This is a genomic window from Roseivivax lentus, assembly GCF_900156805.1.
GTDB lineage: Bacteria > Pseudomonadota > Alphaproteobacteria > Rhodobacterales > Rhodobacteraceae > Roseivivax > Roseivivax lentus.
In genome coordinates this window covers 1-54,703 of record NZ_FTOQ01000004.1, presented here as the reverse complement: position 1 = coordinate 54,703, position 54,703 = coordinate 1, and the positions used below count along the sequence as shown (strand labels likewise).

Genomic DNA, 54,703 nt, shown 5'->3' with positions numbered 1-54,703 from the left:
CTTCGAGGCGGTGGAGAACGGCGAGCTGAGCATGGACACGCTCGTCACGATCTCGCGCAACGCCGCGTCCGAGCCGCCGTCGAAGCTCGGCCTGCGCTCGGGGCAGAAGATCAAGCTTCGCTATCTCGTGCGGGCCGCGGCGGTGAAATCCGCCAATGACGCGGCCACCGCCATCGGCGAGGCGATCGAGGGCTCCGAGGCCGCCTTCGCGCGCCGGATGAACCGCACGGCGAAGGCGCTGGGCATGACCCGCACCAACTTCAAGAACGCCCACGGGCTGACCGAAAGCGGGCATCTGTCGACGGCCCGGGACATGACAATTCTCGGGCGGCACGTGCTTTACGATTATCCGGAATATTACAACCTCTTCAGCCGCATCCAGGCCGATGCGGGCGTGCGCACCGTCGCGCATACGAACCGGCGGCTGCTGAAAAGCTATGCCGGCGCGGATGGCATCAAGACGGGCTATACCCGTGCGGCGGGCTTCAACCTCGTGGCCTCCGCCGAGCGCGGCGGCGAGCGGGTGATCGCCACGGTCTTCGGCGGACGCTCCACCGCGACGCGCAATGCGCAGGTGGAAAAGCTGCTCGATCTGGGCTTCCGCAAGGCGCCGAGCCGCGTGGCCTTCAACGCGCCCGGCAAGCCGCCCTACATGGGCAAGGCGGGCAATGTCGTGGTCGCCCAGAACGCCGATCCGAGCCCGGGCCATCGCGCCAAGTCGATTCGCGTGGCGGCCGCCGCGGTGAAGCGCAGCCTGCGTCCGCAGGGCCGTCCCGTCGCGGAGCCCGCACCGCTTCTGGTAGCCGAAGTGGCCGATGACATCGAAACCGTGGTGACCGAGGCGGTTGCGCTGGCCATGGTTGCCTCCGACGCGGCGCCTGCCCCCGCGGAGGCGGTGACCGCGATGCCCGAGATCGCATCGCTGGCCGGTGCGGCCTTGGCTTCCACCGCCGAAGAGGTCGCGGAAGAAGCCGCACCCGCCGTCGTGGAGGCCGAAACAACGGTCGTTGCCGCCGCGGCGCAGGCGCCCAAGGTCTCGCTCGCGCCGAAGCCGCGGCCGCAAGGCGTCGTCCTCGCCGCTCTCGACACCTCCGATGCGGTCACGCCCGCGCCCGCCGCGGCGCCGCAGCCGCGCGAGGTGGTCAGCCGCATCTCCACTTCCGGCGGGCGGCATTGGGGCATCAACGTGGGCACCTATCCCAGCCGCTATTCCGCCGAGCGCATGCTCCTGAAGACGGCGCTGCAGGAGATGGCGACGCTCGACGGCAGCCTCCGCAAGGTCATCAACCGCGGCAACGGGTTCGACGCGAACTTCATGGGGCTGACGCAGGAAAGCGCCGCGATCGCCTGTCAGCGCCTCGCCGCGCGGCAGGTGGATTGCACCCCCATCGGTCCCAGCTGATCGCAGCCTTGGGCGGCCCCTGGGGCCGGTCGGATAACGATCATCAGCGCGCCGGGTCTCTCACAGGCCCGGCGCGTTTTCCTTTGCCTCCCACCGGATCCAGCGGATGAAGGCCTTGAGCGCAGGCCGCTGCACGCCGGGCAGGGTGACGAGGTGATAGCCCGCATCGGGGCGTTCCTCGAACAACAGGCGCAGGCGCCCGGATTCGAGGTCTTCGGCCACCGCCATGCGTGTCGACACGGCGATGCCCTGTCCGTTCCGCGCGCCGTCCAGCATCAGGTTGCCGGGCGCCACGATGCCCTTGATCCGGCCGCCCCGCACGCCGTGCTTGGCCAGCCATTCCGACGCCTCCGTGGTGCCCAGCTCCTGGATCCACGGAAAGCGCGTCAGCTCGCTCAGCTCCGGCAGCGGTCCGTGCCCCACCAGCGATGGCGCGGCGACCACCGCGATGGGCGAGCGCACAAGCTCTTCCGATTCGAGGCCGGGCCAGCCGCCTTCGCCGTAGCGGATCGCCACGTCGATCCCACCGGGCTGCAGCTGCGAGAGCGCGGCGGTGGGCGCGATCATGACGTCGATATCGGGATGCAGCGCGCTGAAATGCGCGAGCCGCGGCATCAGCCAGATCGCGGCGAAACTCGGCGAGGTGGTCACGTGCAAGGGCCGGTCTTCCTCGGCGCCGGTCAGCGCCTCGATGGTCCGGGCGATGGTGCCGAAACCCTCGTTCAGCGCCTGCGACAGCTCGTGGCCCTCATAGGTCAGCGACAGCGCGCGCCCGCTGCGATCCAGAAGGCTGAGGCCCAGATGCGCCTCGAGGCTGCGCAGCTGCTGGCTGATCGCTGCATGGCTGACATTGAGCGCGCGTCCGGCAGCCGCGACCGAGCCCGTCTCGGTATAGGCCGCGAAGGCGCGCAGTGCCGAGAGCGGGGGCATGGCCGACCAGTCCATGTGTAACTCCAGCTTACATCGAGTGATTTTTCATGGCTCGCATATTCCCGCAATACACACAATATGGAGGGTACACGCTGGATAGAAGGAAGCCCGGTCATGTTGAATGTCATTGCACAAAGCCTGCGCGTCGCCACAGGCAACACCGCCGCCGGTCAGGCCCGGACCATTCGTGCGGAACCCGTCGCCCACGAGAAGGTGCGCTTCCAGGCGCCGAAGGATTGGCGGAAATGATCGACCCGATCCTGACCTATATCGAGCAGCGCCTCGCGCGCGATCTCGACGCCGCGCAAACGCTCAGAAGCGGTGGGCTCGAGCGGTCCATGCGCAGGGAAAAGCGCGTCGCGGCCCGGCCCCGCTTCCGCGCGGCGCGGTAACGCGACACTCACAGACAGAAGGGCGCATCCGAGGGTGCGCCCTTTCGCCGTTTAAGCAGCGTGCGCACGCGTCGCGGGATCAGATCAGCCGGCGCGCGTCGACCGGCATGACGCAGGCGCAAAGGGCCGGGTCACTGGGATGCCCGGCTTCCAGGCGATGATCCGACGGCGCGCCCGGTATACCGGTTCGGGCGCGCATCCCGGCCACCTGTCCGGCGGTCACGGCGCGCTTCATGTCCTCGGTCCAGGCCGCTGAATGCATCTTCGCGGCACTCAGTCCTGACACCGCCATCTCCGTCCCGCGATCCGCGAAGGCAGCGCTGACGACGGAAAGCCCGACCACGGCGGCACATAAACGATAACTCACTGCACGATCCTCGACGTTTCTTGTTTATAGGGCGAGGGATACGCCGAAATCGGTGCCGAATTGGGACGGCTCGCGGACCGTTCCAAGAAATCTTGGCCGCGGCGCCGCCACATTTCGCGAACAATCTGGCGAAACCTACCCGATTGGTTCGAGGGCGGCGGCAATCAGGGTCCGGGTATACTCGGTCTGCGGACGGTCGAAGATCGCATCCGTGGGCCCGCTTTCCACCACGTCGCCCTGCTTCATCACGATCACCTTGTGGCTCATCGCGCGGACGACCTTCAGGTCGTGGCTGATGAAGAGATAGGCCAGGTCGTATTTCCGCTGCAGGTCGCGCAAAAGGTTCACGATCTGCACCTGCACGGTCATGTCGAGCGCCGATGTGGGCTCGTCCAGCACCAGGAGCCGGGGGCGCAGCACCATGGCGCGCGCGATGGCGATGCGCTGGCGCTGCCCGCCGGAAAACTCGTGCGGGTAGCGGTGCATCGTGGCCGGATCGAGCCCGACCTCGACCATCACCTCGGCCACGAGTTCGCGGTGTTCGCGGCCATCGGGCGCGCCATGCACGCCCAGGCCTTCGGCGATGATCTGCTCGCAGGTCATGCGCGGGCTGAGCGAGCCATAGGGGTCCTGAAAGACGATCTGCATCTCCGCGCGCAGGCGGCGCAGCTCCTTCGTGGACCATTTGCGCACATCGGCGCCGCGATAGGTGATCCCGCCCTCGGAGCCGATGAGCCGCATGATCGCCAGCGCCAGCGTGGTCTTGCCGGAGCCAGATTCGCCGACGATCCCCACCGTCTCGCCCGCGCGGACCGAGATGGAGGCGTCGTTCACGGCCTTCACGTAACCCACGGTGCGTTTCAGCAGGCCCTTCTGGATCGGGAACCAGATCTTGAGGTTGTCGGTGCGCGCGATCTCCTCGGCATCGTCCGAGACGGGATCGGGCGTGCCGGTCGATTCCGCCGACAGCAGCATCTTGGTGTAGGGATGCTGCGGATTGGCGAAGATCTCGCGCGTGGGGCCGGTCTCGACGATCTCGCCCGCCTTCATCACGCAGACCCGGTCGGCGATGCGCCGCACGATGCCGAGGTCGTGGGTGATGAACAGAAGGCTCATGCCTTCTTCGCGCTTGAGCTCCGCCAGAAGTTCGAGGATCTGCGCCTGGATCGTCACGTCGAGCGCGGTTGTGGGCTCGTCGGCGATCAGCAGGTCCGGCCCGTTGGCCAGCGCCATGGCGATCATCACGCGCTGGCGTTGCCCGCCCGACAGCTGGTGCGGATAGGCGCCGAGGCGGCTTTCGGGATCGCGAATGCCGACGCGGTGCAGCAGTTCGAGGATGCGCGCGCGGGCGGCTTCGCCCACAAGGCCCTGATGCAGGGCGAGGCTTTCCGACAGCTGCTTTTCCAGCGTATGCAGCGGATTGAGCGAGGTCATCGGTTCCTGGAAGATGAACGAGATGTCGTTGCCGCGCACCTTGCGCAGCAGCGCGTCATCGGCGCCGATCATCTCCTGTCCGTCATAGGTGACCGAGCCCGTGACCTCCGCCGAGGGGCCCAGAAGCTGCACCGTGGAGAGCGCCGAGACGGATTTGCCGGAGCCCGATTCGCCCACCAGCGCCACGGTCTCGCCCTTGTCGATATGGAAGGACACGCCGTTCACCGCGCGGGTGAGCGCGCCGTCCTGGCGGAAGGCGACGGAGAGGTCGCGGACATCGAGAACGCGGGTCATGATGTGCAAGGTCTCCACTGGTCCGCCCGGCTCTGCCGGGCCGCGCCGGCCTGCCGCCCGGCAGGCGCCATCAACGGTCGAAAATGTGCATGCCGCTTGCGCCGTCGTTCATGCGAAGTGCGGTTTGCATCGCTGCGCTTTGGCGCCCGCCCGGGCAGGCGCGGCCCGGCGACACCGGCTCTGCGCGTCAAGGGCCCTGCGCTTTGTGCCCTCACGAAAACGTCTTCCTCGGATCGAAGGCATCGCGCACGCCCTCGAAGATGAACACCAGAAGCGACAGCATCACCGCGAAGACGGTAAAGGCGGTGAAGCCCAGCCACGGCGCCTGCAGGTTCTGCTTGGCCTGCAGCGTCAGCTCACCCAGCGACGGCGCCGAGGAGGGCAGGCCGAACCCCAGGAAGTCGAGGCCCGCCAGCGTGGAAATCGTGCCGGTGACGATGAAGGGCAGCATTGTCACGGTCGCGACCATCGCGTTGGGCAGCATGTGGCGGAACATGATTTTGCCATTGGACACGCCGAGCGCCTTTGCCGCGCGCACATATTCGAGGTTCCGCGCGCGCAGGAATTCCGCGCGGACAACGCCCACCAGCGCCACCCAGCCGAAGAGCACCGTGAGGCCCACGAGCAGCCAGAAACTTCGCCCGAGGATCGCGAAGAGGATGATGATGATGTAAAGCGACGGCGTCGCCGACCAGATCTCGATGATGCGCTGGAAGATCAGGTCGATCCAGCCGCCGAAATAGCCCTGCACCGCGCCCGCGACGATGCCGATGATCGACGAGGCCACGGTCACGATCAGCGTGAACAGGATCGACAGGCGGAAGCCGTGGATCACGCGCGCGGCGACGTCGCGCTTGGTGTCGTCGGTGCCGAGCCAGTTCTCGCCGTTGGGCGGCAGCGGTGCCGCGCCGGGGCGGTCGACGGGCGTGTCGTAGCTGTAGGGAATGGGCGGCCAGAGCAGCCAGCCCTTCTGAAAATCCGCATCCTCGATCGTGCCCGCGCGCGCTTGTTCGATGAGCTCGTCGGGAAAATCGAAGCAGTCGATCAGCCCGCCCGTCTCGATGAGGCAGCGCACTTCGGGGTCGCGATAGGCGGCCTCGGTGCGGAAATCGCCGCCGAAATCGGTCTCCGCGTAGAACGAGAAGATCGGCATGCGCAACTCGCCGCGATAGCTCACGAGGATCGGCTTGTCGTTGGCGATGAACTCCGCAAAGAGCGACAGGCCGAAGAGGATCCCGAAGATCCACAGCGACCACAGCGCGCGGCGGTTTTTCTTGAAATTGTTCCAGCGCCGCCGGTTCAGGGGCGACAGCGCGAAGCGCCCGCGCGGCGGCTCGGGCGCGACGGGCATGCCGGGCATCGGCTCGGGTGTGACGTTGTTGGGCTGGGGATCGGCGACCATCGGCTCAGCCCTCCCGCTTCTCGAAATCGATCCGCGGATCGACCAGCACGTACATCAGGTCCGACAGGATGCCGACGACAAGGCCGATGAGGCCGAAGATGAAGAGCGTGCCGAAAATGACCGGGTAGTCCCGCGCCACCGCCGCCTCGAAGCCGAGCCGCCCGAGCCCGTCGAGCGAGAAGATCGTCTCGATGATGAGGCTGCCCGAGAAGAACACCCCGATGAACACCGCCGGGAAACCGGCGATCACGATCAGCATCGCGTTGCGGAAGACATGGCCGTAAAGCACCCGTTTCTCCGGCAGGCCCTTGGCCCGTGCGGTGATGACGTATTGCTTCTTGATCTCGTCGAGGAAGGAATTCTTGGTCAGCAGCGTCAGCGTCGCGAAGGCCGCGATGGTCGAGGCCAGCACCGGCAGCGCGATGTGCCAGAAGTAATCCAGCACCTTGCCGATCAGCGAAAGGTCTTCCCAATTGTCCGAGGTCAGACCCCTGAGCGGGAAAATCTGGAAATAGGAGCCACCCGCGAACAGCACCAGGAGCAGGATGGCGAAGAGAAAGCCCGGGATCGCATAGGCCACGATGATCGCCGCCGATGTCCAGGTATCGAAGCTCGTCCCGTCCCGCACGGCCTTGCGGATGCCCAGGGGGATCGAGACCAGATAGGCGATCACCGTCGACCAGAGCCCGAGCGAGATCGACACCGGCATCTTCTCGATCACGAGGTCGATGACCGAGATGGACCGGAAATAGCTCTCGCCGAAATCGAGCCGCATGTAATCCCACAGCATCGAGAAGAACCGCTCCACGGGTGGCTTGTCGAAGCCGAACTCGCGCTCCAGCTCGGCGATGAATTCCGGCGGCAAGCCGCGCGCGCCGGCATATTCCTCGGAGCCGCCGCCGCCGCCGCCGGCCTCGTCGCCGCCGCCCGCAAAGCCCTGGAAGACGTCGCCTTCGCCTTGCGCGCGGGCGATGATCTGCTCGATCGGGCCGCCCGGCACGAACTGAACCAGCGCGAAGTTGATGATCATGATGCCCAGAAGCGTGGGAATGATCAGCAACAGCCGCCTGAGGATATACGCGCCCATAAATGCCCCGTGTTATCGTTATGGATCAGAGCTTGCCTGCCGCCCGAAGCGCTTCGGCCTTTTCCTCCGAATACCACCAGATGCCCAGCTCGCCCATGCCGTATCGCGGCGGGTTGTCGTCATAGGGCCGCTCGAACACGTCGTAATAGGCGATGTTGTGCGTGGGGTTGTACCATTGCGGCACCCAGATGTGCAGCGACCGCAGCACCCGGTCGAGGGCGCGGACCGCGACGGTCAGCTCCTCGCGGGTTTCGGCCTTGGCAATGGTCTCGATCAGCCCGTCGACGGCCGCGTTCTGCAGGCCGGCCACGTTGTTCGAGCCTTCCACATTCGCCGTCTCCGAGCCGAAGATGCCGCGCAGCTCGTCGCCGGGCGTCGAGGACATGGCGAAGCGCTGGGTGACGATGTCGTAATCGAAGGTCTTTTCGCGCTCCTGCGCTTCGGCGCTGTCGACCCGGGTGGCGTCGGCCTCGATGCCGAGCCGTTTGAGGTTGTCGATCATCGGGTTGATGATGCGGTCGAAGGAGGGGCTGTCGTTCAGCACCGAGATCTGCAGCCGCTGGCCATCCTTGTAGCGGAAGCCGTCATCGCCCACTTCCCAGCCGGCCTCTTCCAGCAGACTGCCCGCGCGGCGCAGCGCCCGGCGGTCAGCCAGATCGGCGGCCGAGGAGACAGCGGGCGTGAACGCCTCTTCCTCGAAGACCGTGGCGGGCAGCACGTCGCGATAGGGCTCCAGCAATTCCAACTCGGAGCCTTCGGCCATGCCCGCTGCCTGCAGCGTCTCGGAGTTTTCCCAGAAACTGTCGGTGCGCGAATAGAGCCCGTAGAACAGCGACTCGTTGGACCATTCGAAGTTGAACGCCATGCCGATCGCCTCGCGCACGCGCGGGTCCTGAAACTTGTCGCGGCGCAGGTTGAACCAGAAGCCCTGCGTGCCCGAGGGGCGGCCATCGGGCAGCTGTTCCACGACCACCGTGCCGTCCTCGACGGCGGGGAAATTGTAGGAGGTCGCCCAGATCTTCGACTGGAACTCCTCGCGGAAAAGGTAGGCGCCGCCCTTGAAGGCCTCGAAGGCGGTCGTGTAATCGGCGAAATACTCGATCTTGATCTCGTCGAAATTGCTCTGGCCGATATTCACCGGCAGATCGCGGCCCCAGTAATCCTCGCGGCGCTCATAGGTGACCGACCGGCCCGCATCGACGGACTTCAGCGTGTATTGCCCGGACCCCATCGGCGGCTCGAGGCTCGATTCGCCGAAATCGCGGCCTTCGTAATAGGCGCGGGACAGGATGGGCAGACCCGCCGCCGACATCAGCAATTCGCGCGTCGGACCGTCGGGGTTGAAGGTGAACTTGACCCGGTGGGTATCCAGCGCCTCGACGGTCTCGAAATCCTTCAGCGCGATGCGGTAGGACGGGCGCCCCTCGGTCACGAGGATGTCGTAGGAAAAGACCACGTCATCGGCGGTGACCGGCGTGCCGTCCCGGAACATGGCCTCGGGGCGCATGTTGAAGATCGCCCATTCGCGGCTTTCGGGATATTCGACACTTTCCGCGACCAGCCCGTACATCGCGTCGGGCTCGTCGAGATTGCCGGTCATCAGCGTGTCGTAGAAGATCGAGGACAGCGCGGCGGGATTGCCCTTGAGCGTGTAGGGCGTGAGGCTGTCGAAGGTCCCGAACGCCCATGTGGAGAAGGTGCCGCCCTTGGGCGCGTCCGGGTTGACGTAGTCCCAATGTTCGAAATCGGGGCCGTATTTCAGCTCTCCGAAGGACGAGATGCCATGCGATGTCACCACCGTCTCGTGGCTTTCCGCGTGTGCCAGGTTGGCGGCGGCCAATGCGAGCCCGAGGGCGATCAGGCAGGCAAGGGCCCGCAGGGGTCCGGTGCGGTCCATCCGGCGCGCCTTGGCGCGGGCAGCGGGACGCGGGGGGTGCGGGCGAAGGGGCGACGTCATCAGCTTCTCCAGACTGCATCGAATGAAAGTTAGGCTAGTTGCCGGGGCAGGCCACATTCAAGTTGCTTATGCGTGAACGGCCTGTAATCGCGCTGTATGCTGGCACGGTGCGCCTCGGCGCGCGGCATCAAGGCAGGAGAAGCGCCATGGCGCATGTGAACACGGTCCTGCGGTCGGTGAATGCACCGGGCGCGACGCTTTGCGTCGATCTGTTCCGCCGACCTGACGGCAGTTTCGGCTTCGAGGAGTTTCGCCGCGATCCCGAGGACGTACGCGGCTGGTATGCGGTCGGCCACTACAGCGGCGCGGTCTTCCCGTCGCAGGTGGCGGCTTGGGACGCGGCGCAGGCCCAAGTGGCCTGGCTGGCCGAAATCATCGCAGAGAGACCAGATCCCGAAAAGACAAAGGGCGCGGAATGATCCACGCCCTTTCCAGAAGCCTCACGTCCAAGGCGGTGTCTTATTCGTCCGTCGCATCGAGGAAGGCGATCAGGTTCACGCGATCCTCGGGGTCCTTCAGACCGGAATAGCCCATCGACGTGCCGGGCGCCCAGCCGCGCGGGTTTTCGAGGAAGTTGTAGAGGTTCTCGGGGGTCCAGACATCCGCCGCTTCGGACAGGGCGCCGGAATAGGCGCTGTAGCCTTCCGCGGCACCGATCTCGCGGCCCACGACGCCGTAGAGGTAGGGGCCGACCGCGTTGGCGCCCTGGTCCAGCTGGTGACAGGCGCGGCACTGCGACCAGACGCGCTCACCCGCGCCGGCATCGGCCGATTCCATCAGCGTGGCGAAGTCGACTTCTTCTTCCTCTTCCGCGGGCTCTGCCTCGGCCACCTCGATCACGTAACCGGTCGCGCGCTCTTCCCCTTCGGAATGGCCTTTGCCGCCGACGTGGTAGATGCTTTCAGCGGCCCATCCGCCGAGGAGGTACACAAGGAAAGCGCCGCAGAAACCACCAATGATCTTGGTGAAGGTCATCGTGTCAAACATGGGTGCCCATCCGTCGTCATATGCAAGTTGAGCGGGTATCTATTGGTTCCCATTGCCGGAGGCAAGGTATACTGACCGCGACGAAACGCCATAATTCGTCGAAAACGACCGGAGCCGCGCATGGCCGACAAGAACCGCATCGCCTTTCAGGGAGAACCGGGCGCCTATTCGCATCAGGCCTGCGTCGAGGCGCGGCCCGATCACGAGGCCTTGCCCTGCCGCACCTTCGAGGACGCGATCGAGGCGGTGCGCGGCGGCGCGGCGCAGCTGGCGATGCTGCCGGTGGAAAACTCGACCTACGGGCGGGTCGCGGACATCCATTCGCTGCTGCCGAAATCCGGGTTGCACATCATCGACGAGGCCTTCGTGCGGGTGCATATCAACCTGCTGGCGGTGCCGGGCACGCGGCTCGAGGAGATCGAGGAGGCGCAAAGCCATACCGTGCTTCTGGGTCAGTGCCGCAACTTCCTGCAGAAACACGGGATCCACCGGATCACCGGTGCGGATACCGCGGGCTCCGCCCGCGCGGTCTCCGAGGCGGGGAACCCCGCCCGCGCCGCCCTCGCCGGGGAACTGGCCGCCGAGATCTACGGCCTCGACGTTCTGGCGCGCCATATCGAGGACGAGGGCAACAACACCACCCGCTTTCTGGTGATGTCGCCCGAGACCGATTTCAGCCGCCGGGGCGATCACGGCATGCTCACCACCTTCGTGTTCCAGACCCGCAACATTCCCGCCGCGCTCTACAAGGCGATGGGTGGTTTCGCGACCAACGGCGTGAACATGACCAAGCTCGAAAGCTACATGGTCGGCGGTTCTTTCGAGGCCTCGCAATTCTACGCCGATATCGAAGGGCATCCCGACGACCCCGCCGTCGCCCGGGCCTTCGACGAACTGGCCTTCTTCACCGAGGAACTGACCATCCTCGGCACCTATCCGCGCGATCCGCGCCGCCCCTGATCCGCCTCCGGCGCAAGGCGCAGCCGGATCGGCCCGCGCGCGCCTTGGGGATCGACGGGAACGCCCCGTTGCGTCGCCACGAGCGGCAGGCGCGCCACCAGCGCCCGGATGCGCGGCATGAGCGGGCGCCACTCGGCGCTCAGGCCGCGCGCCGCCTCGGAGGGGCAGAAGCTCCGCTCCGGCCCGCGCTGTCGCGCCAGCCGCATCAGGGCATCCGATATCTGGTCATCACTCGGGGTCATGGGGCGAAGGTAGCGGGCGAACCCGCATTGTCCGCCCGTCCTGCGTCGCGACGCGCCGGTGCCCGGGCAGGGGGCCGGGAAGGCGCGATCTTTTCCTTAACTCTCATGGGCATGTGTGTATCATCGGCGCCGCAACCACGGAGCCCGGGGGGGAATCTGAGATGCCAGGCGCAGATATCCGGCGCGGAGGGCTGATTCGGTCGTGCCGCGCGCGGCATACCGGCGCGACGGGCCAGTACGGTCGGCCTGCGGTGTCGCGGGTCCGCGCGCCATGACGACCGAGGCCGAGGCGCATGCGATCTACGCCGTGCCGGTGGGCGGCGGTATCCTCGCGATCGCGCCGATGCCGGGTGCTGGCGGGGATTATGCCGCCGATCTCGAACATATCCGGAACTGGGCGCCCGCGCTGGTCCTGTCGCTCGTGAGCCGGGCGGAGCTCGTCCTCGCGGGGGCGGAGAACTTCGGCGGCGACATGCAGGATCGCGGCACCCGGTGGGACCATCTCGAGATCGAGGATTTCGCCGCGCCGGATGCGGCGTTCGAGACGCGCTGGACGGTGGTGTCGGGCTTCGCGCGCCGGGCGCTTGTTGGCGGCGGGCGCGTGCTTCTGCATTGCAAGGGAGGCTGCGGCCGGTCCGGCATGGCGGCGCTGCGCCTGATGATCGAAATCGGCGAAGCGCCCGACGAGGCGCTTGCCCGCCTGCGCGCCGTGCGCCCCTGCGCCGTCGAGACCGATGCGCAGATGGCCTGGGCGATGGCCGCGCGGCGCGCGCCCGCGGTCTTCGTGCGCCATCCCTAGCGCTCGGGTCAGGCGGGTCCCGTTCGGCAAAAAGTTCTATGTCGGGAGAGTGGGCGCCGACCGCCTTCCTGGGGCAAGGTCGGCAAGGTGAGAGACTGAAACACGACCCAAGCGAGACTCGTTGCGGCTGCTTCCTTCCGGACCTGACCGGGTTGGCGAGGCGCCTGCCCGCGCCAGCCTCTCAAGAGGGCACATAGGCGCGCGGCGCGGGATTCGCAAGGTCTGCCGGGGTTCCGGGCGCTAGAGTTGCAGCGTCAGGCACAGTCGGGAGCAGCAACAATCGCTCACCGCGCGCAACGGCGTGCCGCGCAGATAGGGCCGCGCCTCCGGGGTGGTCTCGAAGCGCAGCCGCGCACCCGCCGGGCCGGACAGCCGCCAGGCCACGCCCGGCCTCGGCGCCACGATGCCGCGCGTGGCGACATGCTCCGCGATCAGGTCCCGCACGAGGCGCGGCGAGCGATGGATCACCTCGGCCACGGGATAGCCGCCGCTGCCCGAGGCGCGGTAATTCGTCGTCGCGAGGACAACCGGCTGGTCCGGTTTCAACGCGCGGCCATTGGCGAGCCTCAGGTCGCGGATCCGCTTGCCCTCGGGTTGCGTGAGGTCGATCCGGAACGAGACGCCGTGCACCATGTCGAAGTCGTGGCGCGCCGCGTCCTTTTCGAAAAGCCGCCCGGTCATCTGGTTTCCGGGGGCACAGCCCGCATAGATGCGCGCCGCATGTTCGAGCCAGGCGCCGATGCCCGTGCCATTCGTGCGCAGGGCCGTGAGCGTGTTGGGATAGGGATAGAGATCGTGCATGTGCCGCCTCAGTACCGGCCCGGCGGGGATATGCGTGTAGGCATTGCAATCCTCCGGACCGCCGGTCTTGAACAGGGTCGCGGCCGAAAGGATCGGCAAGTCCCGATGGCGGCTGTCGCGCAGCGCCTCGCGGATGGCGGCGCCCTGGACCTCGGCGATGAGCCCGGTCGCGGCGGCGGGCAGGGCGCCCGCGAAGAAGCTGTGCATGGGCGTTTCGGTGACGCCGATCGCTTCGGTCATCCGGGTACGGGCGCGGGCATGGGCGGGGGCCGCGATCCGCGCGATCCGCTTGCCCTCGGCGCCGAGTGTCGCCCGGGCCGGGTGCAGCGCCGTCGCGCTGGCCGCGATGGACCAGGCTCCGGTCTCGGATTTCCGGACAAGGTGCAGGTCGATCTGGCCCAGATGCGATCCGTAACAGCCCGGCGCGACGATGGGCGCCGCCGCCGCCTCGGCCTCCTCGGTCTCGGCGTGGTGGCGATGGCCGGCCACCACGGCGTCGACCCCGGCGATGCGCGCCACCGCGCGGGCGACGTCCTCGCCGCCCGGCTGTGGGTCGGTCTGGCCCAAGCCGCCATGACAGAGCGCCACGACGATATCGGCGCCGCGCCGCCGCAGATCCTGCGCCCAGAAGGCGACCGCTTCGGGCGCGGGCCGGGTTTCGGCGCGCCCGGTCAGGTGGTCGGCATCCCAGCGCATCACCTGCGGTGGCACGACGCCCAGAAGGCCCACCTTCAGCACATGACGCACGCCCTGCTCGTCGGTGATCGCACGTTCGAGCACGTGGCTCAGCGGCAGAAGCGGGCAGTCGTCGCCCGGATCCGCCCCGCGCCGCGCCACGAGATTGGTCAGCACGAACGGATATTGCGCCTGCCCGGCAAGCTCCTGCAGCATCTCGATGCCGAAGTTGAAATCGTGATTGCCCGGAACCGCCGCATCGACCCCCAGCGCGGCCAGCGCGGAGAGAAGCGGATGCGCGACATCCTCGGCGACCCGCGCCGCGTCGGTCCGTGGCGTCACCCCCGCGACCCGTGCCTCGGCCATCAGCATGTCGCCCAGCGCGTTGCCCTGGAAGGTATCGCCGTTGTCGAAGAGCAGCGTGTTCGGCGCCTCCGCCCGGGCCTCGGCGATGCGGTCGGCAAGGCTCACCAATCCCGTCGCGGGGGCCGGGCGATCCTTGTCGTAGTCGAAATCGAGCAGGCGCGCATGCAGATCCGTGATCGCGAGGATACGGAGGCGCGCCTCGTCACCGGATGCTATGTCGCGATTGGGCCTTGCAGAAACCACGCCCAGATCCTTTTGTATCCCCGATCTCAAGAGGTAATCCCTAGCCCGGGTACGCGCAACCTCAAGTTGCGCGGCCGCAATTCAGCACACGCCGTTTTTTCCTGTGGTGACAAAAATGGCCCATCCAGAGGAGAGTTCGCGTGTTGCGCAATCCCGAAGAGGTGACGTTCGGCGGATCCGGGCTCGACCGGGCGGCCGAGCTGCGCACCGATCCCGCCGCGCTGGCCGCGCTCTGGCGGTCCGAGACCGCGCGCGTGATCGTGCTCTGGCGCGGCAAGCCGCTCATCACGCAGGACAAGCCCGCGGCGCTGATGCGGGTCGCGACGGATCATCCGGTTCTGGGCGACAGCGACCCCGGTGAGGCGCTGTTTCTCGGCCGCGACGGTGACGCGCCGGTCTTCGCCGCCGATATCTCGGCCTGGACGCCCGACGATCTGGACACCGATGCGCTGGGCGCCTTCGCCGACCCGACCGAGCAGATTCATCCCGACTGTCCCGAGGGCCGGTTCGCGGAACTGCGCCGGATCATGACCTGGCTCAGTCCGCGCGACGCGGAACTGGCCGCCACGGCGCGGGCGGTGCTGAACTGGCATCTCAGCCACGCCTTCTGCTCGAAATGCGGCGCGCCCTCGGACATGGCGCAGGCGGGCTGGCAGCGGCGCTGTCCGCGCTGCGGGGCGGGGCATTTCCCGCGCACCGATCCCGTGGTCATCATGCTCGTGACCCATGGGCCGCACACGCTTCTGGGACGCTCGCCGGGCTGGCCCGAGGGGATGTATTCCTGCCTTGCGGGCTTCGTGGAACCGGGCGAGACGATCGAGGCCGCCGTGCGCCGCGAGGTCTTCGAGGAGACCGGCGTGACGGTGGGCCCGGTGCGCTATCTCGCCAGCCAGCCCTGGGCCTTCCCGAACTCGCTGATGATCGGCTGCCACGGTGTGGCGGAAAGCATCGAGATCACCATCGACCCCGCCGAGATCGAGGCGGCGCAATGGGTCACGCGCGAGCGCCTGGTGGCGACCATGGCCGGGCACGAGACCGGTCTGCTCCCGGCGCGGGAGGGCGCGATCGCGCATTTCATGCTCCGCAACTGGCTTGCAGACCGGATCGATTGAGGGAACACTCCGCGCCAAACGCGCCGATTTCGGTCAACGGGACGGGCGAGGGGCACGAGGGGTAAAAGGGGCCGAGCATGGAGTTTTCCCACAAGGAGGACATCGAAGCGCCGCTGGAACGCGTCTTCGAGGAAATCAGCGATTTCGACCAGATCGAACGGTCGGTCATGCGCCGCGGCATCGAGGTCAGCCGCAGCGATGCGCAGGAGGCTGTGGGCGAGGGCATGAGCTGGCGCGCCCGTTTCACCTTTCGCGGCAAGGCGCGGGATGCCGATATCCGGCTGGTGCGCTACGAGCCGCCGACGCTGATGGTCTTCGAAAGCAAGTCGGGCGGGCTGGAGACGCGCAGCGTGGTGGAATGCGTGGCGCTGTCGCGTTCGCGCACCCGGATCAGCGTCGACGTGGCGCTGACCCCGAAGACGCTGTCGGCGCGGCTGATCGTGCAATCCATGAAGCTGGCCAAGGGCAAGATCGACCGCAAGTTCCGCGCCCGCATGGCCGATGCCGCGAGCGAGCTGGAGCGCCGAACGAAATCCGCGTGACATTCTGAGCCGATTGGCGCTTGGCCGGCCCGCGCGCGCCCCTGCCGTGACGCCCCCGTGATCGCGCGGCGATTGCGGCTCACGCGGGGCGCGCTACCATCGGTCCGAAACAGAACGGAGCTTCCCATGATCGCCCGCCCCCTTCGCCGTGCCGCGCTCGCGCTGGCCGCCGCATGCCTGGCCGTGCCGGCCGCGTCGCATGAATTCTGGATCGATCCGACCGTCTATCAGGTGCCCGACGGCAGCGATCTGATCGCCGATATCCGCGTGGGCGAGGCGTTCGACGGCGCGGCGTATTCCTATATCCCGCCAAATTTCACCCGCTTCGATCTGGTGATGGGCGACCGGGCGATCGAGGTGCCGGGCCGCGCGGGCGACCGTCCGGCGCTGCAGATGGAGGCGCCCGGGGCGGGCCTCGCCATCGTCGTGCACCAGACCAAGGCCTACAACCTGGTCTATGACAGCTACGAGAAATTCGAGAATTTCGTCACCCACAAGGATGCCGCCTGGGCGCTAGAGCGGTTCGCGGAGCGCGGGCTCGATCCGGAGAACGTGCGCGAGAGCTACACGCGCTACGGCAAGAGCCTGATCGCGGTGGGCGACGGTGCCGGGTCGGACCGGGAAGTGGGCCTTCTGACCGAGATCGTGGCGCTGGCCAATCCCTATACGGACGATCTGTCCGCCGGGCTGCCGGTCCGGGTGCTCTACGAGGGCACGCCGCGCGCGGATGCGCAGGTCGAGCTTTTCGCGCGGGCGCCCGACGGGACCGTTTCCGTGAGCCTGCACAAGACCGACGAGGCGGGCGTCGCGACCCTGCCGGTCGCGCCGGGGACGGAGTACCTCGCCGATGCAGTGGTGATCCGGGAGCTCGAGGCCGAGATGATGAGCGATCCCACCTGGGAATCGCTTTGGGCGTCGCTGACCTATCTCGTGCCGGCGCAGTGAGGGGTTTCGCCTCGGGCCCTGCCCGAGGCGACCGGCGCGCGGGGCGCGGCCCCTTGGGCCACGCCCCGCGCGTTGGAGGCGCTGCCTCCAAACCTCCGGGCGACATCTGGAAAGATGAAGATAGGGGCGGCGGCTGCCGCGGAGCCGGTGGCGCGGCGATGGCAATGGCGGGACCCGCCGGGCCGAAACACCGGCGCGCCGGTGCCGTCCTCCGGTCAGGCCGAAGCGGGACACGGCGCGTGCCGGTCCGGTTGGCGCTTCGGCTCCGGTCGGAAGACCCGCGAAGACGGTGCCGATCAGGCGGTCTTCGGTGCGATCCAGTCGAAGAAATCCGGCCCCGCGCGGGACAGAAGATCGCGCGCGAGATCGCGGCCCATCTCCACGCCGTCCTCGATCGGACCGGTGCGGCTGTCCGCATGCGCTTCCGAGCCGTCCGGGCGCAGCACTTCGCCCGCCAGATGCAGCGTGCCGCCCTCCAGCGTCGCGAGCCCCGCGATGGGCGTCTCGCAGGAGCCGTCGAGCGCCGCGAGGAAGGCGCGCTCCGCCGCGAGGCGCTGACCGGTTTCGGTGTCGTGGATCGCGGCCAGCATGTCGGCGACGCGCGTGTCGTCCTCGCGCCGTTCGATGCCGATGGCGCCCTGCGCCACGGCGGGCAGCATGTCGGTCACCTCGATCGGGTGTTGCGGCACGTGGCTCATGCCCAGCCGGTTGAGCCCGGCGCGGGCGAGGAAGGTGGCGCGGGCCACGCCGTCATCGAGTTTCTTCAGCCGTGTCTGCAGGTTGCCGCGGAACTCCACCACGTCGAGATCGGGCCGGCGCACCAGAAGCTGCGCGCGGCGGCGCAGGCTCGACGTGCCGACGGTGGCACCTTCGGGCAGCTCGGCCAGGGCGGAAAACTCGGACGAGATGAACGCATCGCGCGGATCCTCGCGCGGCAGGTAGGTGTCGAGCGTCAGACCCTCGGGCTGCAGCACCGGCATGTCCTTCATCGAATGCACCGCGATGTCGATGGCGCCCGACAGCATGTCGGCCTCGATCTCGCGGGTGAACAGGCCCTTGCCGCCGATCTCCTTCAGCGGCCGGTCGATGATCTTGTCGCCGGTGGTCTTGATGATGACGATGGTGAAGGCCTCGTGCGGCAGATCGAAGGCCTGGGCCAGCCGGTCGCGCGTCTCGTTCGCCTGGGCCAGCGCCAGGGGCGATCCGCGGGTGCCGATCTTCAGCGGATGGGCGGGGGAGGGAAGGTCAATGCTCATGCCGACAGCTTTAAGCAGGCCGATTGCGGGTGACAAGCAGACTTGACACTCGGGCGCGGGCATCGGACCACATGGGCGAAAGACGAGGGAAGGCACCGAGGCATATGACCAAGACGATCCTGCGCGCATTGAAGGGCGAGACCCTGCCGACACCGCCCATCTGGATGATGCGCCAGGCCGGTCGCTACCTGCCCGAATACCGCGCCACCCGGGCCGAGGCGGGCGATTTCCTGTCGCTCTGCTACAACCCGGAACTGGCCGCCGAGGTCACCTTTCAGCCGATCCGGCGCTACGGCTTCGACGCGGCGATCCTCTTCGCCGACATCCTGCTGCTGCCGCAGGCGCTGGGTGCCGACCTGTGGTTCGTCACTGGCGAGGGGCCGCGGCTTTCGACCATCACCTCCGAGGCCGATTTCGAGAAGCTGAAGCCGGTCTCGGCCATCGACGACACGCTGTCGCCGGTCTACGAGACGGTGCGCATCCTGTCGAAGGGCCTGCCCGAAGAGACAACGCTGATCGGCTTCGCCGGCGCGCCCTGGACCGTCGCGACCTACATGATCGCCGGCAAGGGCACCCCCGATCAGGGTCCGGCCCATGCGCTGAAGGCCGAGAAGACCGCGCTCTTCGAGAAGATCATCGCGCTCCTGACCGAAGGCACGATCGAGTACCTCTCGCGCCAGGTCGAGGCCGGCGCGGAGGTGGTGAAGATCTTCGACAGCTGGGCCGGATCGCTCAAGGGCGACGATTTCATCAAATACGCCCAGGAGCCCGCGCGGATCATCACGCAGGAGATGAAATCGCGCTTTCCGGGCCTGCCGGTCATCGCCTTCCCGCGCCAGGGCGGGGATTTCTACAAGGGCTTCCATGCCGCCACCGGCGCAGATTGCGTCGCGGTCGATGACAGCGTCAGCCCCGAATGGGTGGCCGAGAACGTCCAGATCCATGGCTGCGTGCAGGGCAACCTCGCCTCCAAGCACATGGTCACCGGCGGCGAGGACCTGGTGCGCGAGACGCGCGCCGTGGTCGATGCGCTTAAGCATGGCCCGTACATCTTCAACCTCGGCCACGGCATCACTCCCGATGCCGATCCCGAGAACGTGCAGCTGATGATCGACACGGTGCGCGGCGGCTGATCCGGCCTCAGCGGCGCGCTGCCCGGTTCGGCCGGGGGCGCGCGCCTTCGCGGAAGAACACCACGAGCCCGGCGCCGACGATCAGCGCTGAACCTGCCCAGGTCAGCACGCTCGGCCATTCGCCGAAGACCAGCCAGCCCCACAGGATCGCCAGCGGCAGGCCCAGATATTCGAACGGTGCTATGATCGACGCATTGGCGAGCCGGTAGGCCGCCGAGAGGCAATAGCCGATCACACCGGCCACAGCGCCGATGCCCAGAAAGAGCGGCCAGTCCTCGGGTGTGGGCCAGTGCCAGGCCCGCAGCAGGAAGCGCAGGCTGTCATTCGTCGTATGCTCCGCGAAGCGCCCGTCGCCCGCGACGAGGAAGAACAGCGCCGAGACGATCAGGAAGGTGGTCTGGATATAGATCGCGAGCGCCGCCGCGGAGGCCTGCGCGCCGAGCTTGCGGGTCAGGACCTGCATGCTGGCATAAAGAAACGCCGCCGCCACCGGCAGGAGCAGGACGCCCGGGGAAACCGTGCCCGCGCCTTCGGCCTCGGGCACCTGCATCAGCAGCACGCCCGCAAAGCCCGCCACCACCGCGAAAAGCCGGACGGGGCCGACCCGCTCGCCCAGAAACGGGATCGAGAGCAGGGTGATGAACAAGGGCGCCACGAAGAACAGCGCGGTCGCCTGCGCCAGCGGCAGCACCGCGACGGCGGCGTAGAAGGTCATGTTGGCCGCGACGACGAACAGCCCGCGCAGCAGATGCAGCCCGGGCGTCGCTGTGCGCAGCGCGGCGAAGCCGCCTTCGAACCGCAGCAGGACCAGCGTCAGCGCGAGCCCGATCGCCGACCGGATGAAGACGATCTGGTGCAGCGGATAGCCGCCCGACAGCAACTTGATCTGGAAATCATTGACCGAGATCGCGGTGACGCCCGCGCAGATCAGCAGGATTCCGAGGGCTGGGCGGTCGATGCGGCTCATGCCTTCGCCGTAGCGCGCCCGCGACGGGCTGAGAAGCGCTTTTTCGGGGGTCCGCCCGGCCACCTGCGCCGGGGGGCTGCATTCCTGCACATTGCCGCGCCGCCGCGCGCGGATTACCTCAGGGGTCGTGAACGAGGAGTGTGCAGACATGGCCGGGATGGTCGAGATCGAGAATGCCGAAAAGACCTATGATGGCGGCTTCCAGGCGCTGAAGGGCGTCAGCCTGAGCATCGAGGAGGGAGAGATCCTGGCGCTTCTCGGCCCCAATGGCGCGGGCAAGACGACGCTGATCTCCACGATCTGCGGCATCACCATGCCGACGGGCGGGTCGATCCGCGTGGGCGGCCACGACGTGGTGCGGGATTTCCGCGCCGCGCGGTCGCTCGTGGGGCTGGTGCCGCAGGAACTGACCCTCGAGCCGTTCGAGACGGTCTGGTCGGCGGTGCGCTTTTCGCGTGGGCTCTTCGGAGCCAAGCGCGACGATGCCTATCTCGACGAGTTGCTGCGCCGGCTGTCGCTTTACGACAAGAAGCACAGCCAGCTGCAGGAGCTTTCGGGCGGGATGAAGCGCCGGGTGCTGATCGCCAAGGCGCTGAGCCACGATCCCAAGGTGCTGTTTCTCGACGAGCCCACCGCGGGCGTCGACGTGGAGCTGCGCCGCGACATGTGGGACATCGTCGCCAAGCTGAAGGAGACCGGCGTCACCATCATCCTGACCACCCATTACATCGAGGAGGCCGAGGCGATGGCCGACCGCATCGGGGTGATCTCGGCGGGCGAGCTGCTGCTGGTCGAGAAGACCACGGATCTGATGGCGCGGCTCGGCCGGAAGGAGCTGCGCATCGCGCTGAGCGCCCCGATCGAGACCGTGCCCGAGGGCCTGTCGGATTACGACCTGCGGCTCGAGGATGAAGGCGAGACGCTGATCTACACCTACGACACGCAGGCCGAACGCACCGGCATCGCCCGGCTGATCGGGTCGCTTTCGGAGGCGGGGCTCAGCATCGCCGACGTCGAGACGACGCAAAGCTCGCTCGAGGAGATCTTCGTGGGTCTCGTGCGCAAGGAAGACGACGAAGGAGACGCCGCATGAACTGGACCGCGATCTGGGCGATCTATCGCTTCGAGATGGCGCGCTTCGTGCGCACCTTCCTGCAATCCATCATTTCGCCCGTCATCTCGACCTCGCTCTACTTCGTGGTCTTCGGCGCGGCCATCGGCAGCCGCATCGACGAGGTGGACGGCATCTCATACGGCGCCTTCATCGTGCCCGGGCTCATCATGCTGACGGTGATGACGCAGGCGATCTCGAACGCGTCCTTCGGGATCTATTTCCCGAAATTCATCGGCACGATCTACGAGCTTCTGTCGGCGCCGATCAGCTTCGCCGAGGTGATCCTGGGCTATGTGGGGGCGGCGGCGACGAAGTCGCTGTTCATCGGCGTGATGATCCTGATCACCGCGACCTTCTTCGTCGATCTGACGGTGCAGAACTGGCCCGCCATGCTGGCCTTTCTGGTGCTGACCTGCACGAGCTTCGCGCTTCTGGGCTTCATCATCGGCATCTGGGCGTCGAATTTCGAACAGCTCCAGCTCGTCCCGCTTCTGGTCGTGACGCCGCTCGTGTTCCTTGGCGGGTCGTTCTACTCGATCTCGATGCTGCCGGAATTCTGGCAGAAGGTGGCGCTGTTCAACCCGGTCGTCTACCTGATCTCGGGCTTCCGGTGGTCGTTCTTCGGCATGGCCGACGTGCCGGTGATGGTGAGCCTCCTGGCCATCGCAGGGTTCACCGCCCTTTGCGTCCTCACCGTCTGGTGGATCTTCAAGACCGGCTGGCGCATCCGCGCCTGAGGCCTGTTTGCGGCGCGGCGATGTCGCAAACGAGCGCTCCGAAATCGACTTCGGGGCGGTCGCACATGGAACAGACGCGCCGCCCCGCAGCGCCTACCTGTGCCGGACATTCGGCGCAGGAGGAAGTGCGGTGGCTTACGTGGACATGATGCCCGGCGATTTCGCCGAAACCTATCTCGACGGCCTGCCCGTCATCGCCAATGCCGACCACGCGCCCCTCGAAGGCGGCGAGGATCCGGCCTTCGGCACGGTGCGCTGGCGGACGCTGTTCTCGGCCGACCGGACCAAGACCACGGGCATGACGCTGGGCGTCGCCGAATTCGGACCCGGCGGCACGCTGCTGCCGCACCGCCACGGACCGGCGGAGTTCTATTTCGGGCTGGCGGGCCAGGGCATCGTGACCATCGACGGCGTTGCGCATGACCTCTCGCCCGGCGTGGCGATCTTCATCCCCGCCGAGGCCGAGCACGACACCGTCGCGGGCGCCGAGGGTCTGCGTTTTCTTTACGGCTTTCCGAAGGACCGCTTCTCGGACGTGGATTACCGCTTCACCGCGGCCTCGGGCGAGATGACGTCGATCTGACAGCGACACCCGCCGCGGCGCCCCGCGCGCCCGGCGGAGGCACCGCACCCTTTGGGGCGACGGGCCCTCACGATTCCGCACAGCTGCCCTCTTGATTTGCGATCTCGCCAAGAGCGCCAAATCGGCGTATCGCCGGATCCATGAGGATCATGCCCCTTGCCGATGCCCGGACCCTGCCGATCTGGCGGCGTCCCGTGACGCTTCTGTTCCTGATGGCCATCGCCATGCCGCTCAGCTTCGCGACTTGGTCGGCGCTGCTGAACAATTTCGTCATCGAGGCGGCGGATTTCGACGGCTCCGATATCGGCTGGCTGCACACGGTGCGCGAGATCCCGGGCTTTCTGGCCGTGGGGGTGATCGCCGTGATCGTCTTCATGCGCGAACAGGTGCTGGCGCTGGTGTCGCTTGTCCTTCTGGGCGTGGCGACCGCGATCACCGCCTATTTCCCTTCGATGGGCGGGATCCTCACGATCACCATGCTGTCCTCGATCGGCTTTCACTATTACGAGACGGTCAACCAGTCGCTGCAGCTGCAATGGTTGCCGAAGGCCGAGGCGCCGCGCATGCTGGGCCTTCTGGTGGCCGCCGCCTCCGCCGCGACGCTGGTGGCCTATGTGGCCATCGTCATGACATGGGAGGCCTTCGATCTCGGCTACGCCTTCGTCTACATGGCTTCGGGCGGGCTGACGCTGGTGATCGTCGCCTATTGCTGGCTGGCCTTCCCGCAATTCGAAGCGCCCAATCCGCAGCTCAAGAAGTTCATCCTGCGCCGGCGCTACTGGCTCTATTACGCGCTGCAATTCATGTCGGGCGCGCGACGGCAGATCTTTGTCGTCTTCGCGGGCTTCATGATGGTCGAGAAGTTCGGCTTCGAGGTGCACGAGGTCACGGCGCTCTATCTCGTCAACCTCGTGGCCAACATGATCTTCGCGCCGCTGATGGGCCGGGCCGTGGGGCATTTCGGCGAACGCAACGCGCTGGCCTTCGAATATGTCGGGCTGACGCTGGTCTTCCTGGCCTATGGCGGGCTCTACTGGTTCGGCTGGGGCGTGATGCTCGCCGCGTTCCTCTACGTGGTCGATCACATCTTCTTCGCTCTCGCGCTCGCGCTGAAGACCTATTTCCAGAAGATCGCCGATCCGGGCGACATCGCGCCCACCGCCGCCGTGGCCTTCACCATCAACCACATCGCGGCGGTCTTCCTGCCGGCCGCGCTGGGCTATCTCTGGCTGGTCTCGCCGCAGGCGGTGTTCACGCTGGCGGCGGGCATGGCGCTGACCTCGCTCGCGCTGGCGCTGATGATCCCGCGCCATCCCGAGCCCGGCAACGAGACGGTGTTCGCCCGCCTGGCCCCCGCGCCCGCGGAATAGCCGCCTACCAGAAGCCCACGAGGATCGCGACCATCGCCACCGCCAGCAGGACCGCCCAGAGCTTCACGTTCTTCCACAGCGGCGCATCGTCCGACAGCGCATCAAAGGCCATGTCGGGCGACCAGACCACATCGGCCAGTTCTTCGTCGCTGCGCGGCTGGCCGACCCGGCTCACCAGAAAGAAGATCGCGCAGGAGACCAGCGTCATCAGGCCCACATTCGTGGTGTAATGCAGCGGCCAGTGGCCGAGCTGCGTGGCGATGAAGACGCCGAGACAGATCGCATGACCGAGCGCGAGCGTCAGGAACGCCGCATCGCCCGTGCCCTTCTTCCACAGCGCGCCCAGCATGAAGATCGCCACGATCGGCGGCACCAGGATCGAGAAGGCCTGCTGCAGATAGTCCCAAAGCCCGCCCATATCGTCGATGAACGGCGCCCAGAGGATCGCCACCACCATCAGGACCAGCGTGGTCACGCGGCCGATATTCCTCTGCTCGGTCGGGATTTTGTTCCCGGCATCGAGGAAATCGTGGCTGATCAGCGTCGAGGAGGAATTGAGCGTCGAGTCGACGCTCGACATGATCGCCGCGACCAGACCCGCCAGCACTAGGCCGGTCAGGCCCGCCGGCAGGATCGTCGTGGTGATCGTGGGAAACACCATGTCCGCATTGGGCAGGTCGGGCATGACCGCCAGCGCCATCGCGCCCGGCAACACCATGATGAACATCGGCAGGATCTTCAAAAAACCGCCGAGGATCGCACCGCGCTGCGCCTCGCGCAGATCGCGCGCGCCCAGAACGCGCTGCACGATGTACTGGTTGGTGACCCAGTACCAGAAGCCCAGGATCGGCACGCCGAGGAACAGGCCCGGCCAGGGCAGCACGTCGTCGCTGCGGGGCTGGATGAGCGACAGGTGATCTTCCTCCGGGATGGCGGCCTGTACGTCGCTCCAGGAAAAGCCCAGATCGGAGAACAGAAAATAGGTCATCAGCGCCGAGCCGAAGATCAGCACGACCGCCTGCAACACGTCCGTATAGACCACCGCCTTCAGGCCGCCCGACGCGGTGTAGATGCCCGCAAAGAGGCCGATGCCCACGCAGGTCTGCCAGATCGGCACATCGGGAAAGAAGGTCTGGACCACGACACCGCCCGCATAAAGCCCGCCGGCCGTATCGACGATCACCGTCAGCAGGATCGTCACCGCCGAGAAGTAAAGCCGCGCCCGCCGGTCGAAGCGGCGCTCCAGCCATTCGGGGATGGTGGTGATCCGCGCGCGGAAGAAGAGCGGCGCGAAAATGAAGGCCAGAAGGATCAGCGGAATGCCCGCCATCCATTCATAGGCCGAGGTGGCGATGCCGGTGGTGTAGGCGGCCCCCGTGAGACCGATCAGCGTGGTCGAGGAGATGTTGGAGGCGAACAGCGAAAAGCCGACGATGCCCCAGGTCAGCGTGCGCCCGGCAAGGAACAGATCCTCGCCGCTTTCGGTGCGTCGGCTGACCCACACCCCGATGGCGACCACGATGGCGAAATACCCCGCCAGAACCCACAGATCGAGCGCGGTAATGGCGCTCTGGACCGCTTGCGACGCATCGCCTTCCATGGAAGAAGCCTCCCTAGACTGAGATATAGGGGCCCAACTCCGCTAAAGGTGAGTTGTTCCGACATCAATCAACCCCGCGCCGAAAGGGCCCGCCCATGCCGACCTTCACCGCTTTCACGACGCTGCCGGGCAAGGATCAGGGCGAGGCGCTGGGCGACGCGCTCGAGGATCTCGACCCGGTGCCGACCGGCGTCGGCGTGTTCGAGATCGAGGACGGGTCGGGCCTGTGGGAAGTGGGCGGCTATTTCGAGGCCCCGCCGCCCGAGATGGAACTGGCGCTTCTGGCCGCCGCCTATGGCGCGAAGCCTTTCGTGATCTCCGAACTGCCCGAGACCGATTGGGTGGCGAAGGTGCGGCGCGACCTGTCGCCGGTCGAGGCTGGGCGCTTCTTCGTCTATGGCAGCCACGATGCGGACCGGGTGCCTGCGGGCGCCGAACCCCTGCTGATCGAGGCCGCGATGGCCTTCGGCACCGGCCATCACGGCACCACGCTGGGCTGCCTGCGCGCGCTCGACCGGCTGATCGACGCGGGCGCGGTCAAGCACAACGTGATCGACGTGGGCTGCGGGACCGCGGTGCTGGCCATGGCGGCGGCGCGGATCTGGCCCGAAACGGCGCTCGCTTCGGATATCGACGCGGTCGCGGTCGAGGTGGCGGAGGCCAATGTCCGCGCCAACGACCTTTCGGGCCGGGTGCGGTGCCTCGAGGCGGTGGGGTTCGATCACCCCGAGATCGCCGCGGCGGCCCCCTTCGATCTGGTCTTCGCCAACATCCTCATGGCGCCGCTGATCGAGCTGGCCCCCGAGATGGCGCGTCATTCCGCGCCGGGGGCGCATGCGATCCTGTCGGGCATCCTGAACGAGCAGGCCGACGAGGTGGAAACCGTTTATGTCCAAAACGGATACAGCCGGGCGCATCGCGAAGAAATCCAGGAATGGACGACACTTACGCTGCTGCGCGGCTGACGCGGGACCTCTGCGCGTTAACCAAGATGCCCCGCTTCCGGCGCAATCCTCTAAAATTCGCCTCAATTGGACGCTATCTGGACACCACTGCGAGTGTTGATTTTTTAACGGTACATGAGGCTGCCATGGAAAGTGTGCAGAAGAACTTTCTGCGTCGTCGGCGGGCGATCCGGAAGAAGCATCGCCGCCTGGCAGGCGGCTACGTCACGCGCGTCAACCGGATGGGTGTGATCGAGCACCGACCGCGGCGCTCTTTAGGGCGGATCACGATCATGCCGCTCGTGCTGCTTGCCGCAATGTTCCTGGCCTTCAAGGCCGTGCTCTACGTCCAGCTGGGCGAAGAGGCCTATCTGTCCCATCTCGACAATCTCACCACCGGCAGCGCCGTCGAACGCGCGGGCGCGATGGTGATGCAGATCGACCCGGTGACCGAACGGGTCCTTGGGCTGATCGAGACCCATCTCTGAACCGGGCCGCCGCCCGCACATGAAAAAGGCCTGCCACGCGGATCGCGGCAGGCCTTCGTCTTTTTTGGGCTGTCGCCTGGCGCGGCTCAGCGCGTCTTGCGGGCGACGCGCTCGATATCGGCGCGGGTCAGGCCCACATCGTCGAGCTCCCGGTCGGTCAGCTGCGACAGCTTGCGACGGGTGACGCGACGCTGGTTCCAGTCGGAGGCGACGGAGGTGGCGGTGACGAAAACGGAGCCGATCCGGCTAGCCATGCCAGCGGGGCCCATGAGCGGGTTGTGCGAGTCGAGAAGGGTCATGTCGAGGTCCTGATAGGAGGAAGCGATCTGCTTTGTCCTGCGCAATTAGAGATGCGCAAACCCCTAAACAAGCGGCAGAAATCGCATAGCACGCATGCTTTTTGTGCATAGTGAAAACACGGTGGCGGGCGGGTGTCGCAACTGCCCGTCAAAGGGTCGGAAATTTTCCGTTCCGGTGCGGTTTCGCACCCGGATCGCGGTGGCGCTTCGACGCGTTCGGCCAATTCCCGCCGATCAGCCGGACTGCCCCGGCGTGCGCTTTACCGGCCAGACCTCCAGCACGCCTGCGGCCAGCACCATCGCGCCGCCCAGAATCTCGATGCCCGAAAGATGCTCGCCTGCGAAAAGCGCCGCGGTGGCTGAGCCGATCAGCACTTCGGCCATCAACAGGATGCCGGTCCGCGCCGGATCGAGCTGGCTGCTGGCCCAGATCAGCCCGATCATCGACAGCGCCCACCAGAGCGCGCCGGTCACCGCCGCGGTGCCCAAGCCCCGCGGCCAGTCGGGCGTCACCGCGGCGCCCGTTCCCGGCAGAAGCGCCGCCATCACGAGCGATGCCAGCGCGGCCCCGAAGGCGAAAATGCAGGCCGCCTCGACCGGGCCGACCGGGCGGCGGACGCGCATCCCGGTCGTGGCAAGCGACCAGCCGATCCCCGAGGCCAGCCCCATCCATTCTCCGGCCGTGCGCGGCAGCGGCCATTCGCCCTCCGCCCCCAGCATCGTGGCGAGCCCGGCAAGCCCGACCGCGATCGCCGCAAGCCGCAGCGGCGGCGTGCGCCATCCCAGCACGTACCGTGCGATCAGGGTGCTCCAGACCGGGGTCAGGAAGAACAGCAGAATGATGATCGCGACGCGCCCGTAATTGAACCCGACCGAATAAAGCGCGAAGGCCGCGCCCCCCAGCGCCAGCGCAGCCAGCGTCACCCGGTCGGCGGCCATGAGCTGCGCGCGCCGCCGGATCGCCAGCGGCAGCAGAAGAAGCGCGGCACTGAGCGTGATCGCCACCGTGCCCCAGGCGCCGTCCAGGCCGACCTCTGCCAAGTGCCGAACCGGCAGCCAGTAGAGGCCCCAAAGCGTGCCCGTCCCGATGACGACCATCGTCGCAAGTCGATTTGTCCGGTCCTGATCCATGCCTTGCCGCTACCCCATGCGGCGGGGCGTGGTAAAGGGCGGGGCGGGGCCTGCGACTGCGGCGCGCAGGTCGCAGATATGGCCCGGTCACAGCTTGGGCCCTTGGCGGATGTTCTCTTTTCGTGCTAGTGCCTGAGGCAACAACAAACGGGCAGGGCAATCGTGGTCAGGGTATTGGGAATCGATCCGGGATTGCGCAATCTCGGCTGGGGCGTGATCGACGCCGAGGGCGGGCGCCTGCGCCATGTCGCCAACGGCACCTGCCATTCCACCCCCGGCGATCTCGCGCCGCGGCTGCTGTCGCTCTACCGCCAGCTCTGGGAGGTCGTGGAACGCTATACCCCCGGCACCGCCGCGGTCGAACAGACCTTCGTGAACAAGGACGCCGTGGCGACGCTGAAGCTCGGCCAGGCCCGCGCCATCGCGCTTCTGGTGCCCGCGCAATTCGGTCTCGAGATTGGCGAATACGCGCCCAACAAGGTCAAGAAGACGGTGGTCGGCGTCGGCCATGCCCACAAGCAGCAGATCGACCACATGGTGCGGATGCAGCTTCCGGGCGTGACCATCCATTCGCCGGACGCTGCCGACGCCCTGGCCATCGCGATCTGCCATGCGCATTATTCCCGCGCACCCCAACTGCGCGTCGCCGGGGCGCGGCCATGATCGGGCGCATCGCGGGGCGCGTCGAGTACAAGGGCGACGACCATGTGCTCGTGGATGTGCGCGGCGTCGGCTACATCGTCTTCTGTTCGGACCGCACCCTGGCGCAGGTGCCCGGCCCCGGAGAGGCGGTGGCGCTCTTCACCGATCTTCTGGTGCGCGAGGATATCCTGCAGCTCTTCGGTTTTCCGAGCCTCGTGGAAAAGGAATGGCATCGCCTGCTGATGTCCGTGCAGGGCGTCGGCGCCAAGGCCTCGCTCGCCATTCTCGGCACGCTCGGGCCGGACGGCGTGAGCCGCGCCATTGCGCTCGGCGACTGGAACGCGGTCAAGGCGGCCAAGGGGATCGGCCCCAAGACCGCGCAACGCGTGGTGAACGAGCTGAAGGACAAGGCGCCGTCGGTCATGGCGATGGACCGGGCGCCTTTGCGCTCCGCCGCGCCCGACGATCTGGTGATCGACGGGGCGGATGCGGTCCCGCCTGTCGTGTCCAGCATGCGCCCCTCCCATGCCTCGGCGCAATCCGAGGCGCTCTCGGCGCTCGGCAATCTGGGCTACGGGCCGGGTGAGGCCGCAAGCGCGGTCGCCCAGGCCGCCTCCGACGATCCCAAGGCCGACACGAGCGCGCTGATCCGCGCCGCGCTCAAGCTCTTGGCGCCCAAGGCATGACCGGGCCGGACCCCATCCTGCGCCCCGAGACCGGGCCCGAGGACCGCGACCGCGCGCTGCGCCCGCAGGTGCTGGACGATTTCGTCGGCCAGGCCGAGGCGCGGGCGAATCTGCGGGTCTTCCTGCAATCGGCCCGCACCCGCGGCGAGGCGATGGACCACACGCTCTTTCACGGTCCGCCCGGTCTCGGCAAGACGACGCTGGCGCAGATCATGGCGCGCGAACTCGGGGTCAATTTCCGCATGACCTCGGGCCCGGTGCTGGCCAAGGCCGGCGATCTCGCGGCGATCCTGACCAATCTCGAAGCGCGCGACGTGCTCTTCATCGACGAGATCCACCGCCTCAACCCGGTGGTCGAAGAGGTGCTCTACCCCGCGCTCGAGGATTTCGAGCTGGACCTCGTGATCGGCGAAGGCCCCGCGGCACGCACGGTCCGGATCGAGCTGCAGCCCTTCACGCTGGTCGGAGCGACGACGCGCCTCGGGCTTCTGACCACGCCGCTGCGCGACCGCTTCGGCATCCCGACGCGGCTGCAATTCTACACCGTCGAGGAGCTCGAGTTCATCGTCGCCCGCAATGCCGAGAAGCTGGGCATCGCGGCGCATCCCGACGGCGCGCGCGAGATCGCCCGCCGCGCCCGCGGCACGCCGCGCATCGCCGGCCGCCTCCTGCGCCGCGTGGTGGATTTCGCGGTGGTCGAGGGCGACGGCACGATCACCCGCGCGCTGGCGGACAACGCGCTGACGCGGCTGGGCGTCGACGGGCTGGGCCTCGACGGGGCGGACCGGCGCTATCTCGGCCTCATCGCCGAGAATTACGCCGGAGGCCCGGTGGGGATCGAGACCATCGCCGCGGCCTTGTCCGAGCCGCGCGACGCGATCGAGGAGGTGATCGAGCCCTACCTTCTGCAGCAGGGCCTGATACAGCGCACGCCGCGCGGGCGGATGCTGGCGCAGAAGGGCTGGTCGCATCTGGGCCTGCCCGCACCGCGCGCCCCCGGACAGTCCACGCTGTTCGAATAGCCCCCGCCGCGGCTTCCTGCCGAGGAGGGGCCGCCGCCGCCAAGGCCCAAGCCCCCAGCCGCACCCGCCCCGCCACCCCGCCCGCGCGTCCCACGTCTGGCGGGCGCGCCCCGCCCCTGTCACGGCCGGACCATAAATACCTCCGGGGAGCGCGAGGGGCTGGTCCCTCGCTTTTCGGAGTGCGCCGATCGCCCAAGGGCATCGGCGAGGGGGCTGGCCCCTCGCTTTTCGGAGTGCACCGATGACCCAAGGGCATCGGCGCCATGGCTGGCCCCGTGCTTTTCCAAACGCGCCGATGGCGCAAAGACATCGGCGCCACGCCGCGCCCCTCGCTTTCTCCCCGCGCCATCCACGCCATGCCCGACATGGCGCGACACCCGCCCCGAACGTCGCCCCATCTCCCCCATTCCGACCCAAGCGTCCCCAACCGCTCCGCGCCGCGCAGCGGCGCGCGGGTCGGCGGGCGCAGCCCGTCGAAAGCCCTCCCTTGCCAGCCGCCGCCCGGAATGCGACACCCCCACGCCATGACCGATGCCACCACCGACACCATGACCGATGCCATGAAAGACGATCCGCTCACGCTGTCGCCCGAGGCCATCGAGACGCTCTTCACGCGCTCGGACGACCAATATCTCTTCGCCCGCTGGGGCCGCGCCATTGCGCCGGTCATCTTCGGCGTGGACGATCCGACCATCGCCACGATCAAGGGCGCTTTCGAGGCGGTCGTGGCGCTTGCCGGCCACACGCTGACCGAGACCGATCCCGAGCTTGGCGCCAATTGCATGGTGTTCTTCTGCCGCGACTGGAACGAGCTTGCCGAGGTACCCAATCTCGACCGGCTGATCGACGGGCTCGGGCCGCTCGTTGCGCGGCTCGAAGCCGCCGATGCCAACCAGTACCGGGTCTTCCGCTTCGACGCGGCGGGGGCGATCCGGGCCTGTTTCATCTTCATCCGCATGGATGAAGAGATGTCGCAGCTTCCCGCCGAGACGCTGGCGCTGGGCCAGGTGGTGCAATCGGTGCTGCTCTGGTCCGACCGCGCCTTCACCGACCGCTCGGCGCTGGGACAGCTCGAGGATGGCCGCGTGGTGCTGCGCCCGGATATCGCGGGGCTCATCCGCGCCGCCTACGATCCGGTCCTGCCCGATGTCGCGCAGGACGCCAGCCATGCGCTGCGCCTGCATGCCCGCATGATCGCGGCACCCCCCGCCGCCTGAGGAGGCCCCATGTCCCACACCTTTACGGTCCGCGTCTATTACGAAGACACCGACATGGCGGGCATCGTCTATTACGCCAATTACCTGCGCTATATCGAGCGGGCCCGCTCGGACTGGGTGCGCGATCTCGGCATCGACCAGAACGCGATGCGCGAAAACGACGGCGTGGTCTTCGTCGTGCGCCGGGTCGAGGCCGACTACATCGCGCCGGCGAAATTCGACGATCAGCTGGAGGTGCGCACCGTCACGCGGTCGGTCTCCGGCGTGAAGCTGGCGATGGGCCAGGAGGTCTGGCGCGACGACACGCTGCTCTTTCGCGCCGAAGTGCTCGTGGTCTGCGTGAACGCCGCCGGTCAGCCCGCCCGGCTACCGGCGAATATCCGCCAAAAGCTGCATTAGCGCCGCGCCCGGAAAGCAATTCACCGCATTGTGTTGGAATTGACCCGCGACTTGGCGTATCCCTTCGGGCAAACGCGGCCCGACAAGAGGCCAAGGCAGAAAGAGCAGGCTCATGGAAACGGAAACTCTGGCGCTGGCGCAGGAGATTGATTTCTCCATGTGGGCACTGTTCGCCCGCGCGACCTTCACCGTCAAACTCGTGATGCTGTCCCTGGTGGTGGCCAGCTTCTGGTCCTGGTCGATCATCGTGCAGAAGATCGTCTCCTATCGCTCCGCGAAGGTCGAGGCCGATCATTTCGACCGCGCCTTCTGGTCCGGCGAACCGCTCGACGAGCTCTTCGACCAGATCGGCATGGACCCCAAGGGCCGGTCCGAGCGGATCTTCGCCGCCGGCATGATGGAATGGCGCCGGTCGCATCGCGACGATGGCAATCTCATCGCGGGCGCGCAGGCGCGCATCGACCGGTCGATGGACGTGGCGATCCAGAAAGAGGCCGAGGACCTGCAGGGCGGCCTAGCGGTCCTCGCAACGGTCGGGTCGGTCACGCCCTTCGTGGGCCTCTTCGGCACGGTCTGGGGCATCATGCATGCCTTCGTCGAGATCGCGCAGCAGCAGAACACCTCGCTCGCTGTCGTGGCCCCGGGCATCGCCGAGGCGCTGCTGGCTACCGGCCTCGGCCTTCTCGCGGCCATTCCGGCGGTGATCTTCTACAACAAGCTTTCGGCCGATGCCGAGCGGCTGATCGGCGGCTACGAGGCCTTCGCCGACGAGTTCTCCACCATCCTCTCGCGCCAGCTGGACGGCTGAGCGATGGGCGCCGGGGTCACCAAATCGGGCGGGGGCGGGGGATCGCGCCGCAGGCGGCGCCGGTCGGGCCGCGCCCAGCCCATGTCCGAGATCAACATCACGCCCTTCGTGGACGTGATGCTCGTGCTGCTCATCATCTTCATGGTGGCCGCGCCCCTCCTGACCGTGGGCGTGCCGATCGAGTTGCCGAAGACGGCCGCCACCGCGCTGCCCTCCGACAACGAGGAGCCGCTGACCGTGACCATCGACGCGGCGGGCGGCGTGACGATCCAGACCACCCAAGTGCCGCAGGATCAGCTGGTCTCGCGGCTGCGCGCCATCGCCGAGGAACGCAGCGACGACCGCGTCTACCTGCGCGCCGACGGGGCGGTGCCCTACGAGACGGTCGCGCAGATCATGGGAGCGCTCAATGCCGGCGGCTTTTCGTCCATCGGGCTCGTGACGGATATCGGCGGCCCGTCTCTGAACGCCCAGGGCAATTGAGGGGGCATCCCCAATGACGCCCTCCCTCTCCGCGCGCAAGATCGGGCAGATCGTCTCGGGTGTCGGGCACGGCGTCCTGATCCTGTGGCTGCTCTTCGGCGGCATCTTCCGGCCCGATCCCGATCCGGTGCGGGTACAGGACGTGCAGGTCCTGTCCTCCGAGGAATTCGCCGCGCTGTCGCAGCCCGCGGCCCCGCCCGAAGCCGCCTCCGAGATCGACGCGCCGGTCGCGCCCGAAGCGCCCGAGGTCTCGCCCCGCGCGCCCGACACCGCGCCGCCGCCGACCCCGCGCCCCGCACCGGAAGCGACCCCCGAACCGGCGGCGGAAGCGCCGCCCGAGCCGGTGCTGCCGACCCCGCCCGCCGAGGTCACCGACACCGCGCCCGCGTTGCCCCAGCCCGCGCCCGAGACGCCCGCGCCGGAGATCGCCGAGACGCCCACCCCCGATGCCGCCCCGCGGGTCGCGCCGGAGCCCGTGGCGCCGCCCGCGCCCGATGCGCGCGTCGCCGAGGAGGTGCAGGACAGCGTGTCGCCCGACGCCGAGACCGACGCGGTGGCGGATGTGGTCGAACAGGAGGCCACCTCGCCCGAGGAGGCCACGACCGAGATCGTGACCGAGGCCGAGCGCCCCGCCGCCGCGCCGACCGCCTCGATGCGCCCTGCCGCACGCCCGAACCGTCCCACGCCGACACCCGCTCCTGAGCCTGAGCCCGAACCCGAAACCCAGACCGCCCAAACGCCAGACGCTCCCGAACCGCCCGACCCGCCGGAACCGGACGCGCCGTCGGGTGTCGAGGCCGCGCTGGCCGAGGCCCTCGGCGGCGGCACCACGAGCCCGCAGCCCGACCTGCCCACCGGCCCGCCCATGACCTCGGGCGAGCGGGACGCGCTGCGCGTCGCCGTACAAAATTGTTGGATAATTGATCCGGGTTCTCCTGCTTCACGCGTAACGGTTGTAGTCGGCTTCGAGTTGACAGAGGCGGGGCGCTTGATCCCGGATAGCTTACGCCTCATTGAAGCGAACGGTGGCGACGAGACCGCAACAAATGTCGCATATAGAAATGCACGATCCGCGATCATTCGGTGCGAAGCGCAACGTAACGGCTTCCCGCTGCCGCCCGAGAAATACGCCCAGTGGCGCGAGATCGAGATGGTCTTCGACCCCTCGGGCATGCGGTTGCGCTGATGACCCCCGGCGCGCGCATAACCGTCATTTGTGTCCGCGCGCAGGCTTGCCTAAGCTCGCGCGCACAGGTTCGTCCCGGAAAGGTTCGCCGATGAAAACGCTTGTCTCCTGCCTTCTGGCCCTCACGCTCGCGCTTCTGGCGCTGCCCGCGCAGGCGCAGGGTCCGCTGCGGATCGAGATCACCGAGGGCGTGATCGAACCCTTGCCGTTTGCCGCGCCGACCTTCGTCGCGGGCAGCGCCGAGACCCAGGCCTATGCGCAGGAGATCACCCAGGTCGTCCGCTCGGACCTGACCGGCACGGGGCTCTTCCGGCAGATCTCGCAGGATGCCTTCATCAGCCAGATCACCAGCTTCGCCTCGCCGGTCCAATTCGCCGATTGGCGCGCGATCAACGCCCAGGCGCTCATCACCGGGGAGGTCAGCCTCGACGGCTCGGGCCGGGTGATCGTCAAGTTCCGCGTCTACGACGTCTTCGCCGGCACCGAGCTCGGCCAGGGCATGCAATTCGTGGGCACCCCCGACGGGCTGCGCCGGATGGGGCACAAGGTCGCCGACCAGGTTTATTCCCGCATCACCGGCGAGGGCGGCTATTTCGACAGCCGCGTCGTCTTCGTCTCCGAACAGGGGCCGAAGGATGCCCGCCAGAAGCGGCTGGCGATCATGGATTACGACGGCGCGAACCTGCAATATCTCACCGACAGCTCCTCCATCGTGCTGGCGCCGCGCTTCTCGCCCTCGGGCGACCGGGTGATCTACACGAGCTACGCCACCGGCGAGCCGCGGGTGCATGTGCTCGACGTGGGCTCGGTGCAAAGCCGCATCCTGCCAACACAGCAGGGCCTGATGAGCTTCGCGCCGCGCTTCGCGCCTTCCGGGCAGAGCCTGCTCTATTCGGCGACCACGGGCTCGAACACCGACATCTTCGCGATGGAGATTGCCACCGGCCAGACCCGGCAGCTGACTTCCGCGCCCTCGATCGAGACCGCGCCCAGCTTCTCGCCCGATGGCAGCCGCATCGTCTTCGAAAGCGACCGTTCGGGCAGCCAGCAGCTCTACATCATGCCCGCGAGCGGCGGCGAGGCGACGCGCATCAGCTTCGGCGAGGGGCGCTACGGCACGCCGGTCTGGTCGCCGCGCGGCGATCTCATCGCCTTTACCAAGCAGAATGCGGGCCGCTTCCATATCGGCGTGATGCGCACCGATGGCTCCGAGGAACGGCTGCTGACGGCCTCCTTCCTCGACGAAAGCCCGACCTGGGCGCCCAATGGCCGGGTCATCATGTTCAGCCGCGAAACCCAGGGCGCGACCGGCGCGTCGTCGCTTTATTCGGTCGATATCTCGGGCCGGAACCTCAAGCGCGTGCAGACGCCCGCAGGCGGGTCGGACCCGAGCTGGGGGCCGCTGCAATAGACCACTCGGCCGCGTTCGGCGGCGATTCACTTACCCGGCGCGATATGTTAGCGTGCCGCAAAACAAGAGCAGGACCACAACGATGGGCATCTCATCCAAAGCAATTCTGATCGTCGCGGCGCTGGCCCTGGCGGGCTGCCAGAACCCCGACCGCTTCGGCGCGGGGGGCGATCCGGGCATGGGCGCCGGGGCAGGCATGGGCACCGGCATCGTGCCGGGCAGCGCCAACGACCCCGCATCGCCGGCCTATTTCAGCCAGACCATCGGCGACCGCGTCCTCTTCGCGGTGGACCAGTCGACGCTGTCGCCCGAGGCGCAGGTGACGCTGTCCGGCCAGGCGCAATGGCTGATGTCGAACCCGACCTACATGGCCCGGATCGAGGGCCACGCGGACGAGCAGGGCACGCGGGAATACAACCTCGCCCTCGGCGCGCGCCGGGCCAATTCGGTCATGGAATACCTCGTGGCGCAGGGCGTCGCGCAAAGCCGCCTGACCTTCGTCAGCTACGGCAAGGAACGCCCCATCGAGATCTGCTCGACCGAGGCGTGCTACAGCCAGAACCGCCGCGCCGTGACGGTCGTCGCCGCGGGCGGGCTGGGCTGAGCCATGCTGCGCGCCGCCCTTCTTGCGCTGAGCCTCGTCGCGTCGCCGCTTGCCGCGCAGAATGCCGACACGCTGGCCGATATCCGGCAGGACCTGTCGGTGCTGAGCTTCGAGCTGCAGAAGCTCCAGCGTGAGCTCTCCACGACCAGCGGCCCGGACGTGCAGGTGGGCGGCGGCACGCTCGACCGCGTGAACGCCATCGAGGCCGAGCTGCAGCGTCTGACCGCGCAGACCGAACAGATGCAGTTCCGCATCGACCAGATCGTGCAGGACGGCACGAACCGGATCGGCGATCTCAATTTCCGGCTCTGCGAGCTGGAGCCGGGCTGCGATATCGGCGCGCTGGGCGACAGCCCGCCGCTTGGCGGCACGCCGCCCGCCACTGCGGCGACCCCGCCGCCCGCCGGGACCCCTCAGGCGGAAGAGCCCGGATCGGGCGATGACGGCCTGCCCCTTGCGGGCGGCGCGCAGCTTGCTGCCGCGGAAGAGGCGGATTTCCGTGCCGCGCAGGAGGCGCTGTCGAACGGTGAATACCAGAATGCCGCGGACCGGTTCGCCGCCTTCCGGCAGACCTATCCCGGCAGCCCGCTCGATGCGGCGGCGCTTCTGGGTCGCGGCAGCGCGCTCGAGGAGCTGGGCGAAACGCGGGAGGCCGCGCGCGCCTATCTCGAGGCCTGGAACACGTATCCCGACGCCCCGACCGCGCCCGAGGCGCTGTTTCTGCTGGGCCGGGGGCTCGGCAAGATCGGCTCGGTGCAGGAGGCCTGCGTGACGCTGGCCGAGGTGGCGACCCGCTACCCCGGTGCCGAGGCGGTGGCGCGGGCCCAGGCCGAACGCGGCGCGCTGTCCTGTCAGTGACGCGCCGGTGAGCGACGCGCCATCGCTCGACGACCGCTTCGCCGCGGCGATGGGGCAATGCCTCGGCCCCGATTTCCCCTCCGAGATCGGGCTCGCCGTCTCGGGCGGCGGCGATTCCATGTCCATGCTGGCGCTGGCGCATAACTGGACGAAGCGCTGGGGCGTGCGCCTGCGGGTCGTCACCGTCGATCACGGGCTGCGGCCCGGCTCGGCCGACGAGGCGCGGCTCGTGGCCGAGGAATGCCGCGTTCTGGGCTGGCCGCATGACACGCTGAACTGGCAGGGCTGGGACGGGCAGGGCAACCTGCAGGATGCGGCCCGCCGCGCGCGGCTGTCGCTGATCGACGGCTGGCGGCAGGGCATGCGCGACGTGCTCTTCGCCCATACCGCCGACGATCAGGCCGAGACCGTGTTGATGCGGCTAAGGCGCGGATCGGGGGTCGAAGGCCTCGCCGGGATGGCGCAAATCCGCGAGGCCGGGGCGATGCGCGTGATCCGTCCGCTGCTGGGCGAACGCCGCGATGCTCTGCGGTTTTACCTGCGGGTGATGCGCATTCCCTTCGCCGAGGATCCGTCGAACGCAGATGAGGGCTTCGAACGCGTGCGCATGCGCAAGCTGCTGGGGGCGCTGGAGGAGGCGGGCCTCGGCGTCGACGCCCTGACCGGCACGGCGCAGCGGATGGCCCGGGCCGCCGAAGCGCTGAAGGCGCGGGCCGCCGATATCGCCGCCCGGCTCACGCGGCTCGACTGGGGGCAGATCGTGATCGACCGCGACGGCTTTGCCGAGACCGAGCGCGACACCCAGATGCGGCTACTGGCCGCAAGCCTGCGCTTCGTCGCGGGCGGCACATATCGCCCCCGCGCCGATGCGCTCGAGGCGTTGCTGGACGGCGCGCTGTCGGGCCGGGGCGGCACGCTGGGCGGCGCGGCGCTGCATGTCGAGGGGGGCGAGATGCGCATCGTGCGCGAGCTCAATGCAGTGGAAGAGACCGCGACGGAGGCCGGGACCGGCAGGCTCTGGGATGGCCGCTGGCGCATCGAGGGGCCGGAAATCAATGGCTTGACCGTGCGCGCGCTCGGCACGCGGGGCTGGTCGCAGGTCACGCCGAAACCGCAATTGGGCCCGCGCTTCCGGCAGGCGCTGTCGCTGCCGGCGGTGTTTCGCGGCGAGACGCTGGTCGCCTGCGCCGCGCTCGGCTTCGGGCCGGCCCATACCTGCCGCTTCGAAGGCCCCGCACCCAGCCTTGCGCGCTTTGTCCTGTCGCATTGAACAGGTGCGTCTTATCCCTATGTTACCAAGTAACCGGCCATGCTATGAGCCGCTTCAAGACTTCACAGGAGAATTTCCTTGGGCAACGCGCGTAACATCGCCTTCTGGGTCGTGCTCTTTCTGCTCGTCCTTGCACTTTTCAACCTCTTTTCCGGCGGCAATTCGACCATGCAGAGCCGCGAGGCTCCGTATTCGGACTTCGTCTCGGCGGTCGAGGATCAGAACGTCACCTCCGCCACGATCGACGGCGAGCAGGTGCGCTATCGCACTCAGGACGGCACGGATTTCGTGACGATCAAGCCCGAGGACGCGGAAGTGACGAACCTTCTCGTCGACAACAACGTGCCGGTGCGCGCCGAAAGCCAGGAACAGTCGGGCTTCCAGTCCTTCCTGATCTCGCTGCTGCCGTTCCTGCTGCTGATCGGCGTCTGGATCTACTTCATGAACCGGATGCAGGGCGGCGGACGAGGCGGCGCGATGGGTTTCGGCAAGTCCAAGGCGAAGCTCCTGACCGAAAAGCATGGCCGCGTGACCTTCGACGACGTCGCGGGCATCGACGAGGCCAAGGAAGAGCTCGAGGAGATCGTGGAATTCCTGCGCAACCCGCAGAAATTCTCGCGGCTCGGCGGCAAGATCCCGAAAGGCGCGCTGCTGGTGGGCCCTCCGGGCACCGGTAAGACGCTGCTTGCACGCGCCATCGCGGGCGAGGCGGGTGTGCCCTTCTTCACCATCTCGGGCTCCGACTTCGTCGAGATGTTCGTGGGTGTCGGCGCCAGCCGGGTCCGCGACATGTTCGAACAGGCCAAGAAGAACGCGCCCTGTATCGTCTTCATCGACGAGATCGACGCCGTGGGCCGCAACCGGGGCTCCGGCTATGGCGGCGGCAATGACGAGCGCGAACAGACGCTGAACCAGCTTCTCGTGGAGATGGACGGCTTCGAGGCCAATGAGGGCGTCATCATCGTCGCGGCCACCAACCGCCGCGACGTGCTCGACCCCGCGCTGCTGCGTCCCGGCCGCTTCGACCGTCAGGTGACGGTGCCGAACCCCGACGTGAAGGGCCGCGAGAAGATCCTCGGCGTGCATGCCCGCAAGACCCCGCTGGGGCCGGATGTGGACCTGCGCATCATCGCGCGCGGCACGCCTGGCTTCTCGGGTGCGGATCTCGCCAACCTCGTGAACGAGGCTGCGCTGATGGCCGCCCGTGTCGGCCGCCGCTTCGTGACCATGATCGATTTCGAGGATGCCAAGGACAAGGTCATGATGGGCGCCGAGCGCCGGTCGATGGTCCTGACGCCCGAGCAGAAGGAAAAGACCGCCTATCACGAGGCCGGTCACGCCATCGTCGGCCTGTCGCTGCCGCAATGCGATCCGGTCTACAAGGCCACGATCATACCGCGCGGCGGTGCCCTCGGCATGGTCGTCTCGCTGCCCGAGATCGACCGGCTGAACTGGCACAAGTCCGAATGCGAGGAAAAGCTGGCCATGACCATGGCGGGCAAGGCAGCCGAGATCATCAAGTACGGCGAAGAAAACGTCTCCAACGGCCCGGCGGGCGACATCCAGCAGGCCTCGGCGCTGGCGCGCGCGATGGTGCTGCAATGGGGCATGTCCGAGAAGGTGGGCAATATCGACTACCGCGAGGCGGCGGAGGGCTATTCCGGCCAGACCGCGGGCCTGTCGGTGTCGGCCCACACCAAGGAGATGATCGAGTCCGAAGTGAAGCGCTTTATCAGCGATGCCTATGACACCGCCTTCCGCATCCTGAACGAAAAGAAGGACGAGTGGGAGCGGCTGGCACAGGGCCTTTTGGAATACGAGACGCTGACCGGCGACGAGATCAAGCGCGTCATTCGCGGCGAGCCGCCGCATTCGGATGACGGCGATACGGGCAGCAGCTCCGACGAGCCGAAGCCCTCGGTGGTCTCGATCCCGAAGACCAAGCCGAAGTCGAAGCCCGCGGGTGATCTCGAACCCGAACCGTCTGCATGACCTCTGCGCCCGAAGGCGCGGACTGGGACCCCGGGACCTATCACAGGTTCCGGGGTTTGCGCTTGCGGCCCGCTCTCGATCTTCTGCGCGCCATCGGCCCCTTGCCCGAAGGGAACGTCATCGACCTCGGATGCGGCACCGGGGCGGTCGGACCGGCCCTGGGCCAGTTGCGGCGCCGGCTTGTGGGCGTCGACGCCAGCCCGGCCATGCTCGATCACGCCGAGCGCTCGGGCTCCTACACCACGGTCGAGCAGATGGACCTCGCCGAATGGCGGGCCGAGACGCCGCCCGCGATGATCTTCGCCAATGCCGCGCTGCACTGGCTGAAGGACCATGCCACGCTGATGCCGCGTTTGGCGAAGATGCTAACCCAAGGCGGCGTTCTGGCGGTGCAATGCCCCAACCAGAACCGCGCGCCGTCGCACCGGCTCTGGCTGCAGATCGCCGATGAGCTGTTTCCGGGCCGCGTCGACCGGGCGAACCTGCCCGCGGTGCTGCTTCCAGCGGAATATCACCGGCTTCTGGCGCCGCTCGGCGCGGTGACGCTCTGGGAAACCGAGTATTACCAGGAACTCGCGCCCGACGCCGAAGGCCATCCGGTGCGGCGTTTCACCGAGGGCACCTTCGCCCGCCCGATCCTGTCCGCGCTGTCCGCGGATGAGCGCGCGCGCTTGATCCGGGAATACGAGCAGGTGATCGGCAAGGCCTATCCCGAAGGCCCCGGCGGCACCGTTCTGTTCCCCTTCCGGCGCCTGTTCTTCACTCTGAAGGTCTGAATGCCGTGCCCGCGCTGAAGCCCACCGATTTCACCGCGCGGATTGTCTGGCTCGGCCGTGTCAGCGACGCCACCAAGGATATCCGCTCCGCGCCCGAAGACAGCATCGCCCTCGATTGGGACGGGGTGCCGGGCGACACCCATGGCGGCCTCAACCGGCCCTCCTGTTCGCGCCTGCTGAGCCAGTATCCCCGCGGCACCGAGATCCGCAACGTGCGCCAGCTTTCCATCCTCTCGGCCGAGGACCTCGCCGAGATCGCCACGCGGATCGGCCTCGCGGACATGCCGCCGGAATGGCTGGGCGCGACGATGGTGATCGAGGGCCTGCCGGATTTGTCGCATGTGCCCCCGTCTTCGCGCCTGCAGCTCGAGGATGGCGGCATGCTGGTCGTGGATATGGAAAACCGCCCCTGCCACCTGCCCGCCCGCGTCATCGCCGAGACGGCGCCCGACGCCGCCAAAGGGTTCAAGACCGCGGCCAAGGGGCGGCGCGGTGTGACCGCCTGGGTCGAACGGCCGGGCGTCCTGACGCTGGGCGGTACGCTGCGCCTGCACGTGCCCGACCAGCCGCTCTGGGCGCATCACGAGGCGCTTGGAAACGGCTGACGCACGTCTCGCGCATGCGTGCACCAAGACGCCCGGACATTTATCTCCGGAGCATTTCAATCGAATGCGGTGAAGTTTCGCGCGTTCAGCGCGTCGGCACCGGCGTCTCGCCGCGGTAATCGTAGAAACCGCGCTGGGTCTTCCGGCCGAGCCACCCGGCCTCGACATATTTCGACAGCAGCGGGCAGGGGCGGTACTTGGTGTCGCCCAGCCCGTCATGCAGCACGTTCATGATCGCGAGGCACGTGTCGAGCCCGATGAAATCCGCAAGCTCCAGCGGCCCCATCGGATGGTTCGCGCCGAGCTTCATCGCCTGGTCGATGGAGCTCACGTTGCCGACGCCTTCCAGAAGCGTATAGGCCGCCTCGTTGATCATCGGCATCAGGATGCGGTTCACGATGAAGGCCGGGAAATCCTCGGCCGAGGCCGCGGTCTTGCCCAGTTTCTCGACGACCGCGAGGCAGGCGTCATAGGTGTCCTGATCGGTCTGGATGCCGCGGATCAGCTCGACCAGCGACATGATCGGCACCGGGTTCATGAAGTGAAACCCCATGAAACGCTCGGGCCGGTCGGTGCGGCTGGCCAGCCGGGTGATGGAGATCGACGAGGTGTTCGAGGTCAGGATGGTGTCGGGTTTCAGCGACGGCACGAGCGTCTCGAAGATCTTTTGCTTGACCTCCTCGCGCTCGGTCGCGGCCTCGATCACCAGGTCCGACTGGCCGAGATCGGTCAGCTCCTGCGTCGTGCGGATCCGCTTGAGCGCGGCGTCACGATCCTCCGCGCTGATCTTCTCGCGGCTCACCTGCTTGTCGAGGTTCTTCTCGATCAGGGCGCAGGCCGCCTCCAGCGCATCGGCGCTGATGTCGTTCAGCAGGACGTCGTAGCCCGCCACCGCCATCACATGGGCGATCCCGTTGCCCATCTGCCCGGCGCCGACAACGCCTACCGTCTTGATCTGCATGATCTGCCTCTTCGCTTGCCGGCTGTAAAGTGGCCCGGCCTCGCCCGGATCACAAGGGGCCTTCGTGCCGCGCGGCGCGGCTGCGGGCCTTAATAAAGGCTCAAGCCTTATGGTGCAGAGAGGAGTCCGAAAAACTCCGGTGTGCGAACCATGTATAGCAACGACATACGCGGCGGCCTCGATTACGGTCTGTGCCGCTACGGCAAGAGTCGGGTGCGATTCCGTGGCCCGATGCCCGACCTCACCGCCGACCTGCTCGTCTGTCTGGGCGGGACGGAAACCTTCGGGCGTTTCCACCCCGATCCCTGGCCGCAGCTTCTGGGCGACCGGCTGGGCGCGGAGATCGCCAATTTCGGGCAGGTGAATGCGGGGCTCGATCTGTTCCTGCAGGACCCCGAGGTGCTGCGCATCGCCTCGGGCGCGCGGCTTTGCGTGATGCAGGTGATCGGCGCGCAGAACATGTCGAACCGCTTCTACTCCGTGCATCCGCGCCGCAATGACCGCTTCGTGAAGGCGTCGGACGCGCTGATGACGCTCTACCCGGACGTGGATTTCAGCCAGATCGCCTTCACCGGGGCGCTGATGACGACGCTGTTCGACACCTCGCCCGAACGGTTCGAGGTCGTGGTGCGCGAGGTTCAGGTCGCCTGGGTGTCGCGGATGCGCCTGATCCTCGGGCATCTGCCGCGCCCCGTCCACCTGCTGTGGTTCGCCGAAAGCGCGCCGCCCGCCAATGCGCGCGCCGCGCTGATCCCGCCGCTCAAGGATCCGTCCTTCATTACGCGCGAGATGCTCGATGCGCTCTCGTCGCGAATCGGCGGCGTGGTCGAGATCGTGGAACCCGCATCGGCGCGCAGCACCGAGGGCATGGTGTTCTCGGAATTCGACGCGATGCTGGCCGCGACCATGCTCAGCGCGACCGCCCATGACCGCGCCGCACAGGCCCTGTCGGACTGCCTGCGCCATCTCTGGGACGCGCGCGGCGACCGGGACGACGCTAGCGACTGAACCCCGACCCCAAGACGCGAAAAGGCCCGCCAGGGGCGGGCCTTCGCATCGGGAAACGTGCCCCGCGATCAGAGCTTTTCGGTCAGCTCCGGCACCAGGTCGAAGAGATCGCCCACGAGGCCGTAATCGGCCACCTGGAAGATCGGCGCTTCCTCGTCCTTGTTGATCGCGACGATCACCTTGGAATCCTTCATGCCGGCGAGGTGCTGGATGGCACCCGAGATGCCGCAGGCGATGTAGAGATCCGGTGCCACGACCTTGCCGGTCTGGCCCACCTGCCAGTCGTTCGGCGCAAAGCCCGAATCGACCGCGGCGCGGGAGGCGCCGACGGCAGCACCGAGCTTGTCGGCGAGCTTCTCGATCACGGCGAAGTTTTCTTCCGAGCCGACGCCGCGGCCGCCCGAAACGACGATGCCCGCGGAGGTGAGTTCCGGACGATCGCTTTCGGCAACCTTGTCCGAGACCCATTCCGACACGCCGGGATTGTCCGCAGCGGCCACGTCCTCGACGGCGCAGGCGCCTTGCTCGCCCGCCGCCTCGAAGGTCGAGGTGCGGATGGTCAGCACCTTCTTCGGGTCGGAGGACTTCACGGTCTGCACCGCATTGCCCGCGTAGATCGGACGCTCGAACGTGTCGGCATCGACGATGCCGGTGACATCGGTGAGGATCATCACGTCGAGAAGGGCCGCGACGCGCGGCAGGATGTTCTTGGCATCGGTGGTTGCGGGGGCCGCGATGTGGTCGTAATCACTGGCCAGCGACACGACGAGCGCGGCGACGGGCTCGGCGAGGCGATGACCATAAAGCGCATCCTCGGCCACCAGCACCTTCGACACGCCGTCGATCTTGGCGGCCTCGGCGGCGGCATCCTTGGCGGAGGCCCCGACGGCCAGCAGGGTCACGTCGCCCAGGGCCTTCGCGGCGGTCACGGCCTTCGAGGTCGCATCGCGCGACAGCGTACCGTCATTGATTTCAGCAAGCAGAAGAACGGCCATCACACGACCCCCTTGTCTTTCAGCTTCGTCACGAGTTCGTCGACCGAACCCACCATTTCGCCCGCGGCACGCTCTGCCGGCTCCGAGGTCTTCACGATCTCGAGGCGCGGCGCGACATCGACGCCGTAATCGGCGGGCGTCTTCTCATCGAGCGGCTTCTTCTTCGCCTTCATGATGTTCGGCAGCGAGGCGTAGCGCGGCTCGTTGAGGCGCAGGTCGGTGGTGACGATGGCAGGCAGCTTGACCTTGATGGTCTGCAGGCCGCCATCGACCTCGCGCGCGACGACCGCATGATCGCCGTCGATCTCGAGCGTGTTGGCATTGGTCGCCTGTGCCCAGCCGGTCAGCGCCGCCAGCATCTGGCCGGTGGCGTTGAGGTCGTTGTCGATGGCCTGCTTGCCGCAGATCACCAGGCCCGGCTGCTCTTCCTCGATGACCTTGGCGAGGATCTTGGCGACCGACAGCGGCTCGATGTCGTTATGCACGTCATCGCTGGCGGTCACGAGGATCGCCCGGTCGGCGCCCATGGCGAGACCCGTGCGCAGCGTCTCCTGCGCCTGTTTCACGCCGATCGAGACGACGATCACCTCGTCGGCCTTGCCGGCTTCCTTCAGGCGGATGGCCTCTTCGACGGCGATCTCGTCGAAGGGGTTCATCGACATTTTCACATTGGCCAGATCGACGCCGGAACCGTCCGCCTTCACGCGAACCTTCACGTTGTAGTCGATCACCCGTTTGACAGGCACGAGTACCTTCATCGGTATGCTCTCCCTTGATCGGGGCGGTGCGTCCTGCGCCGCCTGCAATGAATTTGCACGTTAGATAGCTTGACGCGGCCCATGACGACAGGGGGAAATCGACGCATCCCGGTCTACGAACGTCGCGTTTTTTCTACCTTTCGCGGGAAAACCTTGCGTCACAAGCAAGTGTCAGTCGCAGATCGCGGTCAGGGCGCGGAACTCGGAATCGCTCAGCAACGGCACGGGCTCGAAGCCCGCGGGCACCGCCGCCTCGGCCGCGGCGATCCGGTCGGACAGTTCCGGATGGCTCATGAAATGGGTCATGATCGCGGGGGCCTCGCCGCCGATCTCGCGGAAGCGTTCGAACATGTCGCCGAGGGCCGCGGGCGAGAGACCCGCGCGTTCCAGCATGCCGTAGGCGAAGAGATCGGCACCCGTCTCGGCGGCTTGGGAATAGCGCGCCTCGATCAGCCGTTCGGTCAGGTACAAAACCGCGGCCCCGCCCGCGAAATCGCCGAGGATCAGGCCCAGAACCCCGATGGAGCCCGCCGAGCGCAGCGCGTGCCGCGTCGGATCGCGGCTGACCACGTGGCCCACCTCGTGGGCGAAAACGGCGGCGATTTCCTCGGGCGTCTCGGCGGCATCGAGCAGGCCGCGGAAGAACACGATGTACCCGCCCGGCAGCGCGAAGGCATTGACCATCTTGTGGTCGAGCACATGCACCGAGAGGTCCTGCGGCAGCGGCGTGCCCGCCGCCAGACGGTCGCGGATCTTGTCCAGCGCCGCCGCGCCCTCGGGCGCGTCGCAGAACGGCACCGGCGCCACGCTGCCCGGGCCGAGCGCGTTGCGGATCTGGGTCAGCGTCACCTCGCCCAGCGCCCGTTCGCCTTCGGGCGGGATGAAGCGCGCCAGCTGGTCGGCCATGATCGGCACCAGCACGAAGATGATGAGCGCGACCGACCCCAGCGCCGCCGCCGCCCAGCGCGCGATAAGGCCCCGATCGGCCCCGGGCTGGCGCCGCCGTCGCCGCGGCAGGCGCGGGGCAAGGTCGCGGTCCGTGAGGACAAGCTGCGCCAGCGGGTCGTCGATCAGCCGCAGCACGTAGAGATCGCCACCCGCCTGGTCGGGCACCTCGCGGATATCCTCCAAGGGCCAGCCGTAGCTGTCGCCGCCCGCCTCGAAGACGAGCGCGCCCGCGGCCTCGTCGATGCCGAGCGCGACCTCCTGCGGCACCGGCGCGATCCCGTCGAAGAAGGTGGCGCGGCCGTGATAGGCGGCCGGGCGGCTGCCCACGTGGATCAGCGTCCCGGTCATATCGAGGCCCCCACATCCAGCGCCTCGGCAAAGCCTTCGGCCTGTTCCGCCTCGTCCCGGGGACGCTGGCGCACGCGGGCCAGACCGTCCGGCGCGGCGATGGCGAGGCGTTGCGCATAGTGGCGGATCGTCGGCATGGTCACGAAGATCTGCGTCAGCGCCGACCACATCAGGAAGATCGTGAAATAAAGCGCGGCGCTGAACGCGATCAGCGTGTAGGGCGGCAGCGCCTCGATCCAGGGCAGGGCGTCGCCCGCGCCGATCTCGGTCAGCAACTCGGCGGCCTGCACACCGATGAGCGCCACGCCGAGGACCATCGTGGGCACCAGCATAAGCGCGATCGTGACCGCGTAACCGAAGGCCTGGATCAGCAATATGCGCGCCGCGTTGGGCTCGAAATGCAGGCGGACCGTGCCCAGCCGCTTGGTCTCGGTCAGCCGCTTCAGGCTGTCGACCCGGTAGAAGACGAGCCCGTAGACGCCCGCGCCGAAGGCGAGGATGGCAAGGCTGGTTCCGGCGGCGGGCTTCGCGCCCCAATAAGCCAGGGCCGACAGGGCAGCGAGCGCAAGTGCGACGAAAATCCAGCGCGTCGAGGGGTAGAGCATGCTCCAGCGCCCCTCCTGGACCATGCGCGCCGTGCCGAAATAGGTCCGGTCGGTTTTGTACTTCTCCAGCCAGAAGGTCATCCGCGGCCACAAAAGCCCGCAGGACATGATCGTCACGATCCAGTGGCCGAGCGCGCGGAAGGCATAGCCCCAAGCCCCGGGCGCCAGCGCGAAGCGCACGCCGCGCCAGCGGGTCCGCGCCAGCACGTAACGTCGCGCGCGGTACTGCGCGTAGAACCACAGCGGGATCACCCCGAGAAAGCTGAGCGCATAGGCGGCGACGTTGCCCTGGAAAAGCGAGAAACTCAGGAACATCAGCACCAGGTTCACCACGCCGATATAGAAGGCGAGGATCACCACCGCGATCAGGAAACCCAGGAGCTTCTCCCACGGATCGCCCACATATTGCAGCGGGTGGCCGCCGGGGCGGATCGCCGACCAGTACCAGCGTCTGAGCCGGGTCTTCATCCAGAAGCGGTAGAAGCCCAGCGTCAGGATCGTCAGGGCACCGGTGCGGATGGCCAGTCCCAGAAGCGGGCCGCGCCGCCCGGCGAATTCGGTCTCCAGCGCGCCGTCAGTTGAACTTGTTGTCGCGGGGGAAGCCGCGCGGCGCCATGCGGCCGGAGGCGGCGCGCTTGGCGATCCATTCGTCGAGTTCGGGTCGTTCGACGGTCCGGGTGCGTCCGGCGGGGTCGCGCCAGGAGAGGCCTTCGCCCAGGGTGAGCGTGGTGGCATCGCTGAGCCCCCCGTCCTTGTATTTCTGCAGCCGGACGCCTTTGCCGCGTCCCATCTCAGGTAGCTCGTCGAGCGGGAAGACCAGCACCTTGCGGTTCTCGCCCACCACCGCGACGGCATCGCCGGTCACGGGCTTGACCACCCGTGCCTTCACGTCGCCGCGCACGTTCAGCACCTGCTTGCCCACGCGGGTCTGGGCGACCACCTCGTCCTCGGGCACGATGAAACCGTCGCCCGCAGAGGAGGCGACCAGAAGCTTGCGCTCGGGCTTGTGCACCAGGATGTCGAGGATCTCCGCCTCGTTCGGCAGATCGACCTGCAGGCGCAGCGGCTCGCCCATGCCGCGACCGCCGGGCAGGGTCGCCGCCGACATCGTGTAGAACCGCCCGTTCGAGCCCGCGACCAGAAGCCGGTCGGTGGTCTCGGCGTGGAAGATGAAGCGCGGCCCGTCGCCATCCTTGAACTTCAGCTCGCGGGTGAGGTCGATATGCCCGGTCAGCGCGCGCACCCAGCCCATCTGGGAGCAGACGACGGTGATCGGCTCGCGCTCGATCATCGCCTCGATGGGCACGTCCTCGATAGCCGTGGCCTCGGAGAAATCGGTGCGCCGGGCGCCGCCCGCGTAATCCTTGCCGAAGCTCTTCTTGGTCGCGCGCAGCTCCTCGGCGATGCTGTCCCATTGCAGCGTCTCGCTGTCGAGCAGGTCCTCGAGTCCCGCGCGTTCCTCCATCAGCCGGTCGCGCTCGGACACCAGCTCCATCTCCTCGAGACGGCGCAGGGAGCGCAGGCGCATGTTCAGGATGGCCTCGGCCTGCACCTCGGTCAGCCCGAGCCCGTCTTCTGAGGCGACGGGCGACGGAGAGACGTAATCCTTCTCGTTCGTGGCACGGACATGATCGCGGCCCCAATCCTCGCGGCAGAGCGCGGCCTTGGGGTCGTCGTCGTAGCGGATAATGTCAATCACCCGGTCGAGGTTCAGGAAGGCGACGATCAGGCCTTCCAGCACTTCGAGCCGATGGTCGATCTTCTCCATCCGGTGGGTGGAGCGCCGCACCAGCACCTCGCGGCGGAAATCGAGGAAGGCGCGCAGCACCTCCTTCAGCGAACAGACCTGCGGCGTGACGCCGTCGATCAGCACGTTCATGTTGAGGCTGAACTTCACCTCGAGATCGGAATTGCGGAACAGCATGCCCATCAGCACGTCCGGGTCGACGTTCTTCGAACGCGGCTCCAGCACCATGCGGATATCCTCGGCGCTCTCGTCGCGGATATCGGCGAGGATCGGCACCTTCTTGGTCTGGATCACCTCGGCCAGCCGCTCCACCAGCTTCGATTTCTGCACCTGGTAGGGGATTTCCGTGACGATGATCTGCCACGTCCCCCGGTCGAGCCGTTCGACATGCCACTTGGCGCGCAGCCGGAACGATCCGCGCCCGGTGCGATAGGCCTCGGCGATATTCTCGCGCGGCTCGACGATGGTGCCGCCGGTGGGGAAATCGGGGCCGGGGATGTAGTTCAGCAGCGTGTCGTCGCGGGCATCGGGGGTCTTGATGAGGTGCAGGCAGGCGTCGATCAGCTCTGCGATGTTGTGCGGCGGGATGTTCGTCGCCATGCCCACCGCAATGCCCGAGGAGCCGTTGGCCAAGAGGTTCGGATAGGAGGCGGGCAGGACCACCGGCTCTTCGAGGCGGCCGTCGTAGTTCGGGCGGAAATCGACCGCGTTCTCGTCGAGCCCGTTCAGCAGCGCCTCGGCCATGACCGTCATTCGCGCCTCGGTGTAGCGGCTGGCGGCCGGGTTGTCGCCGTCGATATTGCCGAAATTGCCTTGGCCGTCGACCAGCGGATAGCGCACCGCGAAATCCTGCGCTAGCCGCGCCATCGCGTCGTAGATCGCGGCGTCGCCATGGGGGTGGAAGTCGCCCATCGTGTCGCCCGAGATCTTGGCGGATTTCAGGAAACCGCCGGTCGCGCTCAGCCGCAGGCGCCGCATCGCGTAGAGGATGCGGCGATGCACCGGCTTCAGCCCGTCGCGCGCATCGGGCAGCGCCCGGTGCATGATCGTCGACAGCGCATAGGTCAGGTAGCGTTCGCCGATGGCACGACGCAGCGGTTCGGCCACGTCGCGGGGGTTTATCTTGGGGTCGAGCGCGTCATCATCCATAGATGCAGTGATATCCCCGCGATCCCCAACCGGCAAGCGAGGAGAAGGCGCATTCCGGGCCCTTTTCGCTTCGGCCAATGCGCAGAATCGGTGTATCCTCGGAACGTCGCGCTGCCAGCGGCGTTTTTGAAGACAAGTGATTCTGCCTGGGGGGGTCCCATGACCCGTTTTATCATGCTGTCCTTCGCCTTTCTGGGCTGGGGCTATTACGAGTTGAGCGGCGGCGCCGATTTCGAGCCCGGCTGGCATCGCGGTGACGATTCGCGTGCAATGGCCACGCTGGGCGCGCAGGGCGACATCGCTGCGGAGGCCCCCGCGCCGGAGGTCAGCCGCGCCGCGCAGGGGGGCACCGACCTGATGCGCCTCTCCGGTGACACGGGCGCAACGTCCATCCGCAATGGCCCCGAGGCCGTGGTGCAACGCGTCTCTCTGTCCACGCCATCCGCGCCCGCGGATCAGGCCGCGACCGGCGCGGTGCGCATCGACGATGTGTGGCTGACCCGGCGCGAAGCGGTCGCGGTCGCGGCCCCGGCGCCCGCCTATGGCGCATCGCCCGGCGCCGAAGCCGGCCCGAAACCCGACATGCGCGCGGTGGCCGGATCCCGCGTGAACCTGCGCAACGGTCCGGGCACCCGGCATTCGGTGGTGGCCAAGCTCGACCGGGGCACGCCGGTCGAGGTGCTGCGCACCGAGGGCGCCTGGGTCAAGCTGCGGGTCGTCGAAAGCCGGCGTATCGGCTGGATGGCGGAATATCTGGTGACCGCGGCAGCGGACTAGCCGCCCGGCAATTGCCAATCCCCGTCATGCCCGCCAAAAGACGCGCATGACCAAGAGCATTTTGATCACCGGCTGTTCTTCGGGTATCGGCCTCGATGCCGCCCGGACCCTGACTGCGCGGGGCTGGCAGGTCTTCGCCTCCTGCCGCAAGCCCGAGGATTGCGCGCGGCTGAAAGCCGAAGGTCTGGTCAGCCCGCGGCTCGATTACGAGGACCGCGCGAGCTTTGCACCGGCGCTGGAGATGGTGCTCGCGGCCACCGGCGGCACGCTCGATGCGTTGTTCCACAACGGCGCCTTCGCCATTCCCGCCCCGCTCGAGGACGTGCCCGCCGAGGCGATGGATGTCGCGTTCCAGGCCAATTTCCTCGGCTGGCACGCGCTGACCCGCGAGGTCCTGCCCGTCATGCGCCGGCAGGGACACGGGCGGATCGTGCTCAATTCCTCCGTTCTGGGCTTCATCGGGATGAAATATCGCGGCGCCTATTGCGCGACGAAATTCGCGCTCGAAGGTTGGGCGGACGTGCTGCGCCTCGAGATGGCGCCCGAGAACATCCATGTCAGCCTGATCGAGCCCGGCCCGATCGACACCGATTTTCGCAAGAACGCCATCCGCGCCTTCGAACGCTGGATCGACTGGGAGGCGAGCCCGCGTGCCGAGGAATACCGCGCGACGCTACTGCACAAGCTCTACGAGGGCTCGGAAGGCAACCGCTTCGAACTGCCCGCCGCCGCAGTGACCGACAAGCTGCTCCACGCGATCGAGGCGCCGCGCCCGCGCCCGCGCTATTTCGTGACCAAACCCACCCATGCGATGGGGGCGCTCAAGCGGCTCCTGACGACCCGCGCGCTCGACCGGATCGTGTCGCGGGGATAGGGCGATCCGCGACGAAAGGGGCGAATTTGATCGATTTCCGCTGGCACACGCCTAGCTTTGGCCTCAACACGCAATTCGAAGAAGGCTGATAGGATCCCGCTCATGATGAACGATCCCCTCTTTATCCTGATGGCGGTGGTCATGCTGGCCGTCGTGGTCATCCTGCTCGTCGGCATCGGCGGCTTCGCCAAGGGTGGCGAATTCAATCGCAAACATGCCAACAAGGTCATGCGTTGGCGCATCGCGGCGCAGTTCGTCGCGGTGCTGCTGATCTTGTTGTTCGTCTGGGTCCGGCGCGGAGGCTGATATCATGGTGGTTCTCAATCGCATCTATACGCGCACCGGCGATGCCGGGGAGACGGCGCTGGGCGACGGCACGCGGGTCGCCAAGCACGCGCCGCGCGTCGCCGCCTACGGCACGGTGGACGAGCTGAATTCGGTGGTGGGGATCGCCCGGCTGCATGCGGAGGGCGACCTCGATGCGCAGCTCGCGCGGATCCAGAACGATCTCTTCGACACCGGCGCCGACCTTTGCCGTCCGGACATGCAAAAGGACGACGAGGCCGAATACCCGGTCCTGCGCATGGTGCCGGAACAGGTGGACCGCCTCGAGGCCGAGATCGACGCCATGAACAGGCGGCTGGAACCCCTGCGCAGCTTCATCCTGCCGGGCGGGTCGGCGCTGTCGGCGCATCTGCACCATTGCCGGACCGTGGCACGCCGGGCGGAGCGCAAGACCATCGAGTTGTCGGCGGTCGAGTCGGTGAACGAGGCGGCGGTGAAGTATCTCAACCGCCTGTCGGACTGGTTCTTCGTGGCCGCCCGCATCGCCAACGACGAAGGCCGCGCCGACGTGTTGTGGGTTCCGGGTGCGAACCGCTGAAAGCGGCGGGGCGTCCAGTGGACGCATCGGCACCCGGAAGGGCGAAACCCCGGCCCGCAGGGCGGGTGCGAACCGCGTGTGACATGAATGATCGGGTGCCTCGACAGGGCAACCGCATCGGGTCATGACGCGTCCGCCGACCGTGCCGCCTAACGGCGCCGTTCCTTGGCCCCACCGATTGCACCCGTCCCGGCGACCCGCTACATCTGCCGGTCAATCCGGTTCTGACGCAAAGGTCCGCCCCATGCGCCGTCTCTTCCCGCTGCTCGCCTGCCTGACATTTCTCGCCGCCTGCGCTGATGGCGCGCGGCAGCTGAACAAGCCGGTGGAGCCGATCGGCGATTTCAAGCTCGGCCACGCGGTGGTCATCGCCCCCAACATCGTCAAGGGCCCGGCCTCGCGCGATGCGACCGACGAGGAATGGATCGCCGCGGTCGACAGCGCCATCGAGACGCGCTTCCGCCGCTACCAGGGCGACCGGTTCTTCCATCTCGGCGTCTCCATCGAGGGCTACGTGCTGGCCCAGCCGGGCATTCCGCTCGTGTTCACGCCGAAATCGGCGCTGATCGTGAACGTCACGGTGTTCGAGGATGCCACGGGGCAGAAGCTGAACGAGGAGGCGATGCAGCTCTCGGCGCTCGAGGCACCGTCGAAGGACACCTTCATCGTGGGCTCGGGCCTCGGGCAGACCAAGGAAGAGCAGATGGCGGCCCTGTCGGCCAATATCGCGCTGTCCATCGAGACCTGGATGCGCAAGCAGCAGCGCGATGCCGGCTGGTTCGGCGGTCCCGATGCAGGCGTGCCGATCGTGCCGGAACCCGCCGAGGAGGTCGCGCCGGAGGCCGCCGCCGAAACCGCCGATGCCGATACCGGCGAGGCCGCGGAGGTGATGGCCGCGGTCGAGGAACCGGAGCTGAGCGCGCCGGCCAATTAAGGCGCCAAGACCCGCTTGATTTTCCCCGTGCCATTCAATATCCCGCCCGCGATGTGAACCGGGCCGCGTGCGGCCCCCCAAGCTACACGAGGCGTCTGACAAGATGGCAAAGGAAAAGTTCGACCGCTCGAAGCCGCACTGCAACATCGGCACGATCGGTCACGTCGACCACGGCAAGACCACGCTGACGGCGGCGAT

58 protein-coding genes and 1 other RNA gene (1 of these 59 cut by a window edge) are annotated in these 54,703 nt (G+C 67.5%); 38 read left to right on the top strand and 21 right to left on the bottom strand.

Annotated elements, in window-relative coordinates; genetic code table 11:
- Positions 1 to 1,402, top strand: the 3' portion of a protein-coding gene (locus BW990_RS08950) for a D-alanyl-D-alanine carboxypeptidase family protein (RefSeq protein WP_407690129.1). The gene continues 209 nt to the left of window position 1, outside the view; 1,402 of the gene's 1,611 nt are visible here — the last part of the coding sequence; the start codon falls outside the window, past its left edge; the stop codon is at positions 1,400 to 1,402.
- A gap of 60 nt (positions 1,403 to 1,462) precedes the next feature.
- Here the strand turns inward: BW990_RS08950 and BW990_RS08945 are convergent, their stop codons facing one another.
- On the bottom strand, positions 1,463 to 2,347 hold the full coding sequence (locus BW990_RS08945; RefSeq protein WP_076447278.1) for a LysR family transcriptional regulator: 885 nt from the start codon (positions 2,345 to 2,347) through the stop codon (positions 1,463 to 1,465).
- Positions 2,348 to 2,446: 99 nt separating this feature from the next.
- Between BW990_RS08945 and BW990_RS22450 the strand changes: the two genes are divergently transcribed.
- Together BW990_RS22450 and BW990_RS21785 are read left to right on the top strand one after the other, a co-directional pair.
- Positions 2,447 to 2,581 (top strand): hypothetical protein, encoded by a 135-nt coding sequence (locus BW990_RS22450; protein WP_268794332.1) that lies wholly within the window; start codon positions 2,447 to 2,449, stop codon positions 2,579 to 2,581.
- Positions 2,578 to 2,724 carry a hypothetical protein gene (locus BW990_RS21785; protein ID WP_159441619.1) on the top strand — a complete coding sequence of 49 codons (147 nt, stop codon included), beginning with the start codon at positions 2,578 to 2,580 and terminating at the stop codon, positions 2,722 to 2,724. Before BW990_RS22450 ends, BW990_RS21785 begins: the two co-directional genes overlap by 4 nt.
- Before the next feature lie 79 nt (positions 2,725 to 2,803).
- Here BW990_RS21785 and BW990_RS08940 read toward each other — a convergent pair whose 3' ends face one another.
- From BW990_RS08940 to BW990_RS08920, 5 genes are all read right to left on the bottom strand, one after another.
- Positions 2,804 to 3,067 carry a hypothetical protein gene (locus tag BW990_RS08940; RefSeq protein WP_076447275.1) on the bottom strand — a complete coding sequence of 88 codons (264 nt, stop codon included), beginning with the start codon at positions 3,065 to 3,067 and terminating at the stop codon, positions 2,804 to 2,806.
- Positions 3,068 to 3,226: 159 nt separating this feature from the next.
- Positions 3,227 to 4,819, bottom strand: a complete 1,593-nt coding sequence (locus BW990_RS08935; protein WP_076447972.1) for an ABC transporter ATP-binding protein — start codon at positions 4,817 to 4,819, stop codon at positions 3,227 to 3,229.
- 211 nt (positions 4,820 to 5,030) lie between these two features.
- Complete coding sequence (locus BW990_RS08930) at positions 5,031 to 6,170, bottom strand: ABC transporter permease (protein WP_076447971.1); 1,140 nt, start codon at positions 6,168 to 6,170, stop codon at positions 5,031 to 5,033.
- Between the two features lie 55 nt (positions 6,171 to 6,225).
- Complete coding sequence (locus tag BW990_RS08925; RefSeq protein ID WP_076447272.1) at positions 6,226 to 7,308, bottom strand: microcin C ABC transporter permease YejB; 1,083 nt, start codon at positions 7,306 to 7,308, stop codon at positions 6,226 to 6,228.
- A 25-nt stretch (positions 7,309 to 7,333) separates the two neighbouring features.
- Complete coding sequence (locus tag BW990_RS08920; RefSeq protein WP_076447270.1) at positions 7,334 to 9,205, bottom strand: extracellular solute-binding protein; 1,872 nt, start codon at positions 9,203 to 9,205, stop codon at positions 7,334 to 7,336.
- A gap of 206 nt (positions 9,206 to 9,411) precedes the next feature.
- On the opposite strand from BW990_RS08920, the gene BW990_RS08915 reads away from it, so the two are divergent.
- Complete coding sequence (locus BW990_RS08915; RefSeq protein ID WP_076447267.1) at positions 9,412 to 9,684, top strand: hypothetical protein; 273 nt, start codon at positions 9,412 to 9,414, stop codon at positions 9,682 to 9,684.
- A gap of 40 nt (positions 9,685 to 9,724) precedes the next feature.
- Here BW990_RS08915 and BW990_RS08910 read toward each other — a convergent pair whose 3' ends face one another.
- On the bottom strand, positions 9,725 to 10,252 hold the full coding sequence (locus tag BW990_RS08910; RefSeq protein WP_076447266.1) for a c-type cytochrome: 528 nt from the start codon (positions 10,250 to 10,252) through the stop codon (positions 9,725 to 9,727).
- A gap of 120 nt (positions 10,253 to 10,372) precedes the next feature.
- On the opposite strand from BW990_RS08910, the gene BW990_RS08905 reads away from it, so the two are divergent.
- Positions 10,373 to 11,212, top strand: coding sequence for a prephenate dehydratase (locus BW990_RS08905; protein WP_076447265.1), 840 nt, complete (start codon positions 10,373 to 10,375; stop codon positions 11,210 to 11,212).
- On the opposite strand, the gene BW990_RS08900 is transcribed toward BW990_RS08905, so the two are convergent.
- Complete coding sequence (locus tag BW990_RS08900) at positions 11,185 to 11,454, bottom strand: DUF3253 domain-containing protein (protein ID WP_076447264.1); 270 nt, start codon at positions 11,452 to 11,454, stop codon at positions 11,185 to 11,187. The two genes, BW990_RS08905 and BW990_RS08900, sit on opposite strands and share 28 nt — an antisense overlap.
- Before the next feature lie 271 nt (positions 11,455 to 11,725).
- Between BW990_RS08900 and BW990_RS08895 the strand changes: the two genes are divergently transcribed.
- On the top strand, positions 11,726 to 12,253 hold the full coding sequence (locus tag BW990_RS08895) for a protein-tyrosine phosphatase family protein (protein WP_076447263.1): 528 nt from the start codon (positions 11,726 to 11,728) through the stop codon (positions 12,251 to 12,253).
- A gap of 86 nt (positions 12,254 to 12,339) precedes the next feature.
- Here the strand turns inward: BW990_RS08895 and ffs are convergent.
- An RNA gene (gene ffs / locus BW990_RS08890) (signal recognition particle sRNA small type) lies at positions 12,340 to 12,436 on the bottom strand.
- A gap of 57 nt (positions 12,437 to 12,493) precedes the next feature.
- On the bottom strand, positions 12,494 to 14,338 hold the full coding sequence (locus BW990_RS08885) for a 5'-nucleotidase C-terminal domain-containing protein (protein WP_076447262.1): 1,845 nt from the start codon (positions 14,336 to 14,338) through the stop codon (positions 12,494 to 12,496).
- A 143-nt stretch (positions 14,339 to 14,481) separates the two neighbouring features.
- On the opposite strand from BW990_RS08885, the gene nudC reads away from it, so the two are divergent.
- The 3 genes from nudC to BW990_RS08870 all read left to right on the top strand — a co-directional run bounded on the left by nudC (position 14,482) and on the right by BW990_RS08870 (position 16,937).
- Positions 14,482 to 15,450, top strand: coding sequence for an NAD(+) diphosphatase (gene nudC, locus BW990_RS08880; protein WP_076447970.1), 969 nt, complete (start codon positions 14,482 to 14,484; stop codon positions 15,448 to 15,450).
- 77 nt (positions 15,451 to 15,527) lie between these two features.
- Positions 15,528 to 15,992 carry an SRPBCC family protein gene (locus BW990_RS08875; protein WP_076447261.1) on the top strand — a complete coding sequence of 155 codons (465 nt, stop codon included), beginning with the start codon at positions 15,528 to 15,530 and terminating at the stop codon, positions 15,990 to 15,992.
- A gap of 126 nt (positions 15,993 to 16,118) precedes the next feature.
- Entirely contained in the window at positions 16,119 to 16,937 is an 819-nt protein-coding gene (locus BW990_RS08870; protein ID WP_076447259.1) for a DUF4198 domain-containing protein, read from the top strand.
- A gap of 296 nt (positions 16,938 to 17,233) precedes the next feature.
- Here BW990_RS08870 and hemC read toward each other — a convergent pair whose 3' ends face one another.
- A complete protein-coding gene (gene hemC, locus BW990_RS08865) occupies positions 17,234 to 18,193 on the bottom strand; it encodes a hydroxymethylbilane synthase (protein ID WP_076447256.1) in 960 nt (319 codons plus the stop codon).
- A gap of 104 nt (positions 18,194 to 18,297) precedes the next feature.
- On the opposite strand from hemC, the gene hemE reads away from it, so the two are divergent.
- Positions 18,298 to 19,326 (top strand): uroporphyrinogen decarboxylase, encoded by a 1,029-nt coding sequence (gene hemE, locus BW990_RS08860; protein ID WP_076447253.1) that lies wholly within the window; start codon positions 18,298 to 18,300, stop codon positions 19,324 to 19,326.
- Positions 19,327 to 19,333: 7 nt separating this feature from the next.
- On the opposite strand, the gene BW990_RS08855 is transcribed toward hemE, so the two are convergent.
- A complete protein-coding gene (locus BW990_RS08855) occupies positions 19,334 to 20,293 on the bottom strand; it encodes a DMT family transporter (protein WP_076447969.1) in 960 nt (319 codons plus the stop codon).
- Between the two features lie 148 nt (positions 20,294 to 20,441).
- Between BW990_RS08855 and BW990_RS08850 the strand changes: the two genes are divergently transcribed.
- The 4 genes from BW990_RS08850 (at position 20,442) to BW990_RS08835 (ending at position 24,097) form a co-directional block, all read left to right on the top strand.
- A complete protein-coding gene (locus tag BW990_RS08850; RefSeq protein ID WP_076447250.1) occupies positions 20,442 to 21,386 on the top strand; it encodes an ABC transporter ATP-binding protein in 945 nt (314 codons plus the stop codon).
- Complete coding sequence (locus tag BW990_RS08845; protein WP_076447247.1) at positions 21,383 to 22,144, top strand: ABC transporter permease; 762 nt, start codon at positions 21,383 to 21,385, stop codon at positions 22,142 to 22,144. The genes BW990_RS08850 and BW990_RS08845 overlap by 4 nt, the downstream gene beginning before the upstream one ends.
- A gap of 130 nt (positions 22,145 to 22,274) precedes the next feature.
- Complete coding sequence (locus BW990_RS08840) at positions 22,275 to 22,727, top strand: cupin domain-containing protein (RefSeq protein ID WP_234990196.1); 453 nt, start codon at positions 22,275 to 22,277, stop codon at positions 22,725 to 22,727.
- 140 nt (positions 22,728 to 22,867) lie between these two features.
- Positions 22,868 to 24,097 (top strand): MFS transporter, encoded by a 1,230-nt coding sequence (locus BW990_RS08835; RefSeq protein ID WP_076447242.1) that lies wholly within the window; start codon positions 22,868 to 22,870, stop codon positions 24,095 to 24,097.
- 4 nt (positions 24,098 to 24,101) lie between these two features.
- On the opposite strand, the gene BW990_RS08830 is transcribed toward BW990_RS08835, so the two are convergent.
- Positions 24,102 to 25,697, bottom strand: coding sequence for a sodium:solute symporter (locus tag BW990_RS08830; RefSeq protein WP_076447239.1), 1,596 nt, complete (start codon positions 25,695 to 25,697; stop codon positions 24,102 to 24,104).
- A gap of 95 nt (positions 25,698 to 25,792) precedes the next feature.
- Between BW990_RS08830 and BW990_RS08825 the strand changes: the two genes are divergently transcribed.
- Complete coding sequence (locus BW990_RS08825; RefSeq protein ID WP_076447237.1) at positions 25,793 to 26,662, top strand: 50S ribosomal protein L11 methyltransferase; 870 nt, start codon at positions 25,793 to 25,795, stop codon at positions 26,660 to 26,662.
- Positions 26,632 to 27,129: a hypothetical protein gene (locus BW990_RS08820; RefSeq protein ID WP_143526126.1), complete on the top strand. Its 498-nt coding sequence runs from the start codon at positions 26,632 to 26,634 to the stop codon at positions 27,127 to 27,129. The genes BW990_RS08825 and BW990_RS08820 overlap by 31 nt, the downstream gene beginning before the upstream one ends.
- Positions 27,130 to 27,215: 86 nt before the next feature.
- On the opposite strand, the gene BW990_RS08815 is transcribed toward BW990_RS08820, so the two are convergent.
- Together BW990_RS08815 and BW990_RS08810 are read right to left on the bottom strand one after the other, a co-directional pair.
- Entirely contained in the window at positions 27,216 to 27,428 is a 213-nt protein-coding gene (locus tag BW990_RS08815; protein ID WP_076447231.1) for a DUF1127 domain-containing protein, read from the bottom strand.
- 234 nt (positions 27,429 to 27,662) lie between these two features.
- Positions 27,663 to 28,559, bottom strand: a complete 897-nt coding sequence (locus tag BW990_RS08810) for a DMT family transporter (RefSeq protein ID WP_076447228.1) — start codon at positions 28,557 to 28,559, stop codon at positions 27,663 to 27,665.
- A gap of 162 nt (positions 28,560 to 28,721) precedes the next feature.
- On the opposite strand from BW990_RS08810, the gene ruvC reads away from it, so the two are divergent.
- The 15 genes from ruvC to BW990_RS08735 all read left to right on the top strand — a co-directional run bounded on the left by ruvC (position 28,722) and on the right by BW990_RS08735 (position 42,518).
- Positions 28,722 to 29,222, top strand: a complete 501-nt coding sequence (gene ruvC / locus BW990_RS08805) for a crossover junction endodeoxyribonuclease RuvC (RefSeq protein WP_076447226.1) — start codon at positions 28,722 to 28,724, stop codon at positions 29,220 to 29,222.
- Entirely contained in the window at positions 29,219 to 29,887 is a 669-nt protein-coding gene (ruvA, locus tag BW990_RS08800) for a Holliday junction branch migration protein RuvA (protein WP_076447223.1), read from the top strand. Before ruvC ends, ruvA begins: the two co-directional genes overlap by 4 nt.
- Positions 29,884 to 30,909, top strand: coding sequence for a Holliday junction branch migration DNA helicase RuvB (gene ruvB / locus BW990_RS08795; protein WP_076447220.1), 1,026 nt, complete (start codon positions 29,884 to 29,886; stop codon positions 30,907 to 30,909). The genes ruvA and ruvB overlap by 4 nt, the downstream gene beginning before the upstream one ends.
- A gap of 524 nt (positions 30,910 to 31,433) precedes the next feature.
- Positions 31,434 to 32,126 (top strand): hypothetical protein, encoded by a 693-nt coding sequence (locus BW990_RS08790; RefSeq protein WP_234990195.1) that lies wholly within the window; start codon positions 31,434 to 31,436, stop codon positions 32,124 to 32,126.
- A gap of 9 nt (positions 32,127 to 32,135) precedes the next feature.
- Positions 32,136 to 32,525, top strand: coding sequence for a tol-pal system-associated acyl-CoA thioesterase (gene ybgC / locus BW990_RS08785; protein WP_076447217.1), 390 nt, complete (start codon positions 32,136 to 32,138; stop codon positions 32,523 to 32,525).
- 112 nt (positions 32,526 to 32,637) lie between these two features.
- Entirely contained in the window at positions 32,638 to 33,333 is a 696-nt protein-coding gene (gene tolQ / locus BW990_RS08780; protein WP_076447214.1) for a protein TolQ, read from the top strand.
- 3 nt (positions 33,334 to 33,336) lie between these two features.
- Positions 33,337 to 33,816: a protein TolR gene (tolR, locus tag BW990_RS08775; protein ID WP_076447211.1), complete on the top strand. Its 480-nt coding sequence runs from the start codon at positions 33,337 to 33,339 to the stop codon at positions 33,814 to 33,816.
- Positions 33,817 to 33,829: 13 nt separating this feature from the next.
- Positions 33,830 to 35,002 (top strand): hypothetical protein, encoded by a 1,173-nt coding sequence (locus tag BW990_RS08770; RefSeq protein ID WP_076447208.1) that lies wholly within the window; start codon positions 33,830 to 33,832, stop codon positions 35,000 to 35,002.
- Between the two features lie 91 nt (positions 35,003 to 35,093).
- The gene (gene tolB / locus BW990_RS08765) at positions 35,094 to 36,413 is read left to right on the top strand and encodes a Tol-Pal system beta propeller repeat protein TolB (RefSeq protein WP_076447205.1); all 1,320 of its coding nucleotides are present in this window, start codon (positions 35,094 to 35,096) and stop codon (positions 36,411 to 36,413) included.
- Positions 36,414 to 36,495: 82 nt separating this feature from the next.
- On the top strand, positions 36,496 to 37,017 hold the full coding sequence (pal, locus tag BW990_RS08760) for a peptidoglycan-associated lipoprotein Pal (protein WP_076447202.1): 522 nt from the start codon (positions 36,496 to 36,498) through the stop codon (positions 37,015 to 37,017).
- A 3-nt stretch (positions 37,018 to 37,020) separates the two neighbouring features.
- A complete protein-coding gene (ybgF, locus tag BW990_RS08755) occupies positions 37,021 to 37,875 on the top strand; it encodes a tol-pal system protein YbgF (RefSeq protein ID WP_076447199.1) in 855 nt (284 codons plus the stop codon).
- Positions 37,876 to 37,882: 7 nt separating this feature from the next.
- Positions 37,883 to 39,145: a tRNA lysidine(34) synthetase TilS gene (gene tilS, locus BW990_RS08750; RefSeq protein ID WP_234990194.1), complete on the top strand. Its 1,263-nt coding sequence runs from the start codon at positions 37,883 to 37,885 to the stop codon at positions 39,143 to 39,145.
- Positions 39,146 to 39,223: 78 nt separating this feature from the next.
- The gene (gene ftsH, locus BW990_RS08745; RefSeq protein WP_076447197.1) at positions 39,224 to 41,137 is read left to right on the top strand and encodes an ATP-dependent zinc metalloprotease FtsH; all 1,914 of its coding nucleotides are present in this window, start codon (positions 39,224 to 39,226) and stop codon (positions 41,135 to 41,137) included.
- Positions 41,134 to 41,913: a methyltransferase domain-containing protein gene (locus BW990_RS08740; RefSeq protein ID WP_083950529.1), complete on the top strand. Its 780-nt coding sequence runs from the start codon at positions 41,134 to 41,136 to the stop codon at positions 41,911 to 41,913. The genes ftsH and BW990_RS08740 overlap by 4 nt, the downstream gene beginning before the upstream one ends.
- 5 nt (positions 41,914 to 41,918) lie before the next feature.
- The gene (locus BW990_RS08735; RefSeq protein ID WP_076447194.1) at positions 41,919 to 42,518 is read left to right on the top strand and encodes an MOSC domain-containing protein; all 600 of its coding nucleotides are present in this window, start codon (positions 41,919 to 41,921) and stop codon (positions 42,516 to 42,518) included.
- 85 nt (positions 42,519 to 42,603) lie between these two features.
- Here BW990_RS08735 and BW990_RS08730 read toward each other — a convergent pair whose 3' ends face one another.
- A complete protein-coding gene (locus BW990_RS08730; RefSeq protein WP_076447191.1) occupies positions 42,604 to 43,479 on the bottom strand; it encodes a 3-hydroxybutyryl-CoA dehydrogenase in 876 nt (291 codons plus the stop codon).
- A gap of 150 nt (positions 43,480 to 43,629) precedes the next feature.
- Here BW990_RS08730 and BW990_RS08725 point away from each other — a divergent pair, with 150 nt between their 5' ends.
- The gene (locus BW990_RS08725; protein WP_076447188.1) at positions 43,630 to 44,487 is read left to right on the top strand and encodes a DUF6473 family protein; all 858 of its coding nucleotides are present in this window, start codon (positions 43,630 to 43,632) and stop codon (positions 44,485 to 44,487) included.
- Between the two features lie 68 nt (positions 44,488 to 44,555).
- On the opposite strand, the gene BW990_RS08720 is transcribed toward BW990_RS08725, so the two are convergent.
- From BW990_RS08720 to BW990_RS08700, 5 genes are all read right to left on the bottom strand, one after another.
- Positions 44,556 to 45,482: an electron transfer flavoprotein subunit alpha/FixB family protein gene (locus BW990_RS08720; RefSeq protein WP_076447185.1), complete on the bottom strand. Its 927-nt coding sequence runs from the start codon at positions 45,480 to 45,482 to the stop codon at positions 44,556 to 44,558.
- Positions 45,482 to 46,240: an electron transfer flavoprotein subunit beta/FixA family protein gene (locus BW990_RS08715; RefSeq protein WP_076447182.1), complete on the bottom strand. Its 759-nt coding sequence runs from the start codon at positions 46,238 to 46,240 to the stop codon at positions 45,482 to 45,484. The genes BW990_RS08720 and BW990_RS08715 overlap by 1 nt, the downstream gene beginning before the upstream one ends.
- Positions 46,241 to 46,411: 171 nt before the next feature.
- Positions 46,412 to 47,536, bottom strand: a complete 1,125-nt coding sequence (locus tag BW990_RS08710; protein WP_076447179.1) for a M48 family metallopeptidase — start codon at positions 47,534 to 47,536, stop codon at positions 46,412 to 46,414.
- Positions 47,533 to 48,708 (bottom strand): DUF898 family protein, encoded by a 1,176-nt coding sequence (locus tag BW990_RS08705; RefSeq protein WP_076447965.1) that lies wholly within the window; start codon positions 48,706 to 48,708, stop codon positions 47,533 to 47,535. Before BW990_RS08705 ends, BW990_RS08710 begins: the two co-directional genes overlap by 4 nt.
- Before the next feature lie 7 nt (positions 48,709 to 48,715).
- A complete protein-coding gene (locus tag BW990_RS08700; RefSeq protein ID WP_076447176.1) occupies positions 48,716 to 51,037 on the bottom strand; it encodes a DNA topoisomerase IV subunit A in 2,322 nt (773 codons plus the stop codon).
- Between the two features lie 159 nt (positions 51,038 to 51,196).
- On the opposite strand from BW990_RS08700, the gene BW990_RS08695 reads away from it, so the two are divergent.
- The 6 genes from BW990_RS08695 to BW990_RS08670 all read left to right on the top strand — a co-directional run.
- Positions 51,197 to 51,814 carry an SH3 domain-containing protein gene (locus BW990_RS08695; RefSeq protein WP_076447173.1) on the top strand — a complete coding sequence of 206 codons (618 nt, stop codon included), beginning with the start codon at positions 51,197 to 51,199 and terminating at the stop codon, positions 51,812 to 51,814.
- 46 nt (positions 51,815 to 51,860) lie between these two features.
- Positions 51,861 to 52,688 (top strand): SDR family NAD(P)-dependent oxidoreductase, encoded by an 828-nt coding sequence (locus BW990_RS08690; protein ID WP_076447171.1) that lies wholly within the window; start codon positions 51,861 to 51,863, stop codon positions 52,686 to 52,688.
- A gap of 102 nt (positions 52,689 to 52,790) precedes the next feature.
- On the top strand, positions 52,791 to 52,994 hold the full coding sequence (locus BW990_RS08685) for a twin transmembrane helix small protein (RefSeq protein WP_076447168.1): 204 nt from the start codon (positions 52,791 to 52,793) through the stop codon (positions 52,992 to 52,994).
- Positions 52,995 to 52,998: 4 nt separating this feature from the next.
- Entirely contained in the window at positions 52,999 to 53,571 is a 573-nt protein-coding gene (locus BW990_RS08680; RefSeq protein ID WP_076447165.1) for a cob(I)yrinic acid a,c-diamide adenosyltransferase, read from the top strand.
- 244 nt (positions 53,572 to 53,815) lie between these two features.
- Positions 53,816 to 54,505: a hypothetical protein gene (locus BW990_RS08675; protein ID WP_076447162.1), complete on the top strand. Its 690-nt coding sequence runs from the start codon at positions 53,816 to 53,818 to the stop codon at positions 54,503 to 54,505.
- Between the two features lie 103 nt (positions 54,506 to 54,608).
- The coding region (locus tag BW990_RS08670) for a GTP-binding protein (RefSeq protein WP_143526125.1) at positions 54,609 to 54,703 on the top strand (95 nt) is incomplete at its 3' end.

Coding starts and splice junctions, on each gene's coding strand:
- BW990_RS08945 (WP_076447278.1), bottom strand. CDS start 2,347: ATGGACTGGTCGGCCATGCCCCCGCTCTCGGCACTGCGCGCCTTCGCG.
- BW990_RS22450 (WP_268794332.1), top strand. CDS start 2,447: ATGTTGAATGTCATTGCACAAAGCCTGCGCGTCGCCACAGGCAACACC.
- BW990_RS21785 (WP_159441619.1), top strand. CDS start 2,578: ATGATCGACCCGATCCTGACCTATATCGAGCAGCGCCTCGCGCGCGAT.
- BW990_RS08935 (WP_076447972.1), bottom strand. CDS start 4,819: ATGACCCGCGTTCTCGATGTCCGCGACCTCTCCGTCGCCTTCCGCCAG.
- BW990_RS08930 (WP_076447971.1), bottom strand. CDS start 6,170: ATGCCCGTCGCGCCCGAGCCGCCGCGCGGGCGCTTCGCGCTGTCGCCC.
- BW990_RS08925 (WP_076447272.1), bottom strand. CDS start 7,308: ATGGGCGCGTATATCCTCAGGCGGCTGTTGCTGATCATTCCCACGCTT.
- BW990_RS08920 (WP_076447270.1), bottom strand. CDS start 9,205: ATGGACCGCACCGGACCCCTGCGGGCCCTTGCCTGCCTGATCGCCCTC.
- BW990_RS08915 (WP_076447267.1), top strand. CDS start 9,412: ATGGCGCATGTGAACACGGTCCTGCGGTCGGTGAATGCACCGGGCGCG.
- BW990_RS08910 (WP_076447266.1), bottom strand. CDS start 10,252: ATGTTTGACACGATGACCTTCACCAAGATCATTGGTGGTTTCTGCGGC.
- BW990_RS08905 (WP_076447265.1), top strand. CDS start 10,373: ATGGCCGACAAGAACCGCATCGCCTTTCAGGGAGAACCGGGCGCCTAT.
- BW990_RS08900 (WP_076447264.1), bottom strand. CDS start 11,454: ATGACCCCGAGTGATGACCAGATATCGGATGCCCTGATGCGGCTGGCG.
- BW990_RS08895 (WP_076447263.1), top strand. CDS start 11,726: ATGACGACCGAGGCCGAGGCGCATGCGATCTACGCCGTGCCGGTGGGC.
- BW990_RS08875 (WP_076447261.1), top strand. CDS start 15,528: ATGGAGTTTTCCCACAAGGAGGACATCGAAGCGCCGCTGGAACGCGTC.
- BW990_RS08870 (WP_076447259.1), top strand. CDS start 16,119: ATGATCGCCCGCCCCCTTCGCCGTGCCGCGCTCGCGCTGGCCGCCGCA.
- hemC (WP_076447256.1), bottom strand. CDS start 18,193: ATGAGCATTGACCTTCCCTCCCCCGCCCATCCGCTGAAGATCGGCACC.
- hemE (WP_076447253.1), top strand. CDS start 18,298: ATGACCAAGACGATCCTGCGCGCATTGAAGGGCGAGACCCTGCCGACA.
- BW990_RS08855 (WP_076447969.1), bottom strand. CDS start 20,293: ATGAGCCGCATCGACCGCCCAGCCCTCGGAATCCTGCTGATCTGCGCG.
- BW990_RS08850 (WP_076447250.1), top strand. CDS start 20,442: ATGGCCGGGATGGTCGAGATCGAGAATGCCGAAAAGACCTATGATGGC.
- BW990_RS08845 (WP_076447247.1), top strand. CDS start 21,383: ATGAACTGGACCGCGATCTGGGCGATCTATCGCTTCGAGATGGCGCGC.
- BW990_RS08835 (WP_076447242.1), top strand. CDS start 22,868: ATGAGGATCATGCCCCTTGCCGATGCCCGGACCCTGCCGATCTGGCGG.
- BW990_RS08830 (WP_076447239.1), bottom strand. CDS start 25,697: ATGGAAGGCGATGCGTCGCAAGCGGTCCAGAGCGCCATTACCGCGCTC.
- BW990_RS08825 (WP_076447237.1), top strand. CDS start 25,793: ATGCCGACCTTCACCGCTTTCACGACGCTGCCGGGCAAGGATCAGGGC.
- BW990_RS08820 (WP_143526126.1), top strand. CDS start 26,632: ATGGACGACACTTACGCTGCTGCGCGGCTGACGCGGGACCTCTGCGCG.
- BW990_RS08815 (WP_076447231.1), bottom strand. CDS start 27,428: ATGACCCTTCTCGACTCGCACAACCCGCTCATGGGCCCCGCTGGCATG.
- BW990_RS08810 (WP_076447228.1), bottom strand. CDS start 28,559: ATGGATCAGGACCGGACAAATCGACTTGCGACGATGGTCGTCATCGGG.
- ruvA (WP_076447223.1), top strand. CDS start 29,219: ATGATCGGGCGCATCGCGGGGCGCGTCGAGTACAAGGGCGACGACCAT.
- ruvB (WP_076447220.1), top strand. CDS start 29,884: ATGACCGGGCCGGACCCCATCCTGCGCCCCGAGACCGGGCCCGAGGAC.
- BW990_RS08790 (WP_234990195.1), top strand. CDS start 31,434: ATGACCGATGCCACCACCGACACCATGACCGATGCCATGAAAGACGAT.
- ybgC (WP_076447217.1), top strand. CDS start 32,136: ATGTCCCACACCTTTACGGTCCGCGTCTATTACGAAGACACCGACATG.
- tolQ (WP_076447214.1), top strand. CDS start 32,638: ATGGAAACGGAAACTCTGGCGCTGGCGCAGGAGATTGATTTCTCCATG.
- tolR (WP_076447211.1), top strand. CDS start 33,337: ATGGGCGCCGGGGTCACCAAATCGGGCGGGGGCGGGGGATCGCGCCGC.
- BW990_RS08770 (WP_076447208.1), top strand. CDS start 33,830: ATGACGCCCTCCCTCTCCGCGCGCAAGATCGGGCAGATCGTCTCGGGT.
- tolB (WP_076447205.1), top strand. CDS start 35,094: ATGAAAACGCTTGTCTCCTGCCTTCTGGCCCTCACGCTCGCGCTTCTG.
- pal (WP_076447202.1), top strand. CDS start 36,496: ATGGGCATCTCATCCAAAGCAATTCTGATCGTCGCGGCGCTGGCCCTG.
- ybgF (WP_076447199.1), top strand. CDS start 37,021: ATGCTGCGCGCCGCCCTTCTTGCGCTGAGCCTCGTCGCGTCGCCGCTT.
- BW990_RS08740 (WP_083950529.1), top strand. CDS start 41,134: ATGACCTCTGCGCCCGAAGGCGCGGACTGGGACCCCGGGACCTATCAC.
- BW990_RS08730 (WP_076447191.1), bottom strand. CDS start 43,479: ATGCAGATCAAGACGGTAGGCGTTGTCGGCGCCGGGCAGATGGGCAAC.
- BW990_RS08725 (WP_076447188.1), top strand. CDS start 43,630: ATGTATAGCAACGACATACGCGGCGGCCTCGATTACGGTCTGTGCCGC.
- BW990_RS08720 (WP_076447185.1), bottom strand. CDS start 45,482: ATGGCCGTTCTTCTGCTTGCTGAAATCAATGACGGTACGCTGTCGCGC.
- BW990_RS08715 (WP_076447182.1), bottom strand. CDS start 46,240: ATGAAGGTACTCGTGCCTGTCAAACGGGTGATCGACTACAACGTGAAG.
- BW990_RS08710 (WP_076447179.1), bottom strand. CDS start 47,536: ATGACCGGGACGCTGATCCACGTGGGCAGCCGCCCGGCCGCCTATCAC.
- BW990_RS08700 (WP_076447176.1), bottom strand. CDS start 51,037: ATGGATGATGACGCGCTCGACCCCAAGATAAACCCCCGCGACGTGGCC.
- BW990_RS08695 (WP_076447173.1), top strand. CDS start 51,197: ATGACCCGTTTTATCATGCTGTCCTTCGCCTTTCTGGGCTGGGGCTAT.
- BW990_RS08690 (WP_076447171.1), top strand. CDS start 51,861: ATGACCAAGAGCATTTTGATCACCGGCTGTTCTTCGGGTATCGGCCTC.
- BW990_RS08685 (WP_076447168.1), top strand. CDS start 52,791: ATGATGAACGATCCCCTCTTTATCCTGATGGCGGTGGTCATGCTGGCC.
- BW990_RS08680 (WP_076447165.1), top strand. CDS start 52,999: ATGGTGGTTCTCAATCGCATCTATACGCGCACCGGCGATGCCGGGGAG.
- BW990_RS08675 (WP_076447162.1), top strand. CDS start 53,816: ATGCGCCGTCTCTTCCCGCTGCTCGCCTGCCTGACATTTCTCGCCGCC.